Genomic DNA, 55,285 nt, shown 5'->3' with positions numbered 1-55,285 from the left:
GCGCGACGCGCCAAGCGAAGAGACCGGCACGAACGCGCACCCATCAGCGTTGGAAGTTCTCCGTCAATTCCCTCAACACCTGGACGAAGGCCTTGCTCGCCGCCGTCCGATACGCATCCTTGCGTTGCAGCAGCACGGCCGTGCGGGCCGGCAGCGGCGGGTCGAGCAGCACGGGGTGCAGCTCGGTATGCTCGCGCGCGACGCCGTCGGGCAGTACGGTTGCGAGCTGCCCACGCCGAACGATCTCAACGATCGCACTGATCGAACTGACCTCGATGGCGACCTGAGGGCGAATCTGGTTTCGCGAGCAGTATTCGTCGATGTAACGCCGCGTCGCGAACGCCTTGTTCAGCAGCACCAGCCGTTCGTTGGCGAAGTCCTGCGCTGACAACGGCTTGCGGCGCTTTGCGCGCGCGTGGCCGCCGCCAACGACGAGGCTCAGCGTCTCGCGAAACAACGGCTCGCTTTCGATTTCCGCACTGTGGGAGGACTCGAACGCGATGCCGGCGTCGAGCCTGTCATCGGCGAGCTGCGCTTCGATCTGATCCTGCGTGATTTCCTGAATGTCGATCGCGATGCCGGGATGCAGGCAATAAAAACGATCGATCGCAGGGCCGACGAGATACGCCGTGAAGGTCGGCGTCACGGCAAGGCGCAGATTGCCACGGCTCAGTTCACCGACATCATGTATTGCTCGCACGCCCGCATCCAGATCCTGCAGCGCGAGCTTCGCATAGCGCATCCACGCCGCACCGGCATCTGTGAGTTGCACGTTCCGCCCTGAACGGTCTAGCAACTGAGTGCGCAGCGCGTCTTCCAGTTGCCGTATCTGCTGCGACAGCGTGGGCTGCGAAACGTGCAGCGCCTCGGCGGCGCGCGTGAAATTGCGGTGTTCCGCGACGGCCAGGAAGTAACGGATATGACGCAACAGCATGGCGAACTCCCTCGTCTTCTACCTATTGGCATTGCCTATGGTGAGCATCATAAACTCGTCTTGGACACTATGACGGGGCGGGTCCATTCTCTGTTCAACGCATCGCACTGACCGACGTTGCGAACGCCAGATTGAATGGAGCAGACCATGCGAGAGATCATCGACGGTTTTCTGAAGTTTCAACGGGACGTCGTGCCCGCACGCAAGGCGTTGTTCCGCAAGCTGGCCACCAGCCAGACGCCGCGCACACTGTTCATTTCCTGCTCCGATAGCCGCATGGTTCCTGAACTGGTCACGCAGCGCGAACCGGGCGATCTGTTCGTGATTCGCAATGCCGGCAACATCGTGCCTTCGTTCGGTCCCGAGCCTGGCGGCGTGTCGGCCACGGTCGAATATGCAGTGGCCGCGCTTGGCGTGACGGATGTCGTGATATGCGGCCACTCGGACTGCGGCGCGATGACGGCCATAGCGACGTGCAAGTGCCTGGACCATATGCCCGCCGTCGCGAACTGGCTGCGCTACGCAGACTCGGCAAAGCTCGTCAACGAGTCGCGTGAACATGCGAGCGAGCGCGCGCGCGTCGACTCGATGGTGCGCGAGAACATCATCGTGCAACTCAACAACCTCAAGACCCATCCCTGCGTTGCACTGGCGCTCGCGCAGGGCCGCCTCAATCTGCACGGTTGGGTCTACGACATTGAATCCGGTTCGATCGACGCGCTCGACGCCGCGACTCGCCGGTTCGTACCGCTCGCGGCGCATCCCGATGTCACCGCAACACCCGCCGAGTGCGTGGCTGCGCACTGATTTCCAGCGCGTTATTCCGACTGCAGATCTCACCACGTTGACTTATTCAAGGAGCAACATCATGACCCAATCGCAAGTCACGCCGAACGCGCGCGAAGCGTTGACGGAAACCATCATCGACGCGAAGGTGCGCAAGAACCTCACGTTTGAAGCCATCAACGAAGGCACGGGCTTGAGCGTCGCGTACACGACAGCCGCGCTGCTCGGTCAGCACGCGCTGCCGGAGAACGCGGCGAAGCTGGTCGGCGAGCGCCTTGGACTCGACGCCAACGCCGTGCGCTTGCTGCAAACCATTCCCGTGCGCGGCAGCATTCCGGGCGGCGTGCCCGCCGATCCCACCATCTACCGCTTCTACGAAATGGTGCAGGTGTACGGCTCGACGTTGAAGGCGCTCGTGCACGAAAAATTTGGCGACGGCATCATCAGCGCGATCAACTTCAAGCTCGATATCCAGAAGGTGCCGGACCCTGAAGGCGGCGAGCGTGCCGTCATCACGCTCAACGGCAAGTACCTGCCGACCAAGCCGTTCTGAGTTCATCGCGTCGCGGGTCGGGCGATCCGCAACGCACGAAGTGCAATGCAACCCAATCGCTAATCTGAAAAAGGAGAGCCGTCATGTCGACTCAACAGCCAGCAGTTCGTCCGCCGCTTCCGCCGTTCACGCTGGAATCGGCCAAGGAAAAGGTCCGTCTCGCAGAAGACGGCTGGAATTCGCGCGATGCCGCCAAGGTCGCGCTCGCCTATTCGCTCGATACGAAATGGCGCAATCGCGCAGAGTTTGCGAACAATCGGGCGGAAGCGCGGGCGTTTCTCGATCGCAAATGGAAGAAGGAGCACGAGTACCGTCTGATCAAGGAACTGTGGGCATTCGGCGGAAATCGCATTGCCGTCCGCTACGCCTACGAATGGCACGACGACTCGGGCAACTGGTTCCGTTCCTATGGCAACGAGAACTGGGAGTTCGGCGAAGACGGCCTGATGCAACGCCGCTATGCGTGCATTAACGACATGCCGATCAAGGAATCCGAGCGCAAGTATCACTGGCCGCTGGGGCGTCGTCCGGACGATCATCCTGGCTTGAGCGATCTCGGCCTCTGAGACTTCGCGACACGCGCAGCGCACCCACGCTTAGGGCGTGGCGCGCGCGCTGCGGCGATCGGGACGCGTTGGGTACGTTTCGATGTCGCTCGGGGGCCGCGACGTCGATCCGCAGACGTGGGATGTGCTAGCCGCCATAGAGCGGCGAGGCTACAGCCAATAACAACAGATTGATGCATTCCCGTGACGGGCGGGGATGCCTGAGTGGGATCGGAGTGGCGTTGGGCGTTGGCTGCTGGAGCTGCCCGCTTGCGGCCATGAGCGCCGCCAGAGGCCTAGACACCAGTCATGGAATTGAAACGTTGAAGACAGCCATCAAGAGGCATTCGTGACGGCATGACATCCAAGCGCACTTGTCTGCCGAGCATGAATCGCCGCCACGAAAGCGGACAGAAATCCGCGCATTTCGGACTGCCGCTCAGGCTGCTTCAGTAGGGTTTTGATTTCGTCTGGCGTTTTTCCAATCAACGGGATGCGCAAAAACACGTCTTCGAGAAATTGATCGCTGACAGTGGACAGCACCAGCCGGAGCGATGTGAGCATGTCGTCGCCACGATGCGATGCATGTGCGAGCGCAATGGGCTTCCCGATGACTTCGAATCGCGACACCATCCAGTCGATGACGTTCTTGAGCCCTCCCGGAATAGCGCGAACGTATTCGGGGCTGGCAATAATGATGCCGTCGCATCCGGACACGAGTGTCAGGAATTCCAGCACTTCGGCTGGTGTCTGTTGCCCTTCCAGGTCAGGGGAAAAGACCGGCAAGGTGTCGAGGCGATGGAATACCAATAACTCAACCCCCTCAGGGGCAACGTCTTTCAATCCGAGCAGTAGCGCCGTGTTGACGGAATCGCGGCGGGCACTGCCGGAGATGGTGAGGAGCTTCATCTGGTTTTCCTTTAGAGACATCCTGCCGCGCGCCGGGCTGTCTGGTTCGATACGCTCGAAACGTCCCGCTGCCCCTCAGCGTTTCCGCCTGTCAGCCTTTCAACCCCTCAGCCAAACTTGCGCGCCGCATCGCGCGCCAGGCCAGAACCGATCCCGCCGAACAGGTCGCCCTCGACGCGACGCGCCGACGGCAGCACTTGCGCCAGTTGCTCGCGCAGCAACGGCACCCCGCTGGAGCCGCCGGCAAAGAGAATGGTATCGACCGCTTCCGCTGCGACGCCCGCCGTCTTCAGCATGGCCTGCACCGTCGAGACCGTCTTGCCGACCAGCTTCCCAATCGACTGGTCGAAATCCTCGCGCGTGACGGGCTGCTTCAACTCGGGCGCGATGCGGTGCAGGTCGATCTCTGCCACAGGGGCGTCCGACAGCGCGATCTTCGCGGCTTCCACCTGGATGGCCAGCCAGTGGCCGGCGCGCTCGCGGATCAGGCGGATGAGGCGATCGAGTTTTTCGGTGTCGGCGGCATCCCGGTAATTGTCCATCACTACCGCCCACGCCTTGCGCGTGTACACGTGGTTGATGGTGTGCCAGCTCGCCAGGTCGAAATACTGGCCAGACGGCATCGCCTTGCCGTTGCGCAGTGAGCTGTTCAGGCCCAGTAGCGGCATCACGCTGGCCAGGCTCAAGGCGCGGTCGAAGTCGGTACCGCCGATGTGAACGCCGCCGTTGGCGAGGATGTCCTCGCGGCGGTCAAGGCGTTTCGCGCGGTCGGGCGACAGGCGCACCAGCGAGAAGTCTGACGTACCGCCGCCAATGTCGGCCACCAGCACAAGTTCTTCACCGCTGATGCCGGCCTCGTAGTCGAACGCGGCGGCGATGGGCTCGTACTGGAAGGCGATCTCGTCAAAGCCGGCGTCGCGCGCGATGTCCGCCAGCGTGTCTTCGGCAAGCTGGTCGGCCTTGGGATCTTCGTCGATGAAGAACACCGGCCGGCCCAGCACGGCGCGGCGGAATTCATGGCCGGCGGCATGCTCGGCGCGCCGCTTGAGTTCGCCAATGAAATGCGCCAGCAGCTTGCGGAAGGGCATGGCCTGGCCCATGACCTCGGTGCTGTCGTCCATCATCGAGGTGCCGAGCAGGCTTTTGAGCGAGCGCATCAGGCGGCCTTCGTAGCCGGCAAGATAGTCGGCCAGCGCGGCACGGCCGTAGCTGACCGTCGGGTCTTCGGCGTGAAAGAAGATGACGGAAGGCAGCGTTGCCTTGCCGTCTTCGAGCGGCAGCAGGGTGGGTGCGTCCGGTCTCAGCCAGCCGACGGTGGAGTTGGACGTGCCGAAATCGACGCCGCAGGCGTTTGACATCATAGGATTGTGGCTTCTGGTGTGCAGCTGGAGGCATGCGCCTGCACGGGATATCAGGAGCGGGGGCCACCGGCGAAAGGGGCGCTATTGTAGTGGCTTTGTGCGACGGGTTCCCTCACGGCGCCCGGTGTTCGCGGCCAACATGCGGCCGCTGAGAGTCCGGCACATACGCGATCACCGTCAGAGGCGATCGCGAGAGGTGCCCAGGGGCTGTACGTGGTCCCCCAGTCCCGAAATACGTAGAAAAAAAAGAATCCTTTTGCGCTGACGGTGCCTCTATGAAGCCGTCACCAGCACAACAGAAGGATGTGTCCATATGTTCTATCTCAAGCGGAATCTACCCACCACCGAGCGATTGATTCGCGCTTCCGTGGGGCTCTGCACGGCCGTCGCTACAGCAACGTTGGCTCCTACGCCGTGGGGCATGATTGCCGGCTACGCGACCGCAGCGATTCTGGCAGGCACAGCAATTGTCGGCTTTTGTCCGGCCTGTGCTCTTTTTGGAAGAACGCCAATAAAGAACTGAAATGATACGTGCCTCTGATGAGCTTATTGAGGCGGCTTGCGCTGGCAACCAGGCTGCAATCTCTCGACTGCTGGCAGTGTGTCAGCCCGATCTAAAGCGGTTTGCGAGACGAACGTGCACAAATAGTGAGGACGCTGAAGACGCCGTGCAGATCGCCTTATGGCGGGTGTATCGAAAAATTGGCGCGCTACGAACGGCGGCGGCGTTTGCGAGCTGGCTATTCCGTATCGTCGAAAGGGAATGCTACCGATTCTTTACCAGGAGAAAAGCGTCCATTCCCTTATACGAGGCAGATTTGGATGCTGTTCAGGCGCCAATGATCCCAAGAGATTTGCGAAGGGACCTCACCGCCGCGATCCAGACGCTTCCTCAGAGTTATCGCGAGGTTCTCATTTTGCGGGATGTTGATGGACTCACAGCGCCGGAAGTGGCGGCCGAGCTAGGGTTGACCGTTGAAGCAGTCAAGAGCCGGCTGCATCGTGCCCGTTCCATGGTCCGCGAGAAACTTGTCGCAAGCGGATATTGGAATTCTGCAATGGATTCTGAAAATGAACGGTAATTTAAAACAGCAGACATCAGTGATGAGTGAATACCAGTCGCCCAAGGACTTCCAGAACATTCCAAAGCTTCTTGCTCTTGCGAAGGAAGAAGGCAACGCTTTTATGGCCTTCGATCATGCCGCAAAGCGCGCTGATGGTTTGATTCCGCTAAAAATCAGGGAGTTCATCTCGCTGGCCGTTGCGCTGACTACGCAATGTTCCTACTGTCTTGATGTCCATACGAAGGCAGCCAAAAAGGCCGGGGCTACGGCTGAAGAACTTGCAGAATTGATTTCAATTGCAGCAGCGGTCCGAGCCGGCGCAACAATGGGACATGGCCTGATGGCGATCCGCCTGTTTGAAGAAGCATAAAAGGCGTTCGCCCGCATAACTGCGGTGGGCTATCCGATAGCTCCGTGCGCTGCCTGACACGCAGCGCCTCAAGAAATACCCGGGCCCACGATCCCGATATCGGAGTAGAGTGAGGGACGGATATCAGCGGGGCGCGTCGTCGGCCCCGGCACAAGAGAAATTTGCCTCGCCTCTGATCGACGCGTCGCGGACGTTCCACCTCGATCCAGCCTCCCAAGCTGCCTCTCCGAGTCGCTTTTCCAGCACGGCTCGCACTTCACCCGCCCCCGGGCATTCTCGCCTTGCCATCAGAGCACCAAGGGCGTAGCCCGGCCCGCTCGCTTTTCCTATGGGAGATCCACCATGGATACCTACCCGACATCCTTCTACAAAGGGTTCGCGATTTACCCCCTGATTTACCCGTTCAACCCACCACGCGAGTGGCACGAGAAACGCCCCGACCGCGCTTACAGCGTCTCGGTCGTCATCTGTCTTGAAGGCGAGACGATGGACGATGAGCGCTCCCGCGTCTTTCGTCTAAGAGGCGAGCCATGGGACAACGTAGGCGCTGCGAAGCGCGCGGCCACGCAGGGCGCAGAGGACATCATCGATGGGCTTGTGCCGGGCCAATCGATGGTCGGCGAGTAGACCGTTCGATGAGGTCAAATTCGAAGGTCTGTCCGGTGGCGCTCTCAAAGGCCACCGTCTACGCAAGCGACCCAGCCATGCCGGGCGTCAGGAGCTCGAATGGTTCGAATGCAGTACTCAATCTGCCTGGCTTATGAGATTCGCGATCAGGCCGCAGACTTCATCTTCAATTTTCACGCGGCGCAGACCGCACGGCAGACAATCGTTGCTGAATCGCTGCAACTGACCCCCGCGATTCCGACCACGCTTCAGACGTAACCGACCTCGCGTCGAGGTTCAAGCGCTCACCAGCTCTGAGCCCGGGGCCGATATGCCAATGGTGACTGACCAAGCAATCTGCACTTGGGAATGCCAAAGCGGTTAGCTGTGTTTGTTGTGGAGTTGCGGCGCGTGCTCGACGTCGGCGGGTTAGAAACTGAGGTGCACCCAGCGCGGCGTCGACGCGATGTTGCGCCGTGAACTGGCCGCAAGCACTACGCCCGCGAGGACTCTGCAGCGTTGGCCAATTTCGCCATTGCTTGCGTTGCTGAACGAAGCGATTTATCGCCCATCTGACTGGCAAGTTCGGCTTTGGCTGAACTCCACACCGGGAGCGCATCCGCCACGAGTCGACGCCCAGATGTCGTGAGGGTCAACTGCTTTCCAGCTCGGCCGCGTCCGCCAGTGGCGTGGACCAAATCTCGGCTTTCCAGATTCTGGACAGATCGGCTGAGGGTAGTGGGGTCGACCCCGGCCTTATCCGCTAGCTCAACCAGCGTCGTTCCCTCGGCTTCACCGATACCAACCAAGAGACTGAACTGCTCCGCCGTTAGCCCGAGCGGCTTGAAACAGGCGTTGTAGTAACGCGTGAGTGCGCGCGCCGTTGCGCGTGCCTGGAAGCCCGGACACTCCGCTGCAACGTTCTTCAAAGCCTCTGGATCAAAACCCTTCATGTCTACCCCGTTTGACAATCCTGCCTTCCCTTAATAATGTATATGCATTATTTCGGAGGCACAATGCCAGCATACGTACACGTCAATCTACGCATCATCGACTTTGCCAAGCAGGCGGCGCTTGCTCCGCGCTTTCAAGCTGCGCTGCAAGAGGCGGGCGGGCGAATCTTGCATTTCGGCCCTGTTGCGCAGGTTCTGGAGGGGGATGAAGACCCATTGCCGATGGCCGGTGTGTTCGAGTTCCCGACGCTGGCCCAAGCGCTAGCTTTCTACAATTCCGAGACATATGCGCCGATCAAGGCCGATCGTCAGGAAGCCCAGCAAGCGCGGATGTTCGTTGTCGAAACGCTGTCGTGATTGACGGCTTCAGGCCAGGCACGATCAGTCGACAAGCGAGGCTTGGTGGCCTACACAATCAGTGACTTCCTCGGCAACGTGGTGTGGCACCCGTCGGCGACCACGCGCATCCTTCATGTTGGGTGCGGGGTGAACAACCACGTCAGCCACATCAAGCTGTGCGTCTCGTCGGACAACAACAGTGTGTTTGTACGGTTGCCCGTGACCTGGTTGGAGCTCGAGCGGATCGTGGCCGACGAGATTTCGTTGCATGCGCGGAGCCGGCTGGCGAAGACCTATGGGGGTGCGCATTCCCCCCCCCCTGGCGGGCGGAAACGCCAAAGCGGCTACGTGACGCCGTCGCAGGGGCGATCACCTGAGGGACGGCCCTTGCATAGCTGGTCAACGCACTATACGATCCATATATATTTAATATATTGGAGGGTGACGTGGGCATCGTGAACATTGACGACGATCTGCACGATCAAGTACGCAAAGCGAGTGCAGTGGCGTGCCGATCCATCAATGCGCAGGCTGCTTTCTGGATCAAGATCGGCATGTTGTGCGAGATGAATCCGGCGCTGACTTTCAATGAGATCGTTGCGCGGGAATTCCGGGCCGCTGGCGTTGAGGCCCCGGCAGTCCGGGTTGCTTCCACATGACCAAGCGACCGGAAGAAATCGCGTTGCTGGCGGAATCCGGCAGGCTGCTGGCGGGTGTGTTCGGCTACCTGGACCAAGTGAGCTTGGCTGGCATGTCCACCATGCAGGTCAACGACATGGTCGACCGTTTCATTGTGGATGAACTGAGCGCGCGCCCGGCGAGCAAGGGGCAGTACGGCTATGCCTACGCGTTGAACGCTTCGCGCAACCATGTCGTCTGCCACGGCGTTCCGTCCCCCGCGGACATCTTGCAGGACGGGGATATCGTGAACTTCGATATCACGTTGGAAAAGAACGGGTTCATCGCAGATTCCAGCAAAACCTATCTCATCGGAGACGTGTCGCCATCGGCCAAGCGGCTCGTGCAGGTGACCTATGAGGCCATGTGGCGAGGGATCAAAGCCGTGCGCCCGGGCGCCACGCTGGGTGACGTGGGCCATGCCATCGAGCGGCACGCCAGGCGCAGCGGCTACTCGGTCGTGCGAGAGTATTGCGGACACGGCATTGGCCGTGAGATGCACGAACCTCCAGAAGTGCTGCATTGGGGCACGCCGCAAACCGGGTTGGTATTGCGCGAAGGCATGGTGTTCACCATCGAACCGATGATCAATCAAGGCCGCCGCTCCGTCCGGACCGAAGAGGATGGCTGGACGGTGGTCACAAGAGACGGGAAATTGTCGGCGCAGTTCGAACATACGGTGGCCGTGACACGAAACGGCGTACAGGTCCTGACGCTGCGCGCTGACGAAAGCCCCTTGCAGTGAAGCCCCACAACGGGCCATCAACAACTGACCCAAGCTCGCCACGGCAGCCTGAGCCGTTAGCCACGGTGTTACTCAGATGGCGAACCTTCCGGCGCGTAGCTTGCGACCAGGGCCATGCAGCGTTCCCGCAAAAAGGCACTCAGCGCCTTGATGGCGGGCGTCAGCTGCGCACGGTGGGCGCAAATCAAATGCAGCGGCGCGGGCTCGCCGTATTCCTGCGGGAATATCTCGACCAATCGCCCGGCCTTTAAATCGTTGATGAGGTCCAAGCGCGATTTATAGATCAGGCCTTCGCCTGCGACGGCCCAGCGGCGCACGGCATCGGCATCGTCGCTCACGCGATTTCCTGTGACGGCCACGGTGCGCTCACCGCCGGGCAGGGTAAAGCGCCAGCGTTCATGGACTTGCTCGCTCCAGATATACCGAAGGCAGTTGTGTCGTCGCAGGTCATCCACCTTGGCCGGTGCGCCGTGTTGTTCGATGTACGAGGGCGCTGCGCACAACGCACGCCGGTTGGTGTCGAGCAGTTTGATGGCCAGCAAGGATGAATCCGGCAGCGCCCCATAGCGCACGGCAAAGTCCAGCGGCTGGCGGATGAGATCGGCCGCCCGGTCGCTCAATTTCAAGTGCACCGATAAACCAGGGTGCTGGTGCTGAAAATCGTCGAGCCACGGCAGGAGCAGGTTTCTCCCGAAATCGGACGGAGCAGACAGCCGCAGCGGGCCGGAGAGTGCTTCCCGGCCACCGGCCAGCGCTTGTTCGCCTTGCTCCCGCGCACCCAGCATGACGCGCGCGTGCGGCAGGTAGCGCTCTCCAGCCTCTGACAACTGCATGCTGCGCGTGGAACGCGTGAACAGACGGGCGTCCAGCGCCTTTTCCAGCCGCTGCACAGACGCGCTTGCTTGCGCAGGCGCGATGTTCAGTTGGCGGGCAGCCTCTGAGAAGCTGCCGGCGTCGGCCGTGTGCACGAAGATTTGCACGTCATCTAGGCGGATGATTTTCATTGAAATACCGAAAGTGTTTGGGCATACCGCCCGTTTATCCGCATATCGCTGAAAGATAGCATGGCCCTCATCCACTCTTTGGAGAACGTGCATGAAAGCCATCGGTTTCTATCAGAACCACCCCATCAGCCACCCGCAGGCGCTGCAAGACATTGAGCTGCCGACGCCTGAACTGCGCGATCACGACCTGCTGGTGGAAGTCAAAGCGGTGTCCGTCAACCCGGTCGATACCAAGATCCGGCGGGGCGGAGACATCCCGGAGGGCCAAGCGCGCATTGCTGGCTGGGATGCAGCGGGCATCGTCCGCGCGGCCGGCCCGCTGGCCACGCGCTTCAAGCCGGGTGACCGTGTCTGGTATGCCGGCGACATCACGCGGTCTGGCACCAACAGCGAACTGCATGCGGTGGACGAACGCATCGTCGGCCCCATGCCGGCATCGCTGGATTTTGCGCAAGCCGCATCGCTGCCGCTGACAGCCATCACCGCGTGGGAACTGCTGTTTGATCGCCTGCGCGTCCAGGCGGCCGACCCCACCGAGAACAACGTGCTGCTGGTAACCGGGGCGGCGGGCGGCGTCGGCTCCATCCTGACCCAACTGGCGCGCGCGCTGACGGGGATGACCGTGATCGGCACGGCGTCGCGGCCGGAAACCCGTGAATGGGTGCTGGCGCATGGCGCGCACCACGTCATCGATCACCGTCAACCGTGGGCGCCGCAATTGGCAGCGCTTGGTTTTGATCACGTCACGCATGTGGCCGGGCTGAATCAGAGCGCCGCTCACGTGCCGCAGATCGCCGCTGTGCTGCGCCCCGAGGGGCAATTCGCCCTCATCGATGATCCGGTGGATCTGGACATCGGCCCGTTCAAGGGGAAATCCATTTCGATTCACTGGGAACTGATGTTCACCCGCGCCATGTTCACCACCGCCACCATCGCCCGACAGCACGCGTTGCTGCGTCGTGTGGCCGAACTGGTCGATCGCGGCGACATCAAGCACACCCTGACGCAGCGCATCGATGGCATCAACGCCGCGAGCTTGATCAAGGCGCATGCGCTGGTCGAAGCCGGAAACATGATCGGCAAAGTCGTTGTCGCCAACGCCTGAACCTTTCTGACGTCTGACAAGGAGCCTCACCATGACATCCCCCATCGTCCCAACGGCAACGATCAGCCTGGAGGCCGCGCAAGCCTTGCTGGCGCAGGCGCGTCGGGCCAGTGCCGCACGCGGGTTTGCCGCGACCATCGCCATTACCGATGCAGGAGGGCACCTGCGCGCGTTCGAGCGTGCAGACGCCGCGCCTTTCCTGACCGCTGACGTCGCCATCAACAAGGCATGGACGGCAGCCTCGTTCGGCCTGGCGACGCATCAATGGAACCAGTACATGGCCGAGCCCGCGGTTGCTCCGCTGGCGCACCATCCGCGCCTGATGCCGGTGGGCGGCGGCGTGCCGATCTTTTACGAAGGGCGTCTGGTGGGCGGCATTGGCATCTCCGGTGGCAGCGCTGCTCAGGACCACGAGGCGGCCGAGGAAGCATTGCGCAACGAAGGGCTTCTATCTTGAGCTGTGAGCGCGCCTATGCGCTGTTCCTCGGCGTTTGCAATGAGGCATGGGCGGTGACGTCCCGCCCAGCCGATGACTTCAACCGCGCCTTCAGTTCTTCGCTGGCTTGATGCAGCGCTGCACGCGTTGCAGGCACGCCGGCAAGTGCGTTGAGCAGGCCGGCAAGGGGCGCGTTGCCGCTGAGGATTGTTGAATTGCCTTGGCAGGGCCCCTTCCATAGACTCCGCCCCTGGAAACTTAAGGGGAGGCTCCTCCCTCTCCCTAGTCGTCCATGCAGTCCTAGCTCGCCTCGGCCACCCGTCCCGGCCGGGGCCCTTTTTTTGTGAGGCGGCATGCCGATGCAGCAGCAACGGCACGTCGCAGTACAGGACTGCTTTCCTCGACAACAATCAGTCTTCCCGCGCAAGCCGCGACAAGACGTCAGCGAGGGCGCGAATCTTGGGCTGGGCGGCTCGTTGGGATGGATGGACGACGAAGTACGACAAGCCGTTTTTCGCCACGTCGATAAAAGGCGTGACCAACGTCCCCGCCCGTAGGCGGTCTCTCGCCATCCGCGGATCACCTATTGCAACGCCATGCCTCGCCGCCGCAGCGGTGAGCGTCAACGCGAGGGTATCGAAAACGAGTCCACGGTCTGCGTCAATGTGCGGTGCCCCAACGCTTTCCAACCAGCATTGCAATCCTCATGGCTCTGCCCGGGATGGAGCAATGCCACATGAGCAAGATCGGCCGGCGATCTAAGCGATGCGGCCATCTCTGCGCAGATCTTCTCGCCGTTTCTCGGGTGGATGCACCCCGCGCCGTTCTTTGCGAAGGTCGATGCGGCATCTGGTGGAAGCAAAATCACGTCAATCGACATCTGCGTCAGCACGATGGGCGCCCGACGTGCGACCGGTTACTTCATCTATGACTGGGAGCTCAAAGATGGGATGGCGGTGCGCTTTGAGTGCGTCGATGTTTTTGAATTTGACGACAACGGGCTCATCGAGCGGATGATCATCGTCTACGACACCCATCCGATTCGCAGTACGGTGGGCGACAAATACGCGTAGCCAATCTAAGTCGTTCGGAGCTGGCGACACCCCACTCTGACTAGAATGGGGGCCCGCCTACAGATGACCTCTCGAATGACGACGAAGCAAAGAGTTGCCATTGCGCTGCTTGGCGCGCTCGCCTGGATCATCATCGACCAGGCCACGAAGGCCATATTCAAGCAAATATTGACGCCCGGCGAAGTCGTGTCATTGCTTTCAGGAAGCCTTCTCGTTCTACCCACCTATAACCACGGCGCATTCCTAAGCCTCGGGGCGGGAATGTCCGATGCGACTCGCAATATCGTTTTCATCTATGGCGTTCTGGCGATTCTGGTCGGCCTGTTCGTGTGGCTGCTGCGTTCACCCAGGCTCGGCCGTACCGAAGTTATGGCGACAGCTTGCATTCTGGGTGGAGGGCTCAGCAACCTGTTCGATCGTTGTGTCTACGACGGCCGGGTTTTTGATTTTCTGAACATAGGCATCGGGCAGTTGCGAACGGGTGTGTTCAACGTCGCAGACATTGGAATCATGCTCGGCGTGGCGCTCATTCTCTTCCGTGGTGTCAAGCGCGGGCCGACTCTGCCAGGGGCCTCGGCGGCCTGAAGAATGCAGGCCCCCAGCGGGCCAGCTGTTCTGCTGCCCGCGAACCTGCCGGGCTACTGACGATCAACGGCGTTGAGGGCTTGGAGCACCGAGCGTCCGGCATCGGTAAGCCGTGCGCGGCGACGATGCCCCTCGGCAGAACGCGCCAGCATCACCAACTGCCGCTCCAGCAACGAATCCAATTCAGCGCGATTCATATCCACCTGCTCTGGCGACTGACTGACCAGCATCAAGGTGGCAAATTCGTGTGCACTCAGCATCTTTGTCTCCTCGTGACAAACAACCGTAACCAGGGGCACGGTGCCAAATGCAGGCGCGCAACGCGCGCCCGCTTGCAAGGCAAACAACAGGCGGCGGCTCAGCCGGCCTGGACTTCGATACGCCGCGGCTTGGCTTCATCGCGACGCGGAATCGTCAGCTTGAGCACTCCGTCGCGCAGCTGGGCGTCGATGCGCGAGGCATCAAAGTCCGGGCTCAGCACAAAGGTGCGCGAGAAATGCGGGTGTCGAACTTCGCCGTGCTGCAGGCGCAGTCCCGGCGGTGTGGACACCATCAACTCGGCATCGACAGTAAGCGTGCCGTCCTGCACGCGAACATCAAGCTTCTCGCGCGGGACGCCTGGCAGGTCTGCGTACAGCGTGATGCCCTGGCGGTTTTCGAAGATGTCGACGGGTGGCGCCAAGTGTGTCTGTCGCGCAGCCGCCTGTTCAGCCGTCTGCTTTGCAACCGCCGCCTTACCAGGCTGCACTTGGGTCGCCAATTGGGTGGTGTCGTTCATGATGTGCTCCTTCGTGCTTGCGCAAGGCGCGGCTCAGCCTTGCACCGTGATCTGACGCGGCTTCGATGCCTCCGACTTGCCCACGCTGATGGTCAGGCAGCCGTTGACGTACCGGGCGCTGACTTTGTCGGGATCGACGTCTTGTGGCAGCTCAATCACACGGCGGAATGCACCCGTGAAGCGTTCATCGGCATACACGCGCGTCTCGTCGGTGAGTTCGAAATCGGGGCGCTTGCGCTCGCCGCTGATCGTCAGCAGCCCCTTGTCGATCGAGACATCGATCTGCGCGGGGTCGAGCCCCGGGGCGAATGCGACGATCTCTACGGAGTCATCGGTACTGCCAATGTTGACGGGAGGAAAGGTGCCGATGCGCGTTGCGCGCAGGCTGGCGGGTGCCCCCGCAAAGAGAGTGGCCATCTGCCGTTGCAGGCGGTCGAATTCGCCCAGCAGATCGGTGCCAAAAAACAGATCGCTCATGGCTGGCTCCTGAAGGGCCCGCACGGAGACTGAACCGAACTACGCGCTCCAGTTCATCGGTCCGTGGCGGGCCACTGACAAACAAATCGAAACACGCAGCGCGAGAACCGCGACTGCATTGACGAAACCTAAAATAGGGAAGCAGGCAGAAATTTCAAGAGGCCATTGGACACATCATTCGGAGGCTTCATGGACCTTTTCAGCGCAGTGCATGAACAGATGGACGCGGTGCGTCTGCCATTGGTCGCCGTCACCGTAACGGCGGCCCGGCGGGCGAATACGCCGCTTGTGGCGATCCTGCATTGGCACGGATTCCGCCGCGCCAGTCCGCTGGTGTTACCGGGAATCGATATTCCGCCTCGCTCGGTACCCAGCTCCGCCATTCAGCTGGGCCACGCCTGGCGCCACATCGAAACCATTGATGAAGTGCTGCTCGATGCAGCGTGGCGGCTGGGCGCATGGGACCTTGAGCGCGTCGAGCGACGCGGTTGCAACATGATCGGCGCATCGGCGGGTGAAGCGCTGGCCTGCCGTCAGGCATTCGGTGATTACGACGGCGCATCAGCAAACGAAACCCTGATCGACGGTGCGCCCGATCGCGGCGAGCTGATGCAGATTGCCGCAGACGAGGGCTACGTGCGCTGGTTATTCCGTCCGGTCAAGGGCGGGGTGTGGCAGGCGCTCGAAGAGTCGGACGACACACTCGGGCCCGATGGAGGACGGCCGTCACCCTGTCCCGTCCTTCCAGTACCGCGCCAGCGGCACGGACGCGGCCGTACGGTCTATCGGTTGGGCGCCGTCCACCGCATTCTTTTGCCCTGATACATCTTGTTACAAACACGCCGTTCGCGAGCCTCTTGAAGTCGCCGCAGAGCGCTTCTATTTTGCAATCCGCCAAGTGTTTGGCACGGCTTTGTCAGCCCCGCCCAGGCGCCATGCTTGCAGGGTGTGCAAGCCGGATTCCCTTTTTTGGTGATCTATCGCTCAGGAGATGGAAATGAAGATTCGTCCCCTCTACGACCGGGTTATCGTCAAGCGAATCGAACAGCAGCGGACGACGGCCTCGGGCATTGTGATTCCTGATTCCGCCGCAGAAAAACCCGAGCAGGGTGAAGTCATCGCGGTCGGCACGGGCCGCCTGCTTCAGGACGGCACGCAGCGCGAACTCCAATTGAAAGTCGGTGACCAAGTGCTGTTCGGCAAGTACGCCGGTCAGACCGTCAAGGTTGATGGCGAGGAACTCCTCGTCATGCGTGAAGAAGACGTCATGGGCGTCATCGAAACCCACGCCGAGGCGGTTGCCAAAGCCGCCTGAAGCCTCGAGCCGCTCGCGGACACCGCCGGATATCGCCGGACACGCAAAGAGGCCGGTTGTTCGCGACGTGTTGAGTCAACGACTTATCCGGAGCAACAAACATGAGTGCAAAAGACGTCAAGTTCCACGACAGCGCGCGCGTCCGTATCGTCAAGGGCGTGAATGTTCTTGCCGATGCCGTGAAGGTGACGCTCGGGCCCAAGGGCCGCAACGTAGTCATCGAGCGCAGCTTTGGCGCCCCGACCATCACGAAGGACGGCGTGTCTGTCGCCAAGGAAATCGAGCTGAAGGACCGCTTCGAAAACATGGGCGCGCAGATGGTCAAGCAGGTCGCGTCCAAGACTGCGGACATTGCCGGTGACGGCACCACCACGGCCACCGTGCTGGCCCAGGCCATCGTGCAGGAAGGCATGAAGCACGTGGCCGCCGGCATGAACCCGATGGACCTCAAGCGCGGTATCGACAAGGCGGTGGCCGCAGTGCTCGATGAGCTGCGCAATCTGTCCAAGCCGATTTCGACCAACCGCGAAATCGCCCAGGTGGGCTCCATTTCGGCCAACTCGGACGAGGCCATCGGCAAGATCATCGCCGAGGCCATGGAGAAGGTCGGCAAGGAAGGCGTCATTACGGTCGAGGATGGCAAGTCGCTCGACAACGAGCTGGACGTTGTCGAAGGGATGCAGTTCGACCGCGGCTACGTCAGCCCGTACTTCATCAACGACCCGGAGAAGCAGGCCGCATATCTGGACGATGCGCTGATCCTGCTGCACGACAAGAAGATCTCGAATATCCGCGACCTCCTGCCGATCCTGGAAGCGGCATCGAAGGCCGGCAAGCCGCTGTTGATCGTGGCGGAGGATGTTGAGAGCGAAGCGCTCGCCACCCTCGTCGTCAACGCGATGCGCGGCATCCTGAAGGTCGCCGCCGTCAAGGCGCCCGGCTTTGGCGATCGCCGCAAGGCCATGCTCGAAGACATTGCCGTCCTTACCGGGGCGACGGTCATCTCGGAGGAGACGGGCAAGCAGCTCCAGAAGGCCACGTTGGAGGATCTCGGCCGGGCCAAGCGCGTGGAAGTCCGTAAGGACGACACCATCATCATCGACGGTGCCGGCGACCAGGCCAGCATCGACGCGCGCGTCAAGTCGATCCGCGTGCAGATCGACGAAGCCACGAGCGATTACGACCGCGAGAAGCTGCAAGAGCGCGTGGCGAAGCTCGCCGGCGGGGTCGCCGTCATCAAGGTGGGTGCTGCCACCGAAGTTGAGATGAAAGAGAAGAAGGACCGTGTCGACGATGCCCTGCACGCCACGCGCGCGGCCGTGGAAGAGGGCATCGTGCCGGGTGGTGGCGTTGCCTTGCTGCGCGCCCGTTCTGCGGTGGTGAACCTCAAGGGCGCGAACAGCGATCAGGATGCGGGCATTCGGATCGTGCAGCATGCCTTGGAGGCACCGCTGCGCGCCATCGTCGCCAATGCCGGTGAAGAGCCTTCCGTCGTGATCGCGAAGGTGTCCGAAGGCAAGGGCAACTACGGCTACAACGCGGCCACGGGCGAGTACGGCGACCTCGTGGAAGCAGGCGTGGTTGACCCGACCAAGGTCACGCGCACCGCGCTGCAGAACGCCGCGTCTGTCGCAGGGTTGATTCTGACCACGGATGCAACCATCGCGGACGCGCCGAAGGAAGACAAGCCCGCACAAGCGCCGGCGCCTGAACTGGACTACTGATCCGCGCAGTTGCGCTGCCATCGACTGGCCGGTTCGCCGGCCGGTGCAACTGCATTCCGGTGCCGCACGATCTTGTTGCGGCGCCGGCTTTTTCAGGTTCGATCGTCACGATGAAGCTACAACTCACCATTGACGCGAGGCTGCTCGACGTTGAAATCGATGATGTCGTTGCCGGCCTGCTCGCAGCGCGCCTGGGCCTGCCGGAAGGCACCGACCATCGAGAAGCGATCACACGGCATCTCAGCGAGGTCAGCGCCCCTTGGGTGCTGGACGATGAACACATGCGCAAACGCGTGCTGCGTCGCCTCATTCTTGAGATCGCAGACCCGACATTGTTGATGCGCCATCTCATGATTGACTAGGGCCCGATGTGCATGCCAGCTAGGACGCCGAAAACGTCATGCGCTGGCAACGCGGCCCGAAAGGTTCGGCCGAGCAAGCTGAAGAACGCGATGGGAAAGCCTAGATAGGTATCCGACCATCGAAGTGGGCCTGGTGCAGGCCGGTCTGGCTGGTCTTGCAAGACCACCCATTGGTCGATGGGTGCTCAGTGCGACGACACATATGCGGCATCGTCGAAGGGCGGCGGGAGCGCGAAGCTCTCACGCATGCGCTTTGATTCCGCTGCCGGCGTCAAACCAAAAAGCCGCTTGAACTCTCGGCTGAATTGCGAGGGGCTCGCGTAGCCCACGGCGTGGCTCGCCGCTTCGGCCGTCAGGTCTTCACGCACCATCAGCAATCTCGCCTGATGCAGGCGTGTGGACTTCACGTATTGCATTGGCGAGAGCTGCGTAATCGCCTTGAAATGGCTGTGGAAGCTTGGGACGCTCATTCCTGCTTTTTCGGCAAGCTGCGTTACATCAAGCGACTGTGCGTATGCGGCGTGGATGTGCCGTAGCGCGTGGCCGATTCGCCCGAACTGCCCCCGCATCGCCAGTGCTTCCCTCATCGCGCCACCTTGCCCGCCGGTAAGCACCCGGAAATACACCTCGCGCAACAGGCCCGGCCCCAAGACGGCCGCTTCTACGGGATGGTGCATGGCCTCCAGGAAGCGCAGCACAGAGGCCTGCATCCCCTCATCCATGGGGCTGGACATCATGCTTTGGGGCGCGGCGGTGCGGTGGGTCACTCCAACGCTATCCAGCTGCGCGGCCAGTTCGGCGGCCATCGCAAAATCGAGGTGCAGATAGAGCGCGAGCAGCGGCCGTTCGGGCGTCGCGTCGGTCTCCATGCTGAAGGGCACAGGCACCGACACGGCAAGGTACTGATCTTCGTCGTACTGGTACAGCTGGTCGCCAAAATACCCGCGCTTGCGGCCTTGGCAAACGATCACGATGCCTGGGTCATACAGAACGGGCGTGCGCGATAGTGCGCGGTCGGAGCGCAGGATGCGCACGCTTGTGATGGCCGTAAGGTTGTAACCCTCGTCCGGCGCAAGTGCGCGCAGCAGCGAAACGGTTCGGGCTCGCGTTGCCGCAAGCGCGGTGGAATCCGGAGGAGTGATAGCCCGGTTGGTCATACTTTTAGGCAATAAATTCAGCCGAATTCGGCTTAAATCGACTATCTGCCAAGACTAGCATGCACCCTTCATCACGCTCGGCAAGGGGCAGCTATGACCAGCAGCAAGATTTTTCTCATCACGGGAGTCAGCAGCGGCCTGGGCCGTGCGCTGGCACAGGAAGCATTGGCCGCGGGCCACAAGGTTGTCGGCACCGTCCGAAGCGAGCAGGCCAAGCGCGATTTCGAGTCGCTTTCACTCAATGCATTTGCGCGTGTATTGGACGTGACCGATTTCCACGTCATTGACGGTGCCGTGTCGGAAATCGAAGCCAACGTCGGCCCGGTCGATGTCCTCGTCAACAATGCCGGCTACGGGCATGAGGGGGTACTGGAGGAGTCGCCGTTATCCGAGATGCGTAGGCAGTTCGACGTGAACGTGTTCGGTGCCGTCGCCATGATGAAAGCGGTGCTGCCGTTCATGCGTCGCCGCCGGCGTGGCCACATCCTGAACATCACATCGATGGGCGGACATATCACGATGCCGGGCATTGCCTACTACTGCGGCAGCAAGTTCGCGTTGGAGGGCATTTCGGAAACTCTTGGCAAGGAGGTGCGCAGCTTCGGCATTGCCGTGACTGCGGTGGCACCCGGATCATTCCGTACCGACTGGGCGGGGCGCTCGATGACGCGCACGTCGCGCTCTATCCCCGACTACGACAATGTCTTCGATCCCGTGCGACGCGCCCGGGAAGAGAAAAACGGCAAGCAACTCGGCGACCCGGTTAAGGCAGCGCGTGCGATGTTGGCTGTGATTGCGGCCGACTATCCGCCGGCCCATCTGCTGCTTGGCAGTGATGCGCTAACGCTTGTTCGAACCCATCTGACTGCGCTGGAAGAGGAACTGCGCAAATGGAAGGACATTACCGTGTCGACGGACTATGGACACTGAGTGTCGGCGTAACCCTTAGAGAGACGGTCGTGTAAGTGATGGTGCGCTTTGACCATACACAGCAGATGCATGCCAGAGCGCCCGCCCAAGCTCCTCGCAGGGTGCAGAGCGCCCCCTATTGCCCGCACCTTCCGCACAGGGTAAAAATCGGTCTATCGCCCATTGTCGACCCGGAGTCGCGCGCCCATGGACCAGCCAGCCAAGCTCAATGCAGATTCCCTGGGCGTCGTCGAATCGGTAATCATGGGCATTGCCGGCACCGCGCCGGCCTACAGCATCGAGATCACGACTTCCACCATCATCGGGACGGCTGGCACGCAGTCGCCGGCGAGCATTCTGGTGTGTGGGCTCATCATGTTTGGCATCGCGTATGCGTTCATCAACATGAACCGCGCCTTGGCGAGCGCCGGTACCTCATATTCGTGGGTGAGCATGGTATTCGGGCGCGCGCTCGGCTTCCTTGCCGGCTGGGCGCTGCTGGTGCTGTGCTGCGTGTTCATGGTGTCTGCCATGATTCCGGCGGCAAATGCCACGCTGCTCATCTTTGATCGGCCCATGATGAACAACGTGCACTACGTGACGTTGATCGCTGCGGCATGGCTCACAGTTGTCAGCGCGGTGGTCGTCAAGGGCATCAAGCTCACCAGTTACGTGCAGGTGCTGATGACGATTGTCGAGGGCGTCATCCTGCTCGTGATCATCGTCGCGAGTTTCATCGTGTTCCCGCATACGCCAGCGCATCCGTTCTCGTGGGTCTGGTTCTGGCCTTTCGCGTTCACGCCCAAGATGTTCGCCAACGGCGCGTTGGTGGCGATCTTCTTCTTTTACGGCTGGGACGTGACGATGAACCTCAGCGAAGAGACGCGTGACGCAAACCACACCCCCGGTCGGGCCGCCTTCTGGTCGATGGTGTTCTTGATGGCGTTCTTCCTCATCTTCATCGTCATTACGCAGCTTGGCTTGTCCGATGCCGAGATCCAGCACTACAACACGAACATCATTTTCGCCATTGCGGAGAAGTTGTTTGGCCCGACCTGGGGCTACGTTGCGATCGTCGCGGTATTGCTGAGCACGGTGGGCACGGTCGAAACCCAGATGCTGCAGTTCACACGCACGCTGTTTGCCAAAAGCCGCGACGGCGCACTCCACGCGCGCTATGCGCGTCTGCATCCGGTTTGGCGCACGCCCCACATCGCCATCTTCTTCATCTGGATCACCGGGCTCGTGCTGCTGTTCGTGTCGTCTTATTTGCCGACGATCAACGTCATCCTGCAGGATTCAATTACTGCCATCGGTTTCCAGATTTGCTTCTACCTGGGGCTCACTGGGCTTGCCTGCGGCTGGTACTACCGCAAGGTGCTGACGCAAGGGCCGTGGGTTGCCATCACCCATGTCATCTGGCCGGTAGCAAGCGGGCTCTTCCTTTTCTTCATCGCGCTCTACAGCATCCCGACCTTCGACTGGGTCACCAACGTCGTGGGGATGGGCGGCATCGCAATCGGCGTCATTCCGCTGCTGCTGAACCGCAAAAAAATCTGGTTGGCCCCCTCAACCTGAGCCGTCCCTGCGAGAGGGCCGCAACTCGACCGGCACGACAATCGGGCGCATCGACTGCTGTCAGCCTGCACTGACAGCGCCTGCGTATTGGCCTACAGAAACAAGGGCACGCCCGGACAAGACAATTGGCGTCCTCTGATAGCGAGAGTCGGGCGCCCCGCCAATACTTGGGTTGTTGGCACCTGGCTCTCGATAAAGGTCATTGTCATGGACGGCTATTGCACGCTATGCGGGCGACGCGGGCATTCTGCGTCGCACTGCCCATGGGGTTCGTATCTCCGAATCCGTCGCTGTTCTCCGGCCTTGTCGAAGGGTTCCAGCTTCGAGCGGCAAGCCCCTCAGCCTGAGCCCAAGATGATCCTCAGGCGTGCGTCATGTCAGGCCCGCGCCGCTGGAGGTTGGTAGCCGTTTCCGGCTACCGACGCTCAAACCTGAGCCATCCCGCCATCAACAAACAACTCGATGCCATTGATAAAGCTTGCCGCGTCCGAGGCAAGAAACGCGACGGCCTTGCCCACTTCGGCCGGCTCTCCCAGGCGGCCCAGCGGCACCTGAGCGGTGAGGAAGTCGAACAGGCCCTGGCGCGTTTCATCCGATGCGAGGCCGCCAAGGCCGGGCGTGCGAATCGGGCCCGGGCTCACGACATTCACGCGAATACCGCGATCCTTCAGATCCATCACCCACGAGCGGGCGAAGTTGCGCACCGCCGCCTTGCTGGCGCTGTAGACGCTGAAGTTGGCCGTGCCTTGAACCGAGACCGTGGACGACGTCAGGATGATCGATGCGCCGTCGGTCAGCAGCGGTAGCGCCTTCTGCACCGTGAACAGCACGCCGCGCACGTTGGTGCCAAAAATCCGGTCGAAATGCTCTTCGGTGATGGCACCCAGCGACATCATGTCGCCGCCGCCGGCATTGGCGAACAAGATGTCCAGCTTGCCGGCCACCTTGGCAATGTGGGCATAGACGGCGTCGAGGTCGGACAGCACCGACGCATCGGCGCGCAATGCGGTGGCGCCGGCGCCGATTTCTGCGACGGCGGCATCGAGTTCCGCCTGACGGCGGCCGGTGATAAACACGCGCGCGCCTTGGGCTGCGAGTTCCTTGGCAGCGCCAAGACCGATGCCGCTGCTACCACCCGTGACGAGGGCGATCTTGCCTTCCAGTTGCTTGCTCATGATGTGCTCCATGTCGTGATTTCAGGTTTGAATGAATGACCTCGCGGCGGGTGGTGCCTTGCTCTGCGTTTGCCCCGTCGCGTTGGGCATGGAGGCAATGTAGAGCTCGGAAACTTTTCGAAAAAGGGCTGCAAATAGAATTACTATCCACAGCTGTGGATAATTTGCGCGGACATTCGAATGGACCAACTCCTGGCAATGCGTTCCTTTGCGCGCGTGGTGGAGGCCGGCAACTTCACGCGCGCGGCCGATTCGCTCGACATGCCCATTGCCACGGTCAGCAAGCAGGTGCAGGAACTGGAGGCCCATCTGGGTGTGCGCCTGCTGCAGCGGACGACACGGCGCGTGACGGTGACGCCGGAAGGCGAGGATTACTACGCCAAGAGCACGCGCATCCTGGGCGACCTGGAGGACATCGACGCCTCGTTCAGCCTCGCACGCGGACGGCCGCGCGGGTCGTTGCGCATTGATGTCGGCGGCTCGACGGCGCGCGACGTGCTGATTCCTCTGCTGCCCGAGTTCGCTGCGCGCTATCCCGAGATCAGGATTGACCTGGGCGTGTCAGACCGCTCGGTGGATCTGATTGCGGACAACGTCGACTGCGTGATTCGCGGTGGCCCGCTAAACAACTCGTCCCTGGTCGCACGCCACCTGGGCGATGCGCCGCTGATTACCTGCGCCACCCCGGGATACCTCAAGCAGTACGGCACGCCGGCTTACCCCGATGAACTCAAGAATGGCCACCGGCTCGTGAGCTACGTGTTCAGCCAGTCGGGGCGGTCGGTTCCATTCCGCTTCGAGCGCGACGGGGAAAAGACTGAGATCAAGGTCGAGCATCGCATCGGCGTGAACGAGAGCAATGCGCATCTGGCCGCCTGCCTTGCGGGCCTGGGCATCGTGCAGACCTTCGGCTATGCGGCGCAAGCGCCGATCAACGACGGCGCGCTGGTGGAAATCCTGAAGCCGTGGCGACCGGCGCCTTATCCGTTTCACGTCGTCTATCCGCAAACGCGCCATGTCACGCATCGGCTGCGAGTGTTCATTGACTGGTTGGTGGAGGCGTTCCCGGCGCGTCTTGAACGGGCACCGAAGCGGTAATCCGGCGCATGGTCGCCATTGTCGCTGTGGACATGTGGATATGTGGATAAACACGTGAAGAACTTCAGGGACAACTGTGTTGGCTGTCCGGGGTCAGGTTGTCCACAGCGGGGGAATAACTTTGGTGTCTGCCGAGAGGGTGGGGCGCACTCTGCAGGAGTCATCCACGCCACGGCACACGCTGTCCGATGGGTTGTGCATTTCGCAAGCAGTTGACGCGAAAGGGTTTTCTGCAGCTATCCACAGAAACAATCCACCGTTATCTACTACTACTATTTTTATATACAGAAGAAATAAAGAAGACAGCAAAGACAGGCGTGCCAAATGCTCACGTGCCTGATCGTTTGACAGGCCTTACGTCACGCTACGTGAACGCAGCAGACGCAGGCTGCGCAGTCATCACCAGATTGCGACCGGCCGCCTTGGCACGGTAGAGCGCGGCGTCGGCAGTCTCGACCAGCGTGTCGATGGAGAGGACGCTGTTACCTGGCACTGACGTGGCGCAACCGGCGCTGACGGTCACGTAGCGCGACGGCGCAGCGGCTTCGATGCGCAGACGCAGCACGGCTTCGCGCGCGCGCTCTGCGAAGGCCTGCGCTTCGTTCGCATCGGTTTCGGGCAGAACGACGACGAATTCCTCGCCGCCGTAGCGAGCGATGAAATCTGCCGGTCGGCGCACCACGCCGGCCAGTGCATGGGCCACGGCTGCCAGGCATGCGTCGCCCTTGAGGTGGCCGAACGCATCGTTGTAGCGCTTGAAGTGGTCGACATCGACCATCACCAGCGAAAACGGCTGCCCGTTGCCCTGCGCAGCGCTGATCTGGTTATCGATCTGCTCGTTGAAGTAGGTGCGGTTGTACAAGCCGGTCAGCGCATCACGCATGGACGCCTGCCGCAGCGAGACATGCGCCTCGAACAGCCGCCGGTACAGCGCGGTCACCTCCCACACCAGCACGCAGACCAGCACCCCAGGCGCGAACATGCTGAACAGGCGCGCGACGTACCAGCCCACGGTAAAGCGGTCGGTGCTCAGCAGGTTGAGGGTGGTGTCGGTCAGGCAGGCCAGCGCGGCAATGGCCAGCCACACGTCAAGCACCGCACGGAGGCGGCCGCTGGCCACCACGGCGAGCACGGCAATGGCGTTGATGGCCCACAGGATGACCGCCACGGGGTTGTCGCCATTGCCGGCGTGCAGCGGCGGCGGCAGGTTGGTCAGCACTGCAAAGCCGCATAGCAGCACGCCCACCAGCACCGGCCCGCCGATCAGCAGCCAGGCCCACAGGCCGACGCGCCCGTCAGCAACGGCATCGCGCGAGAGCCGATCGCGCATGAGTACCGCCAGGATCACGAACAGCGGAAAACCGCCATGCCAGAACACCCACATCCATGCTGCACTGGTGGGGCGGGCGCCAAACAGCCCCGTGGGCGAGAACACGCCGGGGAACATCAGCAACTGCAGCGCCACCGCCAGGGCGGTAAAAGCATAGGCACCGCCCAGCGCGCCAAGCATCGGCTGCCGCGTCACGATGAACTGAGCGCCCAGCAAAAACGCGGCAATGCTGGCCGTGGTGAACACCGTCAAGGCGCACATCGGCATGAACGGGTTGATCGCCGGCCATTGCAGGCCCGCACGTGGTGCGGCCACGGCCAGCGTCAACAGGATCAACAGCGCAATCGCGCCGGCAATCATCGCTTGCCGGCGTGTGGTTCGCTGGATCAGGAAACTTTCCATCCACCCCCCGGGGTTCGAGATTGTGTATCCGACCTGCTTGCGTGCCGGTGTGTCTACATCATAGGCAGCGTCTGGCGGCGGGAAAAGCCTAGGCAAGGATCGGGGGCATCGCTACGGCTGGCCTAAGTCGGGTGGCCTAGGCTTGTCCACAGGCCCGTTCCAAGGGAATTGAAGGGAATCTTCCGTAGTGTGGGCCGGGTATCTCGCCGTTGTTGAATCACACGGGCCGTTGGCCGACGCTGTATGGAATCACTCAATCACACGCTGTTTCTTTGGATCAACGCGCCGGCCGACGCTTCAGCCACGACCGTCTGGCTGGCGATGGCCTTTGCCGAATACGCGATCTGGCTGGTGCCATTGACGCTCGTGGCTGGCTGGCTATGGGGCGAGCCGACCACGCGTAGGCAGGCATTGCAGACCGGCGTGGCTGCAGCGCTGGCGTTGTCGATCAATGTTGGTTTCGGCCTCGCCTGGTATCACCCGAGGCCGTTTGCCATTGACCTGGGGACCAATCTGCTGCCGCACGCGTCGGATTCGTCGTTCCCCAGCGACCACCTCACCGCGCTGTGGACCGTGGCGTTCAGCCTGATGTGGAACGCACGCCTGCGGCGCGCGGGTGTGTTGCTGGCGCTATTGGGCGTGCCGATGGCGTGGGCACGCATCTACCTGGGCGTGCACTATCCGTTCGACATGCTGGGTGCGGCGGCTGTGTCGGCCTTGAGCGCTTGGCTGTGCAGCGGGCCCGTGGCGCATACGCTGTCGGAGCCGCTGCACCGCTTGGGGCTGGCGTTGCATGGTGTGGTGCTGGCACCGTGCGTGCGGCGCGGCTGGGTGCGCAAATAAGCCTGGCTCAGGCGTGCTGGCGCCAAGCGCGCCAGAACAGCACGAACGACAGCACCGTCGCGCCCACGTTGTAGAGCGTTGCCAGCGCGAACGCGTGGCCGTAGTGTGCGGCGTGGGAGGCCGCGTCCATCGCCACTGCGCCATCCACCCCATTCACCTGGCCGAGCAGCGAGAACAGCAGCACGCCCACCACCGTTACGCCCACCGCGTTGCCAACGGCTTGCATGGTCGTGACGGTACCGGCGCCCATGCCGGCCTGGGCCGTTTCCACGCCGCTTAGGATGGTGTTGAGCGACAGCGGAATCACCATGCCTTGTCCAAAGCCGTTGAGCATCAGCGGCAGGATTAGCCAAGCGGTGCCCGCGCACAGTTGCGCCATTGCCGCCAGCACCACCATGCCCACGGCGAAGATCGCCACGCCCAGCAGCAGGGCGCGCTGCCCGATGCGTTCAGCCAGGCGGGGCGCTGTGAGCGAGCCGGTAAAGAACGCGATGGCCGCCGGCGTAAACACCAACCCCGCTGCCAGCGCCGACAAGCCGCGCCCGAACTGCAGCAGGATCGTCAGCGCCAGGAAGTACGAGCTGATGGCCGTGTAGAACAGGAAGATGGCCAGCACGCCCAGCACAAAGCTGCGGTTGCGGAACAGCGCCATTTCGATGATGGGGACGCGGCCCGCCGCCGACAGCGCTTGCTCCACCCGCACAAAGTGGCGGAACACCAGCAACGAGGCCAGCGGCACCGCCCACGACCACCAAGGCCAACCAGACTCGCGGCCCTGCATGATCGGCACCAGCAGCATCGCCAGCGCCACCGCGCCGGCCACGGCGCCATGCACGTCCAGCCGCGCAGCCACCGGCGCACGCGATTCCGCGACGAAGGCCCGCGCCGCCAAAAGCGCAACAATGCCGATCGGCACATTCACCAAAAACACCGCGCGCCAGCCCGACACGTCGGCTGCTAGCGGATGCGCAATCAGCCAGCCGCCGATGATCTGCGAGACCGACGCCGCCACGCCTTGCACCGCGCCCATGGTGCCGAACGCGCGCCGCCGCGCATCGCCGTCAAACAGCACGCGCAGCGAGGCCATCACCTGCGGCATCAGGATGGCCGCCCCCAAGCCCTGGCCGACACGCATTGCGATCAGCATCCATGGTGTTGTCGCCAGACCGCAAAGCGCGGATGCCAGCGTGAACAACGCCATGCCCGCCAGAAACATGCGCTTGCGCCCAAACAGGTCGCCCAGGCGGGCGCCGTTGAGCAGGAACACCGCATACGCCGCGCTGTAGCCGACCATCACGAGCTGGATTTCGGCAAAACTGGTGTGCAGACCGGCACGAATGTCCGGGATCGCCACATTGACGATGAACAGGTCGAGAATGGTGACGAAGTTGCCGGTTAGCAGTGCCGCCAGCGCCGGCCAGTGCCGTTTGGCCGGCGAGGCAACGCCAGCGGCAGAAAGGGATTTCGTTGACATGGGGGATCTCGGTTTATTAATATACGGTCGTACGTATACTAAAGGGCGATCGGGCCACGTCAAGCGCCGATTGCGTTGACCCCATTCATCGATAGGGCATTGCCATGAACGAAACCGACGGGCGCCGCCAGCGTGGCGAACGTGCGCGCGCCCAGGTACTGGAGCACGCCACCGCCATTGCCTCCACCGACGGGCTTGAGGGCCTGACCATTGGTCGCTTGGCCACGGATGCGGGCGTGGGCAAAGGCAACATTCAGGTGCTCTTCGGCGACAAGGAAACGCTGCAACTGGCCACGCTGGACGCGGGCGTCGTGCACTACCGCGAGATGGTCGTTGAACCGGCGCTAGCGCTGGAAAGCCCGCTTGCCCGCCTGCGTGCGCTAACCGATGGCTGGTTCGACTATGTGGCCAGCGGGGCATCGCCGGGCGGCTGCTTTGTCTGCGCGGCCAGCTACGAATACCGCGCCCGCCCGGGCGCCATCCAGGATCGCGTGCGCGGGCATCGCGAGTCGGTGCGCGCGCGTTTTCGCGAGACGATTACCGCAGCACAGGCGGCCGGTGAATTGCGCGCCGATGTCGACGTCGATCAGCTCGTCTTCGAAATCGAATCGTTTCGCTCCAACGCCAACGTGGCGTTTCTGATGGGCGACATGGCGGTATTTGAACGCGCGCGCCGCAGCACCCAAGCGCGCATCAATGCGGCGCTCGCCTGAGCGGATTCCCAGCACACGACGCGCGCAAGCAACGCGCGTGCGGCTCGCCGGACTTCCCTCGGGGCCACCTTTGGTTACACTTGTGCGCAGTCGCACAAACACACCAAACACAAGACTCGCGGGGGAACAGGGTATGACGAGCCGAACGATTGCTGCGGCCATCGGAATCGGGGGCGCGCTGTGGCTGACGGGCTGCGCAGCGCCTTATACGGAGCCGCCAGCCGGCGCCAACACCGCCACGGTAGATTTCGTCCGCCCGCTGGCCAGCACCAACGCCACCATCCTCACGTTTGACGACGCGAAGCACTGCGGCAACCCGCGCACCGCGCTCAAGCCGGCCGATGCAACGCGGCCGATTCGCGTGCTGGCCGGTGTGCCGACCGCGCTGGGCGCAAGCTTCATCCGCACCTCGGGCACGCTCATCTACCGCTGCGGCGTGTCGGTGACGTTCGTGCCGCAGGCCGGCAAGCAGTACAAGATGACGGCCAGCTACCCGACCAACGCGCATGTGTGCCGTGCCGGCGTGGCGGAGTCTGACGATGGCCGGTCGTGGCACGCCATCAACGCCCGCTATCGCACCTACCGCATCAACCCGTCGTGGGGCACCGGAAGCTGCCCCGACCTGACCGATGCGGACGTGGCCTTCATGCGCGACAAAACGCGCTCTGAAGACGGCTCGACCACGCTGAGCGACCTTTCTGATCTGCTGACACCGCAATGACCCGCCGCACTGCCTTCATGATCCGCACGTTCCTGGCCACGGCATCGGCACTGGCCGCGTTGCCGGCGGCCGCGCTGGAGCCGGCCGAGGTGTTCGCCAAGGTCGCGCCCAGCATCTGGGAAGTGCGCGTGTCCAACGCCGCCGGGCAGCCGTTGGCCATCGGCAGCGCCGTGGTGATCGGCGATGGGTTGGCCGTGACGAACTGCCATGTGCTGCGCGGCGGCAAGCAGGTCAGCCTCAAGCGCGGCAACGCCAGCTTTGGTGCACGCCTGCTGTATCCCGATGTGCAGCGCGACCTGTGCCAACTGCGCGTTGCCGATTTCCACTACCCCTCCGTCACCATCGTGCCGAGCAGCATGCTGGTGACGGGGCAGAAGGTCTACGCAATCGGCAACCCGCTGGGGTTTGACCTGACGATCAGCGAGGGGTTGATCTCGTCGCTGCGGCATGACGACAACGGCGTGCTGACCGCGATCCAGACTTCGGCGGCGATTTCGCACGGCTCCAGCGGCGGTGGCCTGTTCGACAGCAATGCACGGCTGGTCGGCATCACGTCGCGCATGGTGTCCGCCGTTTACGGACAGAACCTGAATTTTGCGGCGCCCGCCGAGTGGATCAACGATGTGCCCGCCCGCGCGCAGAAGGCGCTGGCTGAGCGAGCGGCCGCAGCGTCGGCGGTGACGGCGAACACCACGCCTGCAGCGGCAACCGTGGCCGCCGCCGCGCCACAGCCGCGCAAGCCCGGTGAACTCGGCCCGAAATCGCAAGCTGCCTTTGGAGCGTATTTGCGCAAGCCGTGGCCGAAAATCTTCGTGGCCGCAGACGACGATCAATTCGTCTACGAGTGGGGCCAGAACGCTGAATTCCGTGCGGTGTCGTCGTGCAAGGAGCGTTATCAGAACTGCTCCATCTATGCCCGCGACGACACGGTTGTCGAGGCCAAATAAAGGCCCTCGCAACCCTGGGCATCGATGTAGCCCGGTTCAGGTCGGGCAATGAAGACATTAATATGTGAGCCGTTTGGCTGTGCCATGCCCCTTCAAGCGAGCCTGCGCAGTCATGCAAAAAAGTCGAATAGGAACCTGCGAACATGAATTGGACCGCAACCCGACCGATCCGCGTGATCGTGCTCGATGACCATGCGGTTGTCCGACATGGTCTGGCTGCGCGCCTGAAACAGGAAGCCGACATCGAGGTTTCCGGGATGTTTGCCTCGGGCCGCGAAATCGTGCGGGCACTCAAGGACAACACCTTCGAGGTGGATGTCCTGCTGATGGACTATTCGCTGGGGCCCACTGAGATCGATGGGCTGAACCTGATCCGCCTGATTCGCGTGCGCTACCCGGACTTGAAGATCCTGGTGGCCTCGGCGCATCACAACAAGGCGACGGTGGGCATGGTCATGCATGCCGGTGCGCGCGGGTTTGTCGGCAAGGAAGAGGAATTGTCGGAACTGGTGCGCGCCATTCGCACCGTGGCCGCGGGCGGCAAGCGCCTGAATGCCGCCCTGGCGGCCGAGATGGAGCACGATGCGCTTTCCGCCGATGCGCCCGCGCCCGCCGCCAATGGCACCAAGCTGTCGGCGCTACTCGATCGCTCCGAACTCAGCCCGCGCGAGCGCGAAGTGCTGCGCTGCTGCCTCGACGGCATGTCGGTCACGGACATTGCCGAGAAATTCGCGCGCAGCATCAAGACCATCAGCTCGCAAAAGCAATCCGCCTTTCGCAAGCTGGGTATCCGTACCGATACCGAACTGTTCAAGATCAAGCACGAGCTTGAGGGGCAGTAAGCGCTGAGCGGCGCCCCACACCCCACGCCCGAGCAACCCCTCCAGGCCGACAACGATGTCGGCTCAGAATACCGAACCGCGAACGCCTGAGTTGGTCAGGCGTTGTGCAGTACGCGCAGCAGCAGGTTCTCCAACTGCTTGACCTCGGCTTGCGAGAACCCGCGCAGCAGGTGGTTCAGCACGTCGATGATCAGCGGCCGGATCTCCGGATACAGCGCGCGGCCCTGCTCGGTGAGCGAGACCACCACCGAGCGACGATCTGCATCACTGGGCGCACGCTTGACGATGTTCTTCTTCTCCAGCCGATCGATCAATCGCGTCATCGCGCCCGGATCGTAGTGCAGCAGGCGCGATAGCTCGGCTGGCGTGGTGGCCAGGTCTTCGGCCAGATAGATGACGACCGTCCACTGCGCGGCCGTCAGGTCCAGCGATGACAGGGCACTGTCGATGTGCGTCACCAACGCGTGTCGGACCCGATGCACGAGTCGACCGATGTTGGTATCGCGGTCCATGGTGTCAAGCTGGTAGGCGCCTTCACTGGTGCTGGTGTCGGCGGCCTCAGGTGTCTGTACGTCGATGCTCATGGTGGTGCTCCCCGTTCTGCCGGTGATCCGGCTTGTAAGGCGCGCCGCGTTCCCGTAACGCTGGCGTGCTTCATTGCACACTAATCGTCGCTTGCCCAGGCCGTCAAGCCGGGATCGATACCGACGCAGATCGTCAAATCTCGTTGGATACCGCTGCAAAACGATTGCGGCTGCCAAGGGGCGGGGTGGTTCGTATCATGGTTGAAACGCCGCCGCCGAACCATGTGGCGTGGTGTGCTCCTCCTCCTCCATATTCCTTTTTTGAACGCCATGAACCTCCACCTTCAGAACAAGCTCGCACTCGTGACCGGCTCTACCAAGGGCATCGGTCATGCCATTGCTGTAGCACTGGCCGCCGAAGGCGCCGGCGTGATCGTCAACGGCCGCACCCAAACGTCTGTTGACGACGCGATTGCGCGCCTGCGCACCGAAGTGCCCGACGCCCAGGTCGAGGGCTTTGCCGGTGACCTGTCCAACCCGCAGCAGACGGAAGTGCTGCTCGGCCGCTTTCCCAAGGTCGACATCCTCATCAACAACCTCGGCATCTTCGACCCCAAGCCGTTTGAGGAAATCGATGACGCCGAATGGCAGCACTTCTTCAACGTGAACGTGCTGAGCGGCGCGCGTCTGTCCCGCGCGTATCTGCCTGGTATGCGCGCCCAGAACTGGGGCCGCATCGTGTTCATCAGCAGCGAAAGCGGCGTGCAGATCCCGGTGGAGATGATCCACTACGGCGTCACGAAGACTGCGCTGCTGGGCCTCTCGCGTGGGTTGGCCGAGCTGACTGCGGGCACGGCCATCACGGTGAATGCTGTGCTGCCGGGGCCGACGCGTTCCGAAGGCGTCGATGAGTTTGTCGAGAAGCTCTCCGGCGGCCAGAGCTTCGAAGCGTTCGAGAAGACTTTCTTCGAGACGGCGCGGCCGACCTCGCTCATCAAGCGGTTTGCCAGCACGCAGGAGGTGGCCAACCTGGTTGCCTATGTGGCGAGCCCGCTGTCGTCAGCCACCACGGGCGCCGCGCTGCGCGTGGATGGCGGCGTGGTGAAGTCGGCGTTCTAGAACGTCAGCCCTGACGAACGCACCATTCCGGCGCGCGGCCCCGGCTTTTACGCTGGCCGTGTCGCTGGCGCATGCCGGCGGGACAAGCCGGCAGCGCGTCTGTTCGCCCGTATCGTTGAGAACGCAGACCAGCCAGACCGAGCGTGTCCTCGCCCGTGCGCTGGCGGCATTCCTTCCACATCTTCGGAGTGATTGCCATGTCCCACTGCAAAGTCTACGGAACCAAACCTGACAACGGCCCCGGTCAACTGGCGGCCCAGGCTGCACGCGATCGCGTCAACCAGGCGCACGCCACCTGGGCCGTCACGCTGGCCTACGACAGCGGCACGACAACTGCTGTCTACACCTCCGCAGTCGCCACAGCCGACAACCTGGAGAAGGCGTTCGAAGCGGAATTCCCGCAGTACACGGTGGTCGGCTACTGAGCCGGGTACCGCCCGCCATGCGCGCCGAGGTGCCCTGGCGGGCACGCTGTGGCCACAAACATTGCAATCGGACGGCTGCCCGACACAATAAAAGTCGGATCGACTTTCGAGGATCGGGATGCAGGGCAGGAAGGTGGTGGGCAGCAAATGGATGGTGCGATGGGCGACATGGCTGGGGGTCGCTGCGTTGGCGTTCGGCGTTGCGACGGTTCGTGCACAGCAGCCGCTGACAACGCCCGCGCCTGCTGGTCCCCAGATCGCCTTCTACTACGGCCGCGATGTCCCCGTGGCTGAACTGCAAGCCTTCGACTGGGTTGTGCTGGACCCCGCCACGGCTGGCAGTTTCGATCCGAAGCAACCATCGCCCACGCTTTGGTTCGCTCGCGTAGATTTGACGCGGCAGACCGATGCGATGCGCTCAAGCGCCTGGCCTGCCAATGTGATCGACCAGGTTTTTGCGCCGCTGCTCGCGCAAGGCTATGCGGGCTTCCTGCTGGATGGGCTGGACGCGCTCCAGCGCAGCGCGCCCGATGCGGGCAACGGTATCGCGACACTGGCCCAGGCCCTGCACGCCCGCGCGCCGCAGACCAAGCTGCTGGCCGGTGGCACGGCTTGGCTCGAAACGCTCGCACCGCAGTTGTCCGGCGTGGTGACGGCAAGCCTGGTGCGTGAGCGCACCGGCGGCGAGGGCTTGCAGGATGTGGCCGATGCCGACCGCACTGCGCGCATCGCCACGCTGCGCAACATCGGCGCGCAGTACCACCTGCCCGCGGTGGCGCTCGATTACTGCCCCAACTACAACCGGGCCTGTCTGCGCGAGACCGCCAACGTGGCGCGTGCAGCGGGCGTCAGCAGCTACGCGACCACGCCGGCCGTCGACTTTATCGGTATCGGCCGGCTGGAAGTGATGCCGCGCCGCATCCTGCTGGTCGAGCCGCAGGAGCCCGGCACCAGCACCAACACCGCGCCGTCGGTGCTTTATCTGGCCATGCCGATCAACTATCTCGGCTATCGCGTCGAATTCGCCGACGCCAACAAGCCGTTGCCGGCCGTCACGCCCGATCGCTATGCGGGCGTCGTCACGTGGTTCGATGGCAACGCACCGCGGCCGAGCGCATGGGCGTCGTGGCTTCGGCGGACGATGGGCGCCGGCGTGCGTGTGGCGATGTTCAACCAGTTCGGGCTGAACATGGATGCGCCCACAGCGCAGATGTTCGATCTGCAAGCCGTGCCCGGCACGCCGGCGGGGCCCCTTGCCGTGGCCTCGCGCGATCCGATCATCGGCTTCGAGTTGCAGCCCCATCCTGATCGGCGGATGGCCGTGGGGGTGCAGGTCGATTCCAGCGTGGCGGGGGCGCAGTCGTTGCTGCGGCTGTCGGCCGGCAGTTACGCCTACGATGCGGCGGCCATCATGCCGTGGGGTGGTTATGTGCTGCAGCCGTTTGGTGTGTTTCGCATGCCCGATGTCGACCAGGCGCGCTGGGTGGTCCAGCCGCTCGATTTTCTGCGCCGTGCGTTGCAGCTGCCCGCCATGCCCGTGCCCGACACCACGACGGAGAACGGCCGCCGGCTGATGACCGTGCATATCGACGGCGACGGATTTGCCTCTCGCACCGAATTCCCGCCGAGCGAGTTTTCCGGCCAGGCGCTGCTGCGCGAGGTCCTGGACCGTTACAAGGTGCCGACCACCGTGTCCATCATCGAGGGCGAAGTGGCGGCCGACGGCGTGTACCCGAAGCTCACGCCGCAACTTGAGCCAATCGCGCGGACCCTCTTTGCGCAGCCCTACGTGGAACTGGCCAGCCACACGTTCTCGCATCCGTTCAACTGGCTGCGCACCACGAACCCGCCCGATCCGGCCTCCGCCGCAACGCCCGAAGGCAGCGACACGTCCTTCTCGTTGAAGATTCCCAATTACCGCTTCAGTTTCGACCGCGAGATCGCCGGCTCCATCCAGTACATCAACACGAAGCTGGCGCCGCCAGGCAAGCGCGTGAAGGTGCTGCTGTGGAGCGGCAACGGCCAAGTGCCGCCGATTGCCGTGCAAAAGACGGTCGAAGCCGGTGTGCTGAACATGAACGGCGGCGACACCTACATCACGCGCTCCAACCCGAGCTGGACGGCCGTGGCGCCGCTTGGCGTGGACAAAGGCGATGGCCTCTTCCAGGTATTTGCGCCCGACCAGAACGAGAACATCTACACCAACCTCTGGCACGGCCCGTATTACGGGTTCTCGCGGGCCATCGAAACGTTCGAACTGACCGACAAGCCTTATCGCTTCAAGCCGATCGGCATTTACTACCACATGTATTCGGGCACCAAGCTGGCTTCGCTCACCGCCTTGCGGCAGGTGTACGACTGGGCGGTCGCCCAGCCGGTCATGCCGATCTACGCGTCGGACTACATCCGCAAGGTGCTCGACTTCCGCGCCATCGCGATTGCGCGTGACGGCGATGCCTGGGTCGTGCGCGGCAATGGCGATCTGCGCACCGTGCGCTGGGCCGGCCCCGGTGTGCCGCGTCTTGCGGATGCGCGCGACGTGGCTGGCTACGCTGCGGGCCCGGGCGGCACCTACGTCCACTTGACCAGTGGCTCGGCGCGCTTCGCCCTGAACAGCGCCGCGCCAACGCAGCCTTACGTGCGCGATGCCAGCGGCCGGCTCTCGAACTGGCAACGCAGTGTGGATGGCCGCTCGCTGTCGGTCGATGTTGCCGGCTATACGCGGCCGTTCATCCGCTTTGCCAACGCAGCACGCTGCCGCGCCACGGTGGACGGCCGCGACGTGGGCGCCGCGCGCGGGGCTGACTGGCGCATCGAACTTGGCGCAGGCAACCCGGCCAAGCTCACGCCTCAGCATGTCGAGCTGACCTGCGACCGTTGACGTCCGGGATTGCAGACAGATGTCTGGTTTGCCAGACAAAGCGGTTTGTAAAACGTTTGCGCTCAAGCTTTTGCGGGTCGATCCGTTGTTAACTCGACTGACGACCCCAGGAAAAAAAGCATGAGAGCGTCTGCGCCCCTATCTGAAGTTACACAATTCCCTACGAGCCTTGGCACCCGGCTGGCCTTGATCGGCCTGATCGCCCTGGTGGCGGTGTTCGGCATGTTTGCCCTGGCGAACTCGCAATCGAGCCTGCGCATGCTTGAGGCCAATACGCAGTCGGCCATGCACAACCAGGAGGCGGCCATGCGCGACATGATCGGCCTGTTCGACGGCACCATGCGCACCGAGGCTGATCGTTTCCTGACCGCTTTTGCCGACGCCGCGCCAGGCCCCTACAGCGTGGACCCGGCGCAGACCGTGGAAGTGGCCGGCAAGCCGACGCCCACCTTCAAGAGCGGTGACACGGTACTGAACCTCAACTTCACCGTGCCCGACAAGTTCTTCGCGCGCACCGGCGGCACGATTGCCACCGTGTTTGCCCGCACCGGCGACGACTTCGTCCGCGTGACTACCTCGCTCAAGAAGGAAAACGGCGAACGCGCGATCGGCACGCTGCTCGACCGCGCCCATCCGAGCTACAAGGCGCTGATGGCCGGCGAGCCGTTCCGCGGCCTGGCGTGGCTGTTTGGCGTGCCCTACATGAGCAAGTACGAACCCGTGCGCGATGCGTCGGGCAAGGTGATCGGCGCGCTGTATGTTGGTGTGGACGTGCGCTCGGAACTGGCGCTGCTCAAGGACAAGATCCGCTCACACGGCATCGGCAAGACGGGTGGCTATTTCGTCATCGACGGCAAGCCCGGCACCGATCAGGGCAAAGTGCTGATCGACCACACGCAAGACCGCGAAGGCAAGAACCTGCTCGACGCCAAGGACGCCGGCGGCCAGACCTGGGTGCGCGAGATGATCGCGCGCAAGGACGGCACGCTGCGGCATACGCTGGCCGACACGGAAGGCGGTACCGCGCGCGAGCGCCTGACCGTCTTCACGCAATACCCCGACTGGCAGCTCGTGATTGCCGGCACGGCCTACGTGGATGAACTCAACGCCGATCTGGTGGCCGCCCGCAACCGGTTCCTGCTGCTGGGGCTGGCGCTCGGCGCGCTGCTGGCGGGCGGCTTGTACTGGATGCTGCGCCGTGCCGTGAGCGCGCCGCTGGCCGAGGTGGTGAACGTCGCGCAGCGTGTGGCTGCGGGTGATCTCACGCACCGCCTGCCCGCCACGCGCCGCGATGAGATCGGTCAGGTCATGCGTGCTGTCAACGGCGTCGGCGACGGCCTTTCGGGCATCGTCGACAAGGTGCGCGCCAGCGCCTCGACCATCGCGTCGAGCACTGGCCAGATCGCTGCCGGCAATGCCGATCTTTCCGCGCGCACCGAAGCGCAGGCCGGCAACCTTGAGCGTACCGCATCGAGCATCGAGCAACTGGCCGCCACCGTGCGCCAGAACGCCGAGAGCGCACACCATGCGCACGACATGGTGCAGTCCGCCAGCGAGGCGGCCAATGCCGGCGGGCAGACGGTCGAGCGGCTGGTCGGCACCATGTCGGGCATTCACGCCACGGCGCAGAAGATCGCCGACATCACCGGCATCATCGACGGTATCGCGTTCCAGACCAACATCCTCGCGCTGAACGCCGCCGTCGAAGCCGCCCGCGCAGGCGAACAGGGCCGCGGCTTTGCCGTCGTGGCCGGCGAGGTGCGCAGCCTCGCCCAGCGCAGCGCCGCCGCCGCTAAGGAGATCAAGGAATTGATCAGTCGCTCGGTCGAAGAAGTGCAGGCCGGCAACGAGGCCGCCCGCGGCGCCGGCGATGCCATGCAGGACATCGTGACGCGCGTGGAGCGCATCGCCGGTCTGATGGGCGAGATCAGCCACGCGTCGCGCGAGCAGTCGCAAGGCATCGAAGAGGTCAACCACGCGGTCACGTCGATGGACGAGGTGACGCAGCAGAACGCTGCGCTGGTCGAAGAAGCGGCCGCCGCCGCTGAAAGCCTGCGCCAACAGGCCCAGGAACTGCGCGGCGCGGTGGACGTGTTTCGGCTCGCCTGAGCCGGCAAGATGTCATGAATTGATGACGTGGCGTTGCAATCGGTACAAGGTTTGACGGGCAATCGTGCAAACCTGTACCGCGCGGAACCTGGCCCGCCCGGGGGACTCGCAGCATGGAACCCGCTCAGGTACCGCTCTCCATGTCCCCCGCAGATCCAGTCTTCCATTCCGTCGTCGCGATCGACGACCATCCGATCGTTCTTGAATCCATCCAGGCGCTGCTCGCCGGGTCGCCGCAGTTGCAGCTTGTGGCGACGGCGGCTGACGGCGCACGGGGGCTGCAGCTGATTCGTACGGCGCGCCCGAAGCTCGCCATCGTCGACATCAATCTGCCCAGCCTGGACGGTCTCGAACTTGTGCGCCGCGTGCGCGCGCAGCGCCACGACATCGGCCTGGTGGTCACGTCTGCCCAGACCACGGGCAACGAAGCGCGGCTCGCCTTCCTGGCGGGCGCCAACGCCTACGTGCCGAAATCTGAAGCGACATCCGCGTTGACGGCGGCATTGCTGCTGGCGGCGCGCGGCTACCTCTCGTTCCCTGCTTCCGCGATGGGGGCGGCGGAAGGCGCTGGCCTCACCACGCTCACCCAGCGCGAAATGCGCGTGAACCAACTGCTGGCCGAAGGCCATCGAAACACCGAGATCGCCAAGCGCCTGGGGATCTCGCCCAAGACGGTGTCCACCTTCAAGCACCGCATCTCCAGGAAGGTCGGACTCCCCGGCTGACTGATCGGCAAAGTTCACGGGCAAAAAAAGAGACCGCTGTTTAGGGCGGTCTCTTAAAGTCGATATGAAGCTGTGGAACTGTCATTCACGCTTCGGGGTGAATCATAGTCGAAAAGAAGCGCGCCTTAATCTTTAATTTTTATCATCGACTGGATGACTTTGTGGGTTTAATGGATTACTTCGTGTAAGGCATTGGATTGCCTTCTCGTAAGCCATGCTTACGGCTGTCTGCGTGCGGTCGCAGAGCATTGATTGATATGAATAATTTCGTCATCAATGCTTAGGTTTCATATTTACCACAGGCTATTTTTGAAAGTTCTGAATACGAGAAGTCGGAATACATAATGGCCGCCGATCGCAAATACCCGCGATAGTTTTTTTAAGGAAAACGATATGAAGATCAAGCTGTTTGCGGCCGCCGCTGCCGCTCTGGTTTCGGCTGGCGCATTCGCTCAATCGAGCGTGACGATGTACGGCGTGGTCGACGCTGGCGTCGAGTGGGTGAACAAGGCGCCGGGTAACGGCGGTTCTCGCGGTGCACTGCAGTCGGGCGGTATGTCCGGTTCGCGCTGGGGCCTGCGCGGCGCTGAAGACCTGGGCGGCGGCCTGAAGGGTATCTTCAACCTGGAAAGTGGTTTCAGTATTGATGACGGCAAGATGGGCCAGGGCGATCGTCTGTTCGGCCGTAACGCCTACGTCGGGTTGGAAGGCCAGTGGGGCCGACTGACCCTGGGTCGCCAGCAGAACCTGCTGTACGACTTCGCGCTGCAATACGACCCGATGGCAGTTTCGCGCTATTCGCTGGCTTCGCAGGACGCTGCCATGGCGGGGCGCGCAGACAACGCGGTGAAATACATGGGTACGTTCGGTGGCCTGACCGCTTCGGCGCTGTACTCGACGCGCAACGATGGCCAGGAGATTGCCGGCGCGAGCAAGCTGGGCCGCGAGTGGAGCGTTGGACTGAACTACGCGAATGGCCCGTTCTCCGTGGGTGCCGTGTATGACCAAATGAATGGGAATACGGACGTGCCCGCGGACTACGGCATTGCTTCCGACCTCAAGGTGCAACGCGCCACCATCGGCGGCACGTACGTTTATGGCCCGGCCAAGCTCTACGCGGGTTATCGTTGGCTCAATGCGACCCATCCGCTTGCATCCGAATCCGTACTGCGTTCGAACCTGTACTGGCTGGGCGCAGGCTACCAAGTGACGCCGGCTCTGGCGTTGACCGGTACGGCCTACTACCAGAACTTCAAGACCACCGGCGCCGGCAATCCCTGGCTGTTTGTCCTGAGCGGCGACTATGCGCTGTCCAAGCGCACCGACGCCTATCTGAACGTGGCTTACGCCAAGAACAGCAGCAATGCAGCTTTGCCGCTCGGTGTCGCTGGCCTCGGCGATGTGTTCACCAGCGCTGACGGCAGCAGCAACAACCAAATGGGTGCCATGGTCGGTATCCGCCACAAGTTCTAATCGGCATTCTGTCGGCTAGATATAGAAAACCCGGGCTTCAACCCGGGTTTTTTGTTGGCGCCTCCTTTGCGCGCCGCGTTCTAGTGCAGGATCACCCGCCGCACCACGGCCACCAGGGGCGGCCGAATCGAGCGCTCGAACCCCGGGCGCAGGCGCAAGGGCTTGAGCAACATCTTGGCCGCCATATCCAGCGGCAGATAGGAGCGCACCAACGCGCTGACGCGCGAGTTCAGTGCGCGGACATCGGCTTCGGGCACGTCCTCCTGCCCGCGCTCGATGCGCAGCACATTGCGCAGGGCGATCATCGAATCTTCATTCTTGATTTCACGCAGGCGTGAGGCGAGCGCCTTGAGCACGCGTGCGCGGCCGACGCCTTCGCTCGCGTTGCACTCGTTGAAGAAACGCAGGAAGTGTTTGTAATGTCGCACTTCATCAGCCGAGATGCGGCTGGCGAGGTCGCGCAGCACGGGTTCATCGGCTTCAGCCGCAGCTTGGGCGATGGCCCGATAGAAAGTGGCGGTGCCCATTTCGACGACGCAGCGCGCGACCATTTCCAACGCCTGCGTGGGTTCGAACTGGTCGACCGAACAGGTGACAGAGTATTCCTCGAAGAAGCGGGCGTAGCCGCGCTCCCAGTCGAACTCGGGCCAGACGGTTTCAACGTAGCGGCGCAGTGCACGGCCGTGCTGAAGCTCTTCGCGTTCCCAATGGTGGATCAGCCAGTGCGCGGTTTCGGGGCGATCGGCGTAGTACTGAGCGAGGTTGCCGGCATAGAGGTCGGAGCCGCTCTCCACAAACGACGCACTGGCAACAAGGTAGAACAGCGTGCCGTTTTCGCGTACGCGTGCTACGTCGATGCTGCCGTAAGCGATCTCCTGGACCGACCACGGCATGCGCTCGCTCTCAGATGTTTCCACATGAACCTGTGACAAGGCGCTTCCTCCGTCGGCAGTCTCGCAAAAAGCGGACCGTCTCTGCTATGAGAATGAAACATCACGTCCCATGTTTCAAGACAGATGTGCGCTTACAAAGGTTCCTAAAAGCAATCTTCTGCGTTGAAAGTGGTGAATGCGTCATGGCGATTGCGTCACCTTGGTGCGCGTCGCAGCGGTGGGTACGGTGCGTTTTCGCGCGCTTCGCAAGCCGTAGGCGAAGGCCACGAGTGCGACGAGGGCGGCCGTCACCATCGCCCATTCGACCGCTGCATAGCCGCCGCTGGCCCGCCAGAGCAGTGCGCCCAGCCAAGGGGCGCTGGCCTGCGCCAGCAGCACGGGCGTCATCATCAGGCCGTTGAGCGTGGCGTACTGGTTGCGCGAAACCAGCTCCGGCATCGCAATCGCGCGGACCATCGTGTTGATGCCGTTGGCTGCCCCGTAGACGAGCGCAAATACGATCAGTAGCGGCCCGCTGGACAGCGCCAGCAAGACGAGGGCTGCAGCCATGGCCCCGTACGTCCACGGTGCAATGCGCACCGGGTGCGCCGGGCGCGACCGCATCATGGCCAGCCGCCCGAGCACCTGGGCGGGACCGATAAGCGCCGCGATCAGCAACTGGCGACTGGTCGGCACGCCTTTCTCCGTCAACAGCGGAATCAGGTGCGCTCCGAGCACGGTGGCGATCAGGCTGGTGGCCACGAAGGCCAGCACCACCGCCCAGAACACCGGCAAGCGCAACACCATGCGCCATGCCGACGCATGCACCGCTGCTGCCGGGTCAAGCGCTGCTGCAGGGGCGAGCATGGGCGGCCGCACGCGCAGGCGCGCATGGATCGGCAAGCAGATCAGCACATGCGCCAGCGCAAAAAGCTGCAGCGTGTGCCGCCAGCCGAGGTGCTCCACGCCCCATTGCGCGAGCGGAATGCACAGCGTGCTGGAGAACCCGGCAATCAGCGTGAGGCCGATGATCGGGCGCTGGTACGCATCGCCAAACGCTTGGCGAAGCACGACGAAGGCGGGGTCGTAGAGCGTAGTGGCCATCGCCAAGCCCATCGGCAACCAGAGCAGCAGAAAGGCCGTCTCATCTGAGACAAATGACCACGCCAGCAGGCCGCCGGCCGCCAGTACCGTGCCTGCAGCCATCACGCGGCGCGCAGGCCAGCGGTCCAGCGCGCGCCCGACCCAGAACGAGCACAGCGCCCAGACCAGCAGCCCGAGAGAGAATCCGCCCGCCAAAAACGGCCGCGCCCACCCGAGCGTGTCGTGCATCGGCGCCAGAAACACGGTGAAGCTGAAGTACAGCGTGCCCCACGAGACCATCTGCGCGAAGCCGAGCAGCAACACAAGGCGCCGGCCCTCGGGCGAGCCGGGCGAGAACATGGAGTTCATGGAGGTGGGAGTGGTGGAGGCGGGCAGATCTGCGCGGCCAGAATCCATTCTATCGGCGCAGGTTGCGGCGCGCGTGCCCCCTGCGCAGGGCGCGCTCAGGAGGCATGGCCGTCGATCAGCATCCGCAAAGCTGCCGTGTCGACGACCTCCACCGTCCGGTAATGGCAGCGGATCCAGCCTGCGCGCTGCCACGCCTGCAGGTACTTGGAAATCGTCTGCCGCGAGCGTGCCAGCATGCGGCCCAGCTCTTCATTGCTGGCGGCGACGGTGCGGCCATCGCCGGCACGGGCGAGCTGCAGCAGCCGTTGGGCGAGCCGCGCATCGGCGGGCATTTCGCTGGCGTGCTCGAACTCGTCAAAGATCAGGCGGATGCGCTGGCAGAGCTGCTGCATCAGCGCCCACATGCCGGCGGGGTAGGCCGACACCACGCGCGCAAACGCCGCGCTGCCCAGCAGGATGAGCGTGGTCGGCCCCTGCGCATGGGCGCTGTGCGTGCGGCCACCGCCGTCGATGAGTGCGATCTCGCCAAACCATTCGCCCGCGCGCAGCACGCCGTAGACGAGTTCGCTGCCGCCGTCGGTCGTCCGGCTGATGCGCACGCGGCCGCGCACGATCAGGAACATGCCCTGCGCAGGGCCGCCGTGCGGGTGGATGCATTCGCCGTCAGGGTAGGTGACCAGGCGCGCGGTGGGTGCGATCTCGGCCAGCAGATCGGCGGGGGCGTCGCGCAGCCAGCCCTGCGCGAGCTGTGCGGGCGTGGGCGCGGCGGCGGTATGGGAGGCGTCTGCGGGCATGGCGGCAGGATGCGGCGAGGGCGGTCCGATCATTGTCAAACGCTTGACAGTCTGCATGCAAGCGCCGGGCAGAGAATGGTCCGCTAGCCGCGCAGCCAGCCATTCAAGAAATACGACGCGGCACCGACGCGACCATTCCGGCGACGAAGGAGACACCCCCAATGACTGATCCGAAGCACACTGCCCCGCGCGCAACGTTTTCCAACATGGAGCAAGGCACCCGCGAGGACTGGGCCGCCATCTCGGCCGAGTTCATGCCCTATGCCCGCGCATTGCCCGACCGCGTGCTCGCGCACCTGAAGCTGCTCGACGGCGATTGCGGCGGCTTCCCGATCGATCGTCTCGCGCATTCCCTGCAAACCGCCACGCTCGCCCACCGCGACGGCCGCGACGAGGAATATGTGGTCTGTGCGCTGCTGCACGACATTGGCGACACGCTGGGCAGCTTCAACCACCCGGACATCGCCGCGGCCATCCTCAAGCCGTTTGTGAGCCCGGAAAACCTGTGGATGGTCGAGAAGCACGGCATCTTCCAGGGCTACTACTTCTTCCACCATCTGGGGCTCGACCGCAACCTGCGCGAGCAGTACCGCAGCCAGCCCGAGCTGTTCGAGCGCACCGCCGAGTTCTGCGCCAAATACGACGCCGCGGCCTTCATGCCGGATTACGACAACCTGCCGCTGTCGTTCTTCGAGCCGATGGTGCGGCGCGTGCTGGCCAAGCCACGCAACTCTATCTACGTGAGGGAAGGCGAGAGCGAACTGTCGCAGCCGAAAGCCGCGGCAGCGTGATGTGCCGGCCTAGGCCTTCACCACATTGACGGGCGCGCCAGCCACCCAGGCCGCCACGTTAGCGAGCGTGGTGTCGGCAATGCCCGCCAGCGCCTCGCGCGTGAAGAACGCCTGGTGTGCGGTGACGATGACGTTGGGAAAGCTCAACAGCCGCGCCAGCACGTCGTCCTGCAGCACGTCGGCGGAGCGGTCTTCGAAGAACAGATCGGCCTCTTCTTCGTAGACGTCGAGCCCGAGGTGCCCGAGCTGGCCGCTCTTGAGCGCGTCGATCAAGGCGGGACTGTCGACCAGGCCGCCGCGGCTCGTGTTGATGAGCATGGCGCCCGGCTTCATGCTGGCGAGCGCGCTGGCGTCGATCAGGTGATGCGTGCCAGCGTTGAGCGGGCAATGCAGGCTGACGATATCGGCCTGCGCGAGCAATTCCGGCAGCGGCACGTAACGCACGCCCAGCGCCGCCAGCGACGGCTGCGGAAACGGATCGAATGCCAGCAACTGGCAGCCGAAGCCCGCCATGATGCGCGCGAACACCTGGCCGATCTGCCCGGTGCCGATTACGCCGACGGTCTTGCCCGCCAGGTCGAAGCCCAGCAATCCATCCAATGAGAAATCGCCTTCGCGCGTGCGATTGCAGGCACGGTGCAGCCGTCGGTTGAGCGTGAGGATCATGCCGACCGCATGTTCCGCCACCGCGTGCGGCGAATAGGCCGGCACGCGCACCACCGTCAGCCCCAGGCGCTGGGCGGCCGGCAGGTCGACGTGATTGAAGCCTGCCGAGCGCAGCGCGATCAGGCGCGTGCCGCCCGCTGCCAACGCTTCGAGCACTTCCGCGTTGAGCGCGTCGTTCACGAATGGGCACACCACTGCAAAGCCCGCTGCGAGGGACGCCGTTTGCGCATCAAGGTGCGCGCGCTGGAAAACGAGGTCGAAGCTGTGACCGCCGCGCGCGAGTGAGGCGCGGAAGCTGTCTTCGTCGTAACGGTGGCTGCTGAAAAAGAGGATGCGCATGGCGGTGGGGCAAGCGGACGTGATGCCTGCAGCTTACTCGCACCGCCCGGTGACGGCACTCAGAGCGTCAGGACGATGCGGCCATCCACCTTGCCGGCCTTCAGATCGGCGAACACCTGGTTGATGTTGTCGAGCTTGTCGCGGTGAATGTGGGCGCGTACCAGCCCCTCGGCGGCAAACTGCAGTGACTCTTGCAGATCACGCCGCGTGCCGACAATCGAGCCGCGTACCGTGATGCCATTGAGCACCGTGGAGAAGATCGGCAGCGGAAAATCGCCCGGTGGCAGGCCATTGAGCGAGATCGTCCCACCGCGCCGCACCATGCCCAGCGCTTGTGCAAAGGCACTGCGCGACACCGCCGTCACGAGCACGCCGTGCACACCGCCGATCTCTTTCTGAATCACGGCCGCGGGGTCCTGCTGCGAGGCATCGACGACGAGCTTTGCTCCCAACTCGCGAGCCAGCGCGAGCTTGTCTGGCGCCACGTCTACCGCCACCACGTGCAGGCCCATGGCGATCGCATACTGCACCGCCACGTGTCCCAGCCCGCCAATGCCGGAAATGGCGATCCACTGGCCGGGCCGCGTATCGGTCATGCGGATGCCCTTGTAGACGGTCACCCCCGCGCAGAGGATCGGTGCGATTTCTTCGAAACTGACCTGCGCGGGCAGGTGGCCGACGTAGTTCGGATCGGCCAGTACGTATTCGGCATAGCCGCCGTTGACGGAGTAGCCAGTGTTCTGCTGCTCGTGGCAGAGGGTTTCCCAGCCGCTCAGGCAGTGCTCGCAGTGGCCACAGGCGGTGTAGAGCCAGGGCACACCCACACGGTCGCCTTCCTTGACGGCGGTGACGCCTTCGCCCACCGCCGCCACATAGCCGACCCCTTCGTGCCCGGGGATGAACGGCAAGCTTGGTTTGACGGGCCAGTCGCCCTCCGCGGCGTGCAGGTCCGTATGGCAGACGCCCGAGGCCGCGATCTTCACAAGAATCTGCCCGCGCCCAGGTGTGGGAACCGGCACTTCCTCAATGCGCAAGGGTTCGCCAAACGCGTGGACAACCGCAGCTTTCATCGACTGGGCCATGAGACATCTCCTGGTTGGGGGGAGATACCAGTCTGGTCGACGCCTGCCCGGTGCGGGTTGATGTGAGTCAACCGCCAGGGCGACCGAGCGGGATCGGCAACACTGTTAGCATGCCGGCATCTTCAGTCTTTAAAACGAGCCGCTGCCTTGCCCGTCACTCCCACCTTCCTCTGGCACGACTACGAAACCTTCGGCGCCGTGCCGCGCCGTGATCGCCCAGCGCAGTTTGCCGGCATCCGCACCGATGCCGAACTGAACGAAATCGGCGAGCCGGTCGAACTGTTCTGCCAGCCGTCCAACGATTGGCTGCCCGATCCGGTGTCGTGCCTCATCACCGGCATCACGCCGCAGCAGTGCGCCCGGCAGGGCATTCCGGAATACCGGTTCGCCCAGGCCATCGAGCGTGAACTCGGCACGCCCGGCACCATCGGCGTCGGCTACAACACCATCCGCTTTGACGACGAGGTGACGCGCCACCTGTTCTGGCGCAACCTGATCGACCCGTACGCACGCGAGTGGCAGAACGAATGCGGGCGCTGGGATCTGCTCGACGTGGTGCGCACCACGTGGGCCCTGCGCCCCGAAGGCATCCAATGGCCGACCCACGAAGACGGCCGGCCGAGCTTCAAGCTGGAGCATCTGTCCAAAGCCAACGGCCTGGTGCACGATGCGGCGCACGATGCGGTATCCGATGTGCGCGCGACGATTGCGCTGGCGCGCCTCATTCGCAACGCACAGCCGCGCCTGTTCGATTTTTGCCTGGCGTTGCGCAAGAAAGATCGCGTGGTGGCCGAGATCGGCGATGCGCCGCGGCCGCTGCTGCACATTTCGGGCATGTACGGCGTGGAGCGCGGCTGCATGGCCGTGGTGTGGCCGCTGGGCGGGCACCCGACCAACAAGAACGAATTGATCGTGTGGGATTTGGCGTTCGACCCGTCCGAGCTGTTCCACATGGACGTTGCGACGATCCGGGAGCGCATGTTCACGCGTACGGCTGACCTGGCCGAAGGCACCACACGCCTGCCGATCAAGTCGATCCACATCAACAAGTCGCCCATCGTCATCAGCAACATGAAGACGTTGCAGCCCGCGCAGGCAGAACGCTGGGGCATCGACTTCGCCACCATTGAACGCCACGCCGCCATCGCGCAGGGGGCGCCGGACATGCGCGACACGTGGCGCCAGGTGTACGCCCGCGAGTTGGAGCCGATTGAAGACGTCGACCAGAACCTCTACGGCGGATTTGTCGGCAACGACGACCGCCGCATGCTCAACGAGCTGCGCACGCTCAGCGGCGAACAACTCGCGCGCCTGCATGCGGACTTTGCCGATGCACGCCTGCCCGAGTTGCTGTTCCGCTACCGCGCACGCAACTTCCCCGAGACGTTGAACGAAGAGGAATACGAGCAGTGGGAGCAGTTGCGCGCCGAGCGGCTGTTCGAAGGCCGTGACGGCTACATGACCTTCGAAATTTTCGGCGAGCGGCTTCAACAGTTGGGCGCGGAAGCGGCGGAGAACGGCGACACGCGTGCGCAGACCATCCTGCAGGATCTGTACGACTACGCGCAGCAGATCGTGCCGGGCTGACGAAGCCGACGCATCAAGAAAAACGGAGGCCGAAGCCTCCGTTTTTTATTGGCGTTGCCGAACGCTTGGCGCCGATCAGGCCGCCCGCTGTGCCGCCGCCGGATCGCGCCATTGCGCGAGCAGCTTGTTCCAGCGGATGCGCGCCGCAGCCAGGTTGGCCTCCTTCACATGGCCGAAGCCGCGGATGTCCTCCGGCAGGCGGGCCAGTTCCAGGGCCTGAGCCAGCTTGTCAGCGGTCAGTCCCTTCACCAGCTCATCGACCAGTGCTCGGTATTCGCCGATCAGCGCGCGCTCGGTGCGGCGCTCTTCGGTCTTGCCGAAGATGTCGAACGCCGTGCCGCGCAGGCCCTTGAACTTGGCGAGCAGCTTGAAGACGCGCATCGTGTTCGGACCGAAGCGTTGCTTGACCAGGTGCCCCTTCTCGTCACGCTTGGCAATCATGGGCGGCGCAAGCCAGAAGTTGAGCTGGTAGTCGCGGCCGGGCTCGCCTTCGAACTGCGCGCGCAGCTTGTCGAGGAATGCCGGGTCGGTGTACAGGCGAGCGACTTCGTATTCGTCCTTGTACGCCATCAGCTTCGACAGGTTGCGCACCACAGCTTCCGTGAACGCCAGCGGTTGGCCGGCACCCACCACGGCAGCTTCCGCTGCACGCACGCGTTCCACCACCGCGCGGAACTCAGCGGCATACGCTGCGTTCTGGTACGCGGTCAGCAGATCAACGCGGCGGGCGATCAGCGTGTCCAGCGAAGGCAGGGCGATGACGTCGGCTTTGGCACGCGGCGCATCGCCGGCGAGCTTGAGCACCGCATCGCGGTCTTGCGCGAGGTGGCGGCCCCATTCGAACGCGGTCTTGTTCTTCTCGACGGCCACGCCGTTGAGTTCGACCGCGCGGATGAGCGCGTCGTGTGTCAGCGGAAGCCAGCCTTTCTGCCACGCAAAGCCCAGCACGAGTGGGTTGGTGTAGATGGCGTCGCCCAGCAAGCGCACGGCCAGCGTGTTGGCGTCTTCAAATGCGCAGGCGTCGCCGATGGCCGCACGGATATCCGCCTCGGCCGAGCTGCCCGGGAAGCGCCAGTTCGGGTTCTTGATGAAGTCAGCTGTGGGCGATGCGGTGCTGTTGACGATGGCGCGCGTCTGACCGTGCTGCACTTTCGACAGCACTTCGTCTGATGCCGAGACAATCGCGTCGCAGCCGATCACGAGGTCCGCCTCGCCCATGGCGATGCGCGTGGCGTGAATCGAATCCGGACGCTCGCCGATCTGCACGTGCGAGAGCACGGCGCCGCCTTTCTGCGCCAGGCCCGCCATGTCGAGCACGGTCACGCCCTTGCCTTCGATGTGCGCGGCCATGCCGAGCAGGCCACCGATGGTGACCACGCCCGTACCGCCCACCCCGGTCACCAGCACGCCATACGCGCGTTGGATGGCAGGCAGCTCAGGATGCGGCAGCAGCGGCAGGCCTTCCATCGACACGCCGTGCGATTCCGGCTTGCGCACCTGCGCACCTTCAGCCGTCACGAAGCTCGGGCAGAACCCGTTCACGCACGAAAAGTCCTTGTTGCAGGACGACTGGTTGATCTTGCGCTTCGTGCCCAGCTCCGTTTCCAGCGGCTCGACCGACAGGCAGTTCGACTTGACCGAGCAATCGCCGCAGCCTTCGCACACCGCGTCGTTGATGAACGCACGGCGTGCCGGGTCGGCCATCGTGCCGCGCTTGCGACGACGACGCTTCTCGGTGGCGCAGGTCTGGTCGTAGATCAGCACGCTGGTGCCTTGCACCTCGCGCAGCTCGCGCTGAATCGCGTCGAGCCGGTCGCGGTGGTGCACCGTCACGCCTTCGGGCAGCTTGATGGCGGCGTTGTACTTCTCGGGCTCGTCCGTGACGATGACGATGCGCGATGTGCCTTCCGCATGCACCTGTGCGGCGATCTGCGGCACCGACAGCGGGCCGTCGACCGGCTGGCCGCCGGTCATGGCCACGGCATCGTTGTAGAGAATCTTGTAGGTGATGTTCACCTTGGCGGCGATCGATGCGCGAATCGCCAGCAGGCCCGAGTGGTAATACGTACCGTCGCCCAGGTTGGCGAACACGTGCTGATCGCCCGAGAACGGCATCTGGCCGATCCACGCCACGCCTTCGCCGCCCATCTGGCTGAAGGTGTCGGTGCGGCGGTCCATCCACACGGTCATGTAGTGGCAACCGATGCCGGCCAGCGCGCGCGAGCCTTCGGGCACGTTGGTCGACGTGTTGTGCGGGCAGCCCGAGCAGAACCACGGCTTGCGCTCGGCGGTAACGCGCGGCTTGGCAAGCGCCTTCTCTTTGGCGTCGATGATGGCGATGCGCGAGGCGATGCGTGCGCGCACGTCCGACGGCAGCTCGAACTTTTCCAGACGTGTGGCGATGGCGCGGGCGATCAGCGCAGGCGACAGTTCGTAGTGCGCCGGTAGGAGCCAGTTGGCCATCGGCACCGACCATTCGCCGCCGGCGTTGTCGCGCTCGTCAAACTTGCCGTACACGCGCGGGCGCACGTCGTCGCGGTAGTTGTACAGCTCTTCCTTCAGTTGGTATTCGAGGATCTGGCGCTTCTCTTCCACCACCAGGATCTCTTGCAGCCCTTCGGCAAAGGCCCGCGCGCCGTGCGCTTCCAGCGGCCACACGCAGCCGACCTTGTACAGGCGGATGCCGATGCGGCGGCAGGTTTCCTCATCGAGGCCGAGGTCGACCAGCGCCTGACGCACGTCGAGGTACGCCTTCCCGGCCGTCATGATGCCGAAGCGCGCCTGCGGCGAATCGAGCACCACGCGGTCGAGCTTGTTGGCACGCACGTAAGACAGGCCGGCGTACCACTTGTAGTCGAGCAGGCGCGCTTCCTGCACCAGCGGCGGATCGGGCCAGCGGATGTTCAGCCCGCCCTGCGGCATGACGAAATCTTCCGGCAGGATGATCTGCGCGCGGTGCGGATCGACATCCACCGAAGCTGACGATTCCACCACATCCGTCACGCACTTCATCGAGACCCACAGGCCGGAGTAGCGGCTCATCGCCCAGCCATGCAGGCCGTAGTCGAGGTATTCCTGCACGTTGGACGGATACAGCACCGGAATGCCGGCCGCCTTGAAGACGTGTTCGGACTGGTGCGCCAGCGTGGACGACTTGGCGGCGTGGTCATCGCCTGCCAGCACCAGCACGCCGCCGTGCGCGGACGAGCCGGCCGAGTTGGCGTGCTTGAACACGTCGATCGTGCGGTCCACGCCCGGCCCCTTGCCGTACCACATGCCGAACACGCCGCTGAACTTCGCGTTCGGATACAGATTGACCTGCTGCGAGCCCCAGACCGCCGTGGCGGCCAGGTCTTCGTTGAGCCCCGCCTGGAAGACGATGTTGTGCCCCGCCAGATGCTTCTTGGCTTTCCACAGGGCCTGGTCCAGCGCACCCAGCGGCGAGCCGCGGTAGCCGGAGATGAAGCCCGCCGTGTTCAGCCCAGCGGCGCGGTCGCGCTCCTGCTGCAGCATCGGCAGACGCACCAGTGCCTGCGTGCCGCTGATGTAGATGCGGCCACGCTCAAGCGTGTACTTGTCGTCCAGGGAAACGGTTTCGAGCGCGCGGCGTAGCGCGTCGTTCAGAGGGGCATTCATGCGTGCTCCGGGTGGGTGTGTCGGGATCACCGACAGCAGGTCTCTTTTGGTGCCGCCTGCGCCGCTTCTTGTGGAAACTGGCAGACAGCCGTGGGTCGAGGCATCGTAGCATCGCGTGACATTCCGAACACCGTGCAACGCAGCAAGAATGGGGGTGGGTTTTCCCTTGGTTGTGGCGTCCGGTGCATGCATGCACAGCGCTGGACGACGGGGTTGCACCGGTTGTGCGGTGCATGCAACGTTTGCGGCAAAGCCGGCCGGGCAATGCGCTTTCGCGACGCACCGCCACGGTCGGAATCAATTCGCGAGGCGTTCGATGACTTCCCGCATGCGGACGACAAGCCCGTCCATTGCTTGGGCAGGCACATTCCCATAGCCCAGCACCAGGCCGTTGTACTGCGCGGTGAAGGTTCCCGGCAGGCAGAAGCGCGACAGCGGGCGCAGCACCATGCCGTGCTCGCGTGCGGCGCGGCTGACTTCGGTATCGCGCACCGGCGCGTCGAGCCGTGCCGAGAGGTGCATGCCGCCTGCGCCGCCCGACACCGTCACCACACCGTCGAGGTGCCGTTCGATGGCCGTCTGCAGCGCATCGCGGCGCTCGCCGTACAGACGACGCATGCGCCGCAGGTGCCGCGTGAAATGTCCCGCCTCGATGAACTCGGCCAGCGCGAGCTGCTCGGCTACGCGCCCGCGCAACATCAGCGCACCTGCCGTCTTTTTCAGCACGGGCGCCAGCGCGGGCGGCACGACCATATAGCCGAGGCGCAGTGCCGGGAAGAGCATCTTGCTGAACGTGCCGAGATAGATGACCGGCGCATCTTCGGTCAGGCCCTGCACGGCCGATAGCGGCGCACCCGTGTGGCGGAACTCGCTGTCGTAGTCGTCTTCGATGATCCACGCGCCGGCTGCGCATGCGTGCTGGATGAGCGCGAGACGGCGCTCCAGACTCATCACCGCGCCCAGTGGGTATTGGTGCGACGGTGTGATGTAGATGAGCTTGGGTGGCGTATCGTGCCAGTCTTCCTCGCGCGGGGCGAGGCCATCGGCGTCGACGCTGATCGGTACCAATCGCATGTCTGCGGCCTGCAAGGCGGCGCGCGCACCGTAGTAGCCGGGGTTTTCGATCCACGCGGTATCGCCCGCATCCGCGAGCGTACGGGCGCACATGTCGAGACTGTTCTGCGTGCCGTCGGTGATGAACACCTGCGACGCGTCGCAGCGCACGCCGCGTGAAACGCGGAGGTATTCCGCCACGGCCTGGCGCAGGGCGACATTGCCTTCGACCGGGCCGTAGCCCATCTGCCCAGGTCCGATGCGACGCCATCCGCGTTCCATGCAGCGGCGCCATTGCGCCAGCGGGAATTCATCCAGTGCGGGCGTGCCGGGCAAGAAGGGCAGCAGGTCGTCCATGCCGCCGCGCGGGCGTTCGAGGTCTTTCACGCGGCGCGACAGCTGGCCCGGGGCTGCGGGCGCTTGCGCGGGCGTCTGCTGCAGGCCGACGCGCGCTACCACCGTGCCTTGCCGTCGGCTGAGCACAAAGCCCTCCGTGGCGAGTTGCTCGTAAGCGTAGAGCACCGAGTTGCGCGCGATGCCCAGCTCTTCGGCCAGCGTGCGCGATGGCGCCAGGCGCGTGCCTTCCTCGATCTGTCCGCTGAGGATGGCTGCACGCAGGCAGGCATATAGCCGATGCTGCTGTGATGCGCGGGCTACGCCCTCGCCGTGCATCGCGGTGCGTTCGTAGTTCGACAGCAGGACGCCGTAATCCATCGTGGCTCCAAGACTCTGCATTTTGGTGGGTCTATGCATGGTGCCACGGTTTTTTTATCGTCGGCATGTCGATTACGATTTCGGAGCCTTGCATGTCGAGCACAGAACCCACATCGCCCACCGCGCGCACCCGCGTGCGCCGCGTCGCGCACCGCGGCCATTACGACCGCACCACGCTGCATGCCATCCTCGACGAGGCCTACGTCTGCCACATCGCCTTCGCCGACGAGCATGGCGTGCATTGCATCCCGACCGCGTGCTGGCGCGAGGGCGATCACCTCTACATCCATGGTTCCAACGGCAGCCGCATGCTTAAGCTGGCCGGCAGCGGGGCGCAGGTCTGCGTGACCATCACGCACATCGATGGCTTGGTGCTGGCGCGCTCGGCGTTCAACCATTCGATGAACTATCGCTCGGCGGTCATCTATGGCGCGTTCGAAGTCGTGCCCGATGCGCAGAAGCCTGCGGTGCTCGATACCTTCATGGAAGTCCTCGCGCCGGGCCGTTCGCAACAGGCACGGCCCGGCAATACCAAGGAGCTTGCCGCCACGACCGTGCTGCGCATTCCGTTGGATGAGGCTGCGTGCAAAGTGCGCACGGGTGGTCCGAAGGACGATGCTGAGGACCTTGACCTGCCTGTGTGGGCTGGTGTGCTGCCGATGGCGCTGCTGCCGCTGCCGCCTGTTGTGGAGGCGGCGCCAGCAGGCACACCCAGCTACGTGCGGGAGTGGAAGGACAGTGCCCGCGCGCCGGTGGGGGATGTGGTGATGTCGTGACGTCTGTGGGGTGCTAGTTGTTTTTGTTTTGGTCGTGGTGGTGCATCCCTTGTTTCATCCCCTGCCGGGGCTGACTCACTTTCTTTGGTCTTGCCCAAAGAAAGTAAGCAAAGAAATGCGCGCCCGAGATGGCGACCCCCTCCTTGAATTTCTGTCGCAGGGAGGGGAAGGGAAAAACTCGCTTCGCTCAGACAGTTTCCCTTCCTTTTTCCTCCCTGCAACAGAAATTCAAGGCGCCATCTGGGGCAGGGAAAGTCAACAAACAAAAGCCAAACCTTCTGGGCGCCAGCCCAAACGACAAGGCCAACCGCGCGATGGGTTGGCCTTTCTCTTTTGACGTTGAGCCCTTGATGGCGCCTTGAATTTTTGTGAGCGG

56 protein-coding genes and 2 pseudogenes are annotated in these 55,285 nt (G+C 63.4%); 36 read left to right on the top strand and 22 right to left on the bottom strand.

The window, feature by feature from the left end:
* Positions 1-43: 43 nt before the first annotated feature.
* Complete coding sequence (gene cynR / locus BM136_RS23850; protein ID WP_092976634.1) at positions 44-934, bottom strand: transcriptional regulator CynR; 891 nt, start codon at positions 932-934, stop codon at positions 44-46.
* Between the two features lie 147 nt (positions 935-1,081).
* Here cynR and BM136_RS23845 point away from each other — a divergent pair, with 147 nt between their 5' ends.
* From BM136_RS23845 to BM136_RS23835, 3 genes are all read left to right on the top strand, one after another.
* Positions 1,082-1,741 (top strand): carbonic anhydrase, encoded by a 660-nt coding sequence (locus BM136_RS23845; RefSeq protein ID WP_092976681.1) that lies wholly within the window; start codon positions 1,082-1,084, stop codon positions 1,739-1,741.
* Between the two features lie 61 nt (positions 1,742-1,802).
* On the top strand, positions 1,803-2,273 hold the full coding sequence (gene cynS / locus BM136_RS23840; protein ID WP_092976631.1) for a cyanase: 471 nt from the start codon (positions 1,803-1,805) through the stop codon (positions 2,271-2,273).
* A gap of 83 nt (positions 2,274-2,356) precedes the next feature.
* Positions 2,357-2,839 carry a nuclear transport factor 2 family protein gene (locus BM136_RS23835; RefSeq protein WP_092976628.1) on the top strand — a complete coding sequence of 161 codons (483 nt, stop codon included), beginning with the start codon at positions 2,357-2,359 and terminating at the stop codon, positions 2,837-2,839.
* A 315-nt stretch (positions 2,840-3,154) separates the two neighbouring features.
* Here BM136_RS23835 and BM136_RS23830 read toward each other — a convergent pair whose 3' ends face one another.
* Positions 3,155-3,727 (bottom strand): NADPH-dependent FMN reductase, encoded by a 573-nt coding sequence (locus tag BM136_RS23830; RefSeq protein ID WP_092976625.1) that lies wholly within the window; start codon positions 3,725-3,727, stop codon positions 3,155-3,157.
* A gap of 107 nt (positions 3,728-3,834) precedes the next feature.
* On the bottom strand, positions 3,835-5,088 hold the full coding sequence (locus BM136_RS23825) for an Hsp70 family protein (protein ID WP_092976622.1): 1,254 nt from the start codon (positions 5,086-5,088) through the stop codon (positions 3,835-3,837).
* Positions 5,089-5,401: 313 nt separating this feature from the next.
* Between BM136_RS23825 and BM136_RS23820 the strand changes: the two genes are divergently transcribed.
* From BM136_RS23820 to BM136_RS25275, 5 genes are all read left to right on the top strand, one after another.
* The gene (locus BM136_RS23820; protein ID WP_092976619.1) at positions 5,402-5,611 is read left to right on the top strand and encodes a YgaP family membrane protein; all 210 of its coding nucleotides are present in this window, start codon (positions 5,402-5,404) and stop codon (positions 5,609-5,611) included.
* Position 5,612: 1 nt separating this feature from the next.
* A complete protein-coding gene (locus BM136_RS23815) occupies positions 5,613-6,170 on the top strand; it encodes an RNA polymerase sigma factor (protein WP_092976616.1) in 558 nt (185 codons plus the stop codon).
* 22 nt (positions 6,171-6,192) lie between these two features.
* Positions 6,193-6,522, top strand: a complete 330-nt coding sequence (locus BM136_RS23810) for a carboxymuconolactone decarboxylase family protein (protein WP_092976613.1) — start codon at positions 6,193-6,195, stop codon at positions 6,520-6,522.
* A 342-nt stretch (positions 6,523-6,864) separates the two neighbouring features.
* Positions 6,865-7,149 carry a hypothetical protein gene (locus BM136_RS23805; protein ID WP_092976610.1) on the top strand — a complete coding sequence of 95 codons (285 nt, stop codon included), beginning with the start codon at positions 6,865-6,867 and terminating at the stop codon, positions 7,147-7,149.
* A 99-nt stretch (positions 7,150-7,248) separates the two neighbouring features.
* Positions 7,249-7,407 carry a hypothetical protein gene (locus tag BM136_RS25275; RefSeq protein ID WP_254775743.1) on the top strand — a complete coding sequence of 53 codons (159 nt, stop codon included), beginning with the start codon at positions 7,249-7,251 and terminating at the stop codon, positions 7,405-7,407.
* A 215-nt stretch (positions 7,408-7,622) separates the two neighbouring features.
* Here the strand turns inward: BM136_RS25275 and BM136_RS23800 are convergent, their stop codons facing one another.
* Positions 7,623-8,081: a MarR family winged helix-turn-helix transcriptional regulator gene (locus BM136_RS23800; RefSeq protein WP_092976607.1), complete on the bottom strand. Its 459-nt coding sequence runs from the start codon at positions 8,079-8,081 to the stop codon at positions 7,623-7,625.
* Positions 8,082-8,144: 63 nt separating this feature from the next.
* Between BM136_RS23800 and BM136_RS23795 the strand changes: the two genes are divergently transcribed.
* From BM136_RS23795 to map, 3 genes are all read left to right on the top strand, one after another.
* Entirely contained in the window at positions 8,145-8,438 is a 294-nt protein-coding gene (locus tag BM136_RS23795; RefSeq protein ID WP_092976604.1) for a DUF1330 domain-containing protein, read from the top strand.
* A gap of 428 nt (positions 8,439-8,866) precedes the next feature.
* A complete protein-coding gene (locus BM136_RS23785) occupies positions 8,867-9,079 on the top strand; it encodes a ParD-like family protein (RefSeq protein WP_092976601.1) in 213 nt (70 codons plus the stop codon).
* Positions 9,076-9,843 (top strand): type I methionyl aminopeptidase, encoded by a 768-nt coding sequence (gene map, locus BM136_RS23780; protein ID WP_092976598.1) that lies wholly within the window; start codon positions 9,076-9,078, stop codon positions 9,841-9,843. Before BM136_RS23785 ends, map begins: the two co-directional genes overlap by 4 nt.
* A gap of 68 nt (positions 9,844-9,911) precedes the next feature.
* Here map and BM136_RS23775 read toward each other — a convergent pair whose 3' ends face one another.
* A complete protein-coding gene (locus tag BM136_RS23775) occupies positions 9,912-10,841 on the bottom strand; it encodes a LysR family transcriptional regulator (RefSeq protein ID WP_092976678.1) in 930 nt (309 codons plus the stop codon).
* 97 nt (positions 10,842-10,938) lie between these two features.
* On the opposite strand from BM136_RS23775, the gene BM136_RS23770 reads away from it, so the two are divergent.
* Complete coding sequence (locus BM136_RS23770; protein ID WP_092976595.1) at positions 10,939-11,952, top strand: zinc-binding alcohol dehydrogenase family protein; 1,014 nt, start codon at positions 10,939-10,941, stop codon at positions 11,950-11,952.
* Between the two features lie 31 nt (positions 11,953-11,983).
* On the top strand, positions 11,984-12,409 hold the full coding sequence (locus BM136_RS23765; protein WP_092976592.1) for a GlcG/HbpS family heme-binding protein: 426 nt from the start codon (positions 11,984-11,986) through the stop codon (positions 12,407-12,409).
* A gap of 389 nt (positions 12,410-12,798) precedes the next feature.
* On the opposite strand, the pseudogene BM136_RS23760 reads toward BM136_RS23765, so the two are convergent.
* A pseudogene (locus BM136_RS23760) lies at positions 12,799-13,166 on the bottom strand (LysR substrate-binding domain-containing protein); the annotation flags it as partial.
* Position 13,167: 1 nt separating this feature from the next.
* Between BM136_RS23760 and BM136_RS23755 the strand changes: the two are divergent.
* Positions 13,168-13,461: pseudogene (locus BM136_RS23755) on the top strand (nuclear transport factor 2 family protein); the annotation flags it as partial.
* A gap of 75 nt (positions 13,462-13,536) precedes the next feature.
* Positions 13,537-14,046, top strand: coding sequence for a signal peptidase II (gene lspA, locus BM136_RS23750; protein ID WP_092976675.1), 510 nt, complete (start codon positions 13,537-13,539; stop codon positions 14,044-14,046).
* A 53-nt stretch (positions 14,047-14,099) separates the two neighbouring features.
* On the opposite strand, the gene BM136_RS23745 is transcribed toward lspA, so the two are convergent.
* The 3 genes from BM136_RS23745 to BM136_RS23735 form a co-directional block, all read right to left on the bottom strand.
* Positions 14,100-14,306: a hypothetical protein gene (locus BM136_RS23745; RefSeq protein ID WP_092976589.1), complete on the bottom strand. Its 207-nt coding sequence runs from the start codon at positions 14,304-14,306 to the stop codon at positions 14,100-14,102.
* A 98-nt stretch (positions 14,307-14,404) separates the two neighbouring features.
* On the bottom strand, positions 14,405-14,824 hold the full coding sequence (locus BM136_RS23740) for an Hsp20/alpha crystallin family protein (protein ID WP_092976586.1): 420 nt from the start codon (positions 14,822-14,824) through the stop codon (positions 14,405-14,407).
* A gap of 33 nt (positions 14,825-14,857) precedes the next feature.
* The gene (locus BM136_RS23735) at positions 14,858-15,301 is read right to left on the bottom strand and encodes an Hsp20/alpha crystallin family protein (RefSeq protein WP_092976583.1); all 444 of its coding nucleotides are present in this window, start codon (positions 15,299-15,301) and stop codon (positions 14,858-14,860) included.
* A 189-nt stretch (positions 15,302-15,490) separates the two neighbouring features.
* On the opposite strand from BM136_RS23735, the gene BM136_RS23730 reads away from it, so the two are divergent.
* The 4 genes from BM136_RS23730 (at position 15,491) to BM136_RS23715 (ending at position 18,702) form a co-directional block, all read left to right on the top strand.
* The gene (locus tag BM136_RS23730) at positions 15,491-16,123 is read left to right on the top strand and encodes a diguanylate cyclase (RefSeq protein WP_092976580.1); all 633 of its coding nucleotides are present in this window, start codon (positions 15,491-15,493) and stop codon (positions 16,121-16,123) included.
* Between the two features lie 175 nt (positions 16,124-16,298).
* Positions 16,299-16,616, top strand: coding sequence for a co-chaperone GroES (gene groES, locus BM136_RS23725; RefSeq protein ID WP_004628765.1), 318 nt, complete (start codon positions 16,299-16,301; stop codon positions 16,614-16,616).
* Between the two features lie 101 nt (positions 16,617-16,717).
* Positions 16,718-18,340, top strand: coding sequence for a chaperonin GroEL (gene groL / locus BM136_RS23720; protein ID WP_092976577.1), 1,623 nt, complete (start codon positions 16,718-16,720; stop codon positions 18,338-18,340).
* Between the two features lie 110 nt (positions 18,341-18,450).
* Complete coding sequence (locus BM136_RS23715; RefSeq protein ID WP_092976672.1) at positions 18,451-18,702, top strand: hypothetical protein; 252 nt, start codon at positions 18,451-18,453, stop codon at positions 18,700-18,702.
* A gap of 185 nt (positions 18,703-18,887) precedes the next feature.
* Here BM136_RS23715 and BM136_RS23710 read toward each other — a convergent pair whose 3' ends face one another.
* Positions 18,888-19,859: an AraC family transcriptional regulator gene (locus BM136_RS23710; RefSeq protein WP_092976574.1), complete on the bottom strand. Its 972-nt coding sequence runs from the start codon at positions 19,857-19,859 to the stop codon at positions 18,888-18,890.
* A gap of 93 nt (positions 19,860-19,952) precedes the next feature.
* Here BM136_RS23710 and BM136_RS23705 point away from each other — a divergent pair, with 93 nt between their 5' ends.
* Positions 19,953-20,789 (top strand): oxidoreductase, encoded by an 837-nt coding sequence (locus tag BM136_RS23705; protein WP_092976571.1) that lies wholly within the window; start codon positions 19,953-19,955, stop codon positions 20,787-20,789.
* Positions 20,790-20,975: 186 nt separating this feature from the next.
* Positions 20,976-22,346: an APC family permease gene (locus tag BM136_RS23700; RefSeq protein WP_092976568.1), complete on the top strand. Its 1,371-nt coding sequence runs from the start codon at positions 20,976-20,978 to the stop codon at positions 22,344-22,346.
* 425 nt (positions 22,347-22,771) lie between these two features.
* Here BM136_RS23700 and BM136_RS23695 read toward each other — a convergent pair whose 3' ends face one another.
* Positions 22,772-23,521 carry an SDR family oxidoreductase gene (locus BM136_RS23695; RefSeq protein ID WP_092976670.1) on the bottom strand — a complete coding sequence of 250 codons (750 nt, stop codon included), beginning with the start codon at positions 23,519-23,521 and terminating at the stop codon, positions 22,772-22,774.
* Between the two features lie 180 nt (positions 23,522-23,701).
* Here BM136_RS23695 and BM136_RS23690 point away from each other — a divergent pair, with 180 nt between their 5' ends.
* Positions 23,702-24,619, top strand: a complete 918-nt coding sequence (locus BM136_RS23690; protein WP_092976566.1) for a LysR family transcriptional regulator — start codon at positions 23,702-23,704, stop codon at positions 24,617-24,619.
* Between the two features lie 364 nt (positions 24,620-24,983).
* Here the strand turns inward: BM136_RS23690 and BM136_RS23685 are convergent, their stop codons facing one another.
* Positions 24,984-26,351, bottom strand: coding sequence for a sensor domain-containing diguanylate cyclase (locus BM136_RS23685; RefSeq protein ID WP_092976563.1), 1,368 nt, complete (start codon positions 26,349-26,351; stop codon positions 24,984-24,986).
* A 243-nt stretch (positions 26,352-26,594) separates the two neighbouring features.
* Here BM136_RS23685 and BM136_RS23680 point away from each other — a divergent pair, with 243 nt between their 5' ends.
* Positions 26,595-27,194, top strand: a complete 600-nt coding sequence (locus BM136_RS23680) for an undecaprenyl-diphosphatase (protein ID WP_092976560.1) — start codon at positions 26,595-26,597, stop codon at positions 27,192-27,194.
* Positions 27,195-27,201: 7 nt separating this feature from the next.
* On the opposite strand, the gene BM136_RS23675 is transcribed toward BM136_RS23680, so the two are convergent.
* Positions 27,202-28,668 (bottom strand): MFS transporter, encoded by a 1,467-nt coding sequence (locus BM136_RS23675; RefSeq protein WP_092976557.1) that lies wholly within the window; start codon positions 28,666-28,668, stop codon positions 27,202-27,204.
* A 104-nt stretch (positions 28,669-28,772) separates the two neighbouring features.
* On the opposite strand from BM136_RS23675, the gene BM136_RS23670 reads away from it, so the two are divergent.
* From BM136_RS23670 to BM136_RS23655, 4 genes are all read left to right on the top strand, one after another.
* On the top strand, positions 28,773-29,381 hold the full coding sequence (locus tag BM136_RS23670; RefSeq protein WP_092976554.1) for a TetR/AcrR family transcriptional regulator: 609 nt from the start codon (positions 28,773-28,775) through the stop codon (positions 29,379-29,381).
* A gap of 133 nt (positions 29,382-29,514) precedes the next feature.
* Entirely contained in the window at positions 29,515-30,102 is a 588-nt protein-coding gene (locus tag BM136_RS23665; protein ID WP_092976551.1) for a hypothetical protein, read from the top strand.
* A 17-nt stretch (positions 30,103-30,119) separates the two neighbouring features.
* Entirely contained in the window at positions 30,120-31,049 is a 930-nt protein-coding gene (locus tag BM136_RS23660) for a S1C family serine protease (RefSeq protein WP_092976667.1), read from the top strand.
* 143 nt (positions 31,050-31,192) lie between these two features.
* On the top strand, positions 31,193-31,891 hold the full coding sequence (locus tag BM136_RS23655) for a response regulator (RefSeq protein WP_092976548.1): 699 nt from the start codon (positions 31,193-31,195) through the stop codon (positions 31,889-31,891).
* Between the two features lie 95 nt (positions 31,892-31,986).
* Here the strand turns inward: BM136_RS23655 and BM136_RS23650 are convergent, their stop codons facing one another.
* Positions 31,987-32,475, bottom strand: a complete 489-nt coding sequence (locus BM136_RS23650) for a MarR family winged helix-turn-helix transcriptional regulator (protein WP_092976545.1) — start codon at positions 32,473-32,475, stop codon at positions 31,987-31,989.
* 270 nt (positions 32,476-32,745) lie between these two features.
* Here BM136_RS23650 and BM136_RS23645 point away from each other — a divergent pair, with 270 nt between their 5' ends.
* The 6 genes from BM136_RS23645 (at position 32,746) to BM136_RS23620 (ending at position 41,147) form a co-directional block, all read left to right on the top strand.
* A complete protein-coding gene (locus BM136_RS23645; RefSeq protein WP_092976664.1) occupies positions 32,746-33,534 on the top strand; it encodes an SDR family NAD(P)-dependent oxidoreductase in 789 nt (262 codons plus the stop codon).
* 197 nt (positions 33,535-33,731) lie between these two features.
* Positions 33,732-33,959 carry a hypothetical protein gene (locus BM136_RS23640; protein WP_092976661.1) on the top strand — a complete coding sequence of 76 codons (228 nt, stop codon included), beginning with the start codon at positions 33,732-33,734 and terminating at the stop codon, positions 33,957-33,959.
* Between the two features lie 118 nt (positions 33,960-34,077).
* Positions 34,078-36,840 carry a bifunctional glycoside hydrolase/polysaccharide deacetylase family protein gene (locus BM136_RS23635; RefSeq protein ID WP_092976543.1) on the top strand — a complete coding sequence of 921 codons (2,763 nt, stop codon included), beginning with the start codon at positions 34,078-34,080 and terminating at the stop codon, positions 36,838-36,840.
* Positions 36,841-36,960: 120 nt separating this feature from the next.
* Positions 36,961-38,949, top strand: a complete 1,989-nt coding sequence (locus BM136_RS23630) for a methyl-accepting chemotaxis protein (protein ID WP_092976540.1) — start codon at positions 36,961-36,963, stop codon at positions 38,947-38,949.
* Between the two features lie 140 nt (positions 38,950-39,089).
* The gene (locus BM136_RS23625; protein WP_092976537.1) at positions 39,090-39,674 is read left to right on the top strand and encodes a response regulator transcription factor; all 585 of its coding nucleotides are present in this window, start codon (positions 39,090-39,092) and stop codon (positions 39,672-39,674) included.
* A gap of 393 nt (positions 39,675-40,067) precedes the next feature.
* Complete coding sequence (locus BM136_RS23620; protein WP_092976534.1) at positions 40,068-41,147, top strand: porin; 1,080 nt, start codon at positions 40,068-40,070, stop codon at positions 41,145-41,147.
* Positions 41,148-41,227: 80 nt separating this feature from the next.
* Here the strand turns inward: BM136_RS23620 and BM136_RS23615 are convergent, their stop codons facing one another.
* The 3 genes from BM136_RS23615 to BM136_RS23605 form a co-directional block, all read right to left on the bottom strand.
* Entirely contained in the window at positions 41,228-42,040 is an 813-nt protein-coding gene (locus BM136_RS23615) for a ferritin-like domain-containing protein (protein ID WP_092976531.1), read from the bottom strand.
* A 180-nt stretch (positions 42,041-42,220) separates the two neighbouring features.
* Positions 42,221-43,471: an MFS transporter gene (locus BM136_RS23610; RefSeq protein ID WP_092976528.1), complete on the bottom strand. Its 1,251-nt coding sequence runs from the start codon at positions 43,469-43,471 to the stop codon at positions 42,221-42,223.
* A 95-nt stretch (positions 43,472-43,566) separates the two neighbouring features.
* A complete protein-coding gene (locus BM136_RS23605) occupies positions 43,567-44,298 on the bottom strand; it encodes a Crp/Fnr family transcriptional regulator (RefSeq protein ID WP_092976658.1) in 732 nt (243 codons plus the stop codon).
* Positions 44,299-44,426: 128 nt separating this feature from the next.
* Here BM136_RS23605 and BM136_RS23600 point away from each other — a divergent pair, with 128 nt between their 5' ends.
* Complete coding sequence (locus tag BM136_RS23600) at positions 44,427-45,056, top strand: HD domain-containing protein (RefSeq protein WP_092976525.1); 630 nt, start codon at positions 44,427-44,429, stop codon at positions 45,054-45,056.
* Positions 45,057-45,065: 9 nt separating this feature from the next.
* On the opposite strand, the gene BM136_RS23595 is transcribed toward BM136_RS23600, so the two are convergent.
* Positions 45,066-46,061 (bottom strand): 2-hydroxyacid dehydrogenase, encoded by a 996-nt coding sequence (locus tag BM136_RS23595; RefSeq protein ID WP_092976522.1) that lies wholly within the window; start codon positions 46,059-46,061, stop codon positions 45,066-45,068.
* 59 nt (positions 46,062-46,120) lie between these two features.
* Positions 46,121-47,143, bottom strand: coding sequence for an alcohol dehydrogenase AdhP (adhP, locus tag BM136_RS23590; protein WP_092976519.1), 1,023 nt, complete (start codon positions 47,141-47,143; stop codon positions 46,121-46,123).
* 147 nt (positions 47,144-47,290) lie between these two features.
* Here adhP and sbcB point away from each other — a divergent pair, with 147 nt between their 5' ends.
* Positions 47,291-48,730 carry an exodeoxyribonuclease I gene (gene sbcB, locus BM136_RS23585; RefSeq protein WP_092976516.1) on the top strand — a complete coding sequence of 480 codons (1,440 nt, stop codon included), beginning with the start codon at positions 47,291-47,293 and terminating at the stop codon, positions 48,728-48,730.
* Positions 48,731-48,805: 75 nt separating this feature from the next.
* On the opposite strand, the gene BM136_RS23580 is transcribed toward sbcB, so the two are convergent.
* The gene (locus tag BM136_RS23580; RefSeq protein ID WP_092976513.1) at positions 48,806-52,366 is read right to left on the bottom strand and encodes an indolepyruvate ferredoxin oxidoreductase family protein; all 3,561 of its coding nucleotides are present in this window, start codon (positions 52,364-52,366) and stop codon (positions 48,806-48,808) included.
* A gap of 297 nt (positions 52,367-52,663) precedes the next feature.
* Positions 52,664-54,133: a MocR-like pyridoxine biosynthesis transcription factor PdxR gene (locus BM136_RS23575; RefSeq protein ID WP_092976510.1), complete on the bottom strand. Its 1,470-nt coding sequence runs from the start codon at positions 54,131-54,133 to the stop codon at positions 52,664-52,666.
* A gap of 65 nt (positions 54,134-54,198) precedes the next feature.
* Here BM136_RS23575 and BM136_RS23570 point away from each other — a divergent pair, with 65 nt between their 5' ends.
* Positions 54,199-54,909: a pyridoxamine 5'-phosphate oxidase family protein gene (locus tag BM136_RS23570; RefSeq protein ID WP_092976507.1), complete on the top strand. Its 711-nt coding sequence runs from the start codon at positions 54,199-54,201 to the stop codon at positions 54,907-54,909.
* A 187-nt stretch (positions 54,910-55,096) separates the two neighbouring features.
* Here the strand turns inward: BM136_RS23570 and BM136_RS25525 are convergent.
* Positions 55,097-55,285 (bottom strand): hypothetical protein (locus BM136_RS25525; protein WP_217649369.1); only part of this gene is annotated, 189 nt, incomplete at its 5' end.

It is taken from the genome of Ralstonia sp. NFACC01, from assembly GCF_900115545.1.
Taxonomy (GTDB): Bacteria; Pseudomonadota; Gammaproteobacteria; order Burkholderiales; family Burkholderiaceae; genus Ralstonia; species Ralstonia mojiangensis.
This window is presented reverse-complemented; position numbering and strand designations above follow the sequence as displayed.

Excerpts from the sequence above, each read along its gene's own strand:
- cynR (WP_092976634.1), bottom strand. The coding sequence starts at position 934 with ATGCTGTTGCGTCATATCCGTTACTTCCTGGCCGTCGCGGAACACCGC.
- BM136_RS23845 (WP_092976681.1), top strand. The coding sequence starts at position 1,082 with ATGCGAGAGATCATCGACGGTTTTCTGAAGTTTCAACGGGACGTCGTG.
- cynS (WP_092976631.1), top strand. The coding sequence starts at position 1,803 with ATGACCCAATCGCAAGTCACGCCGAACGCGCGCGAAGCGTTGACGGAA.
- BM136_RS23835 (WP_092976628.1), top strand. The coding sequence starts at position 2,357 with ATGTCGACTCAACAGCCAGCAGTTCGTCCGCCGCTTCCGCCGTTCACG.
- BM136_RS23830 (WP_092976625.1), bottom strand. The coding sequence starts at position 3,727 with ATGAAGCTCCTCACCATCTCCGGCAGTGCCCGCCGCGATTCCGTCAAC.
- BM136_RS23825 (WP_092976622.1), bottom strand. The coding sequence starts at position 5,088 with ATGATGTCAAACGCCTGCGGCGTCGATTTCGGCACGTCCAACTCCACC.
- BM136_RS23820 (WP_092976619.1), top strand. The coding sequence starts at position 5,402 with ATGTTCTATCTCAAGCGGAATCTACCCACCACCGAGCGATTGATTCGC.
- BM136_RS23815 (WP_092976616.1), top strand. The coding sequence starts at position 5,613 with ATGATACGTGCCTCTGATGAGCTTATTGAGGCGGCTTGCGCTGGCAAC.
- BM136_RS23810 (WP_092976613.1), top strand. The coding sequence starts at position 6,193 with ATGAGTGAATACCAGTCGCCCAAGGACTTCCAGAACATTCCAAAGCTT.
- BM136_RS23805 (WP_092976610.1), top strand. The coding sequence starts at position 6,865 with ATGGATACCTACCCGACATCCTTCTACAAAGGGTTCGCGATTTACCCC.
- BM136_RS25275 (WP_254775743.1), top strand. The coding sequence starts at position 7,249 with ATGGTTCGAATGCAGTACTCAATCTGCCTGGCTTATGAGATTCGCGAT.
- BM136_RS23800 (WP_092976607.1), bottom strand. The coding sequence starts at position 8,081 with ATGAAGGGTTTTGATCCAGAGGCTTTGAAGAACGTTGCAGCGGAGTGT.
- BM136_RS23795 (WP_092976604.1), top strand. The coding sequence starts at position 8,145 with ATGCCAGCATACGTACACGTCAATCTACGCATCATCGACTTTGCCAAG.
- map (WP_092976598.1), top strand. The coding sequence starts at position 9,076 with ATGACCAAGCGACCGGAAGAAATCGCGTTGCTGGCGGAATCCGGCAGG.
- BM136_RS23770 (WP_092976595.1), top strand. The coding sequence starts at position 10,939 with ATGAAAGCCATCGGTTTCTATCAGAACCACCCCATCAGCCACCCGCAG.
- BM136_RS23765 (WP_092976592.1), top strand. The coding sequence starts at position 11,984 with ATGACATCCCCCATCGTCCCAACGGCAACGATCAGCCTGGAGGCCGCG.
- lspA (WP_092976675.1), top strand. The coding sequence starts at position 13,537 with ATGACGACGAAGCAAAGAGTTGCCATTGCGCTGCTTGGCGCGCTCGCC.
- BM136_RS23745 (WP_092976589.1), bottom strand. The coding sequence starts at position 14,306 with ATGCTGAGTGCACACGAATTTGCCACCTTGATGCTGGTCAGTCAGTCG.
- BM136_RS23740 (WP_092976586.1), bottom strand. The coding sequence starts at position 14,824 with ATGAACGACACCACCCAATTGGCGACCCAAGTGCAGCCTGGTAAGGCG.
- BM136_RS23735 (WP_092976583.1), bottom strand. The coding sequence starts at position 15,301 with ATGAGCGATCTGTTTTTTGGCACCGATCTGCTGGGCGAATTCGACCGC.
- BM136_RS23730 (WP_092976580.1), top strand. The coding sequence starts at position 15,491 with ATGGACCTTTTCAGCGCAGTGCATGAACAGATGGACGCGGTGCGTCTG.
- groES (WP_004628765.1), top strand. The coding sequence starts at position 16,299 with ATGAAGATTCGTCCCCTCTACGACCGGGTTATCGTCAAGCGAATCGAA.
- groL (WP_092976577.1), top strand. The coding sequence starts at position 16,718 with ATGAGTGCAAAAGACGTCAAGTTCCACGACAGCGCGCGCGTCCGTATC.
- BM136_RS23715 (WP_092976672.1), top strand. The coding sequence starts at position 18,451 with ATGAAGCTACAACTCACCATTGACGCGAGGCTGCTCGACGTTGAAATC.
- BM136_RS23710 (WP_092976574.1), bottom strand. The coding sequence starts at position 19,859 with ATGACCAACCGGGCTATCACTCCTCCGGATTCCACCGCGCTTGCGGCA.
- BM136_RS23705 (WP_092976571.1), top strand. The coding sequence starts at position 19,953 with ATGACCAGCAGCAAGATTTTTCTCATCACGGGAGTCAGCAGCGGCCTG.
- BM136_RS23700 (WP_092976568.1), top strand. The coding sequence starts at position 20,976 with ATGGACCAGCCAGCCAAGCTCAATGCAGATTCCCTGGGCGTCGTCGAA.
- BM136_RS23695 (WP_092976670.1), bottom strand. The coding sequence starts at position 23,521 with ATGAGCAAGCAACTGGAAGGCAAGATCGCCCTCGTCACGGGTGGTAGC.
- BM136_RS23690 (WP_092976566.1), top strand. The coding sequence starts at position 23,702 with ATGGACCAACTCCTGGCAATGCGTTCCTTTGCGCGCGTGGTGGAGGCC.
- BM136_RS23685 (WP_092976563.1), bottom strand. The coding sequence starts at position 26,351 with ATGGAAAGTTTCCTGATCCAGCGAACCACACGCCGGCAAGCGATGATT.
- BM136_RS23680 (WP_092976560.1), top strand. The coding sequence starts at position 26,595 with ATGGAATCACTCAATCACACGCTGTTTCTTTGGATCAACGCGCCGGCC.
- BM136_RS23675 (WP_092976557.1), bottom strand. The coding sequence starts at position 28,668 with ATGTCAACGAAATCCCTTTCTGCCGCTGGCGTTGCCTCGCCGGCCAAA.
- BM136_RS23670 (WP_092976554.1), top strand. The coding sequence starts at position 28,773 with ATGAACGAAACCGACGGGCGCCGCCAGCGTGGCGAACGTGCGCGCGCC.
- BM136_RS23665 (WP_092976551.1), top strand. The coding sequence starts at position 29,515 with ATGACGAGCCGAACGATTGCTGCGGCCATCGGAATCGGGGGCGCGCTG.
- BM136_RS23660 (WP_092976667.1), top strand. The coding sequence starts at position 30,120 with ATGATCCGCACGTTCCTGGCCACGGCATCGGCACTGGCCGCGTTGCCG.
- BM136_RS23655 (WP_092976548.1), top strand. The coding sequence starts at position 31,193 with ATGAATTGGACCGCAACCCGACCGATCCGCGTGATCGTGCTCGATGAC.
- BM136_RS23650 (WP_092976545.1), bottom strand. The coding sequence starts at position 32,475 with ATGAGCATCGACGTACAGACACCTGAGGCCGCCGACACCAGCACCAGT.
- BM136_RS23645 (WP_092976664.1), top strand. The coding sequence starts at position 32,746 with ATGAACCTCCACCTTCAGAACAAGCTCGCACTCGTGACCGGCTCTACC.
- BM136_RS23640 (WP_092976661.1), top strand. The coding sequence starts at position 33,732 with ATGTCCCACTGCAAAGTCTACGGAACCAAACCTGACAACGGCCCCGGT.
- BM136_RS23635 (WP_092976543.1), top strand. The coding sequence starts at position 34,078 with ATGCAGGGCAGGAAGGTGGTGGGCAGCAAATGGATGGTGCGATGGGCG.
- BM136_RS23630 (WP_092976540.1), top strand. The coding sequence starts at position 36,961 with ATGAGAGCGTCTGCGCCCCTATCTGAAGTTACACAATTCCCTACGAGC.
- BM136_RS23625 (WP_092976537.1), top strand. The coding sequence starts at position 39,090 with ATGTCCCCCGCAGATCCAGTCTTCCATTCCGTCGTCGCGATCGACGAC.
- BM136_RS23620 (WP_092976534.1), top strand. The coding sequence starts at position 40,068 with ATGAAGATCAAGCTGTTTGCGGCCGCCGCTGCCGCTCTGGTTTCGGCT.
- BM136_RS23615 (WP_092976531.1), bottom strand. The coding sequence starts at position 42,040 with ATGCCGTGGTCGGTCCAGGAGATCGCTTACGGCAGCATCGACGTAGCA.
- BM136_RS23610 (WP_092976528.1), bottom strand. The coding sequence starts at position 43,471 with ATGAACTCCATGTTCTCGCCCGGCTCGCCCGAGGGCCGGCGCCTTGTG.
- BM136_RS23605 (WP_092976658.1), bottom strand. The coding sequence starts at position 44,298 with ATGATCGGACCGCCCTCGCCGCATCCTGCCGCCATGCCCGCAGACGCC.
- BM136_RS23600 (WP_092976525.1), top strand. The coding sequence starts at position 44,427 with ATGACTGATCCGAAGCACACTGCCCCGCGCGCAACGTTTTCCAACATG.
- BM136_RS23595 (WP_092976522.1), bottom strand. The coding sequence starts at position 46,061 with ATGCGCATCCTCTTTTTCAGCAGCCACCGTTACGACGAAGACAGCTTC.
- adhP (WP_092976519.1), bottom strand. The coding sequence starts at position 47,143 with ATGGCCCAGTCGATGAAAGCTGCGGTTGTCCACGCGTTTGGCGAACCC.
- BM136_RS23580 (WP_092976513.1), bottom strand. The coding sequence starts at position 52,366 with ATGAATGCCCCTCTGAACGACGCGCTACGCCGCGCGCTCGAAACCGTT.
- BM136_RS23575 (WP_092976510.1), bottom strand. The coding sequence starts at position 54,133 with ATGGATTACGGCGTCCTGCTGTCGAACTACGAACGCACCGCGATGCAC.
- BM136_RS23570 (WP_092976507.1), top strand. The coding sequence starts at position 54,199 with ATGTCGATTACGATTTCGGAGCCTTGCATGTCGAGCACAGAACCCACA.